Source organism: Gordonia otitidis NBRC 100426 (assembly GCF_000248075.1).
GTDB classification, from domain to species: domain Bacteria; phylum Actinomycetota; class Actinomycetes; order Mycobacteriales; family Mycobacteriaceae; genus Gordonia; species Gordonia otitidis.
On the sequence record NZ_BAFB01000046.1, the window covers coordinates 1 to 40,722 of the forward strand.

At 66.3% G+C, this 40,722-nt stretch carries 39 protein-coding genes; 29 read left to right on the plus strand and 10 right to left on the minus strand.

Features of this window, described 5'->3' with window-relative positions; genetic code table 11:
* The coding region (locus GOOTI_RS04490; protein ID WP_007237387.1) for an HAD family hydrolase at positions 1 to 1,021 on the minus strand (1,021 nt) is incomplete at its 3' end.
* A gap of 115 nt (positions 1,022 to 1,136) precedes the next feature.
* On the opposite strand from GOOTI_RS04490, the gene GOOTI_RS04495 reads away from it, so the two are divergent.
* The 9 genes from GOOTI_RS04495 (at position 1,137) to mce1N (ending at position 9,760) form a co-directional block, all read left to right on the plus strand.
* Positions 1,137 to 1,394 (plus strand): glutaredoxin family protein, encoded by a 258-nt coding sequence (locus tag GOOTI_RS04495; RefSeq protein ID WP_007237388.1) that lies wholly within the window; start codon positions 1,137 to 1,139, stop codon positions 1,392 to 1,394.
* Between the two features lie 85 nt (positions 1,395 to 1,479).
* Positions 1,480 to 2,220: a redox-sensing transcriptional repressor Rex gene (locus GOOTI_RS04500; RefSeq protein ID WP_007237389.1), complete on the plus strand. Its 741-nt coding sequence runs from the start codon at positions 1,480 to 1,482 to the stop codon at positions 2,218 to 2,220.
* Positions 2,221 to 2,280: 60 nt separating this feature from the next.
* Positions 2,281 to 3,675 carry a glutamyl-tRNA reductase gene (locus GOOTI_RS04505; protein WP_007237390.1) on the plus strand — a complete coding sequence of 465 codons (1,395 nt, stop codon included), beginning with the start codon at positions 2,281 to 2,283 and terminating at the stop codon, positions 3,673 to 3,675.
* Complete coding sequence (hemC, locus tag GOOTI_RS04510; protein ID WP_007237391.1) at positions 3,672 to 4,598, plus strand: hydroxymethylbilane synthase; 927 nt, start codon at positions 3,672 to 3,674, stop codon at positions 4,596 to 4,598. The genes GOOTI_RS04505 and hemC overlap by 4 nt, the downstream gene beginning before the upstream one ends.
* Before the next feature lie 53 nt (positions 4,599 to 4,651).
* Positions 4,652 to 6,340, plus strand: coding sequence for a bifunctional uroporphyrinogen-III C-methyltransferase/uroporphyrinogen-III synthase (locus tag GOOTI_RS04515; protein ID WP_007237392.1), 1,689 nt, complete (start codon positions 4,652 to 4,654; stop codon positions 6,338 to 6,340).
* A 9-nt stretch (positions 6,341 to 6,349) separates the two neighbouring features.
* A complete protein-coding gene (gene hemB, locus GOOTI_RS04520; protein ID WP_007237393.1) occupies positions 6,350 to 7,327 on the plus strand; it encodes a porphobilinogen synthase in 978 nt (325 codons plus the stop codon).
* A gap of 174 nt (positions 7,328 to 7,501) precedes the next feature.
* Positions 7,502 to 8,437 (plus strand): hypothetical protein, encoded by a 936-nt coding sequence (locus GOOTI_RS04525; protein WP_007237394.1) that lies wholly within the window; start codon positions 7,502 to 7,504, stop codon positions 8,435 to 8,437.
* Positions 8,438 to 8,456: 19 nt separating this feature from the next.
* Positions 8,457 to 8,996: a hypothetical protein gene (locus GOOTI_RS04530; protein ID WP_007237395.1), complete on the plus strand. Its 540-nt coding sequence runs from the start codon at positions 8,457 to 8,459 to the stop codon at positions 8,994 to 8,996.
* The gene (mce1N, locus tag GOOTI_RS04535; RefSeq protein WP_007237396.1) at positions 8,993 to 9,760 is read left to right on the plus strand and encodes a transport-regulating membrane protein Mce1N; all 768 of its coding nucleotides are present in this window, start codon (positions 8,993 to 8,995) and stop codon (positions 9,758 to 9,760) included. The genes GOOTI_RS04530 and mce1N overlap by 4 nt, the downstream gene beginning before the upstream one ends.
* Positions 9,761 to 9,832: 72 nt before the next feature.
* Here the strand turns inward: mce1N and GOOTI_RS04540 are convergent, their stop codons facing one another.
* Positions 9,833 to 11,878 (minus strand): acyl-CoA dehydrogenase family protein, encoded by a 2,046-nt coding sequence (locus tag GOOTI_RS04540; RefSeq protein ID WP_007237397.1) that lies wholly within the window; start codon positions 11,876 to 11,878, stop codon positions 9,833 to 9,835.
* 43 nt (positions 11,879 to 11,921) lie between these two features.
* A complete protein-coding gene (locus tag GOOTI_RS04545) occupies positions 11,922 to 13,445 on the minus strand; it encodes a hypothetical protein (protein ID WP_007237398.1) in 1,524 nt (507 codons plus the stop codon).
* A 345-nt stretch (positions 13,446 to 13,790) separates the two neighbouring features.
* On the opposite strand from GOOTI_RS04545, the gene GOOTI_RS04550 reads away from it, so the two are divergent.
* From GOOTI_RS04550 to GOOTI_RS04565, 4 genes are all read left to right on the plus strand, one after another.
* Entirely contained in the window at positions 13,791 to 15,479 is a 1,689-nt protein-coding gene (locus tag GOOTI_RS04550; protein WP_007237399.1) for an AMP-binding protein, read from the plus strand.
* Between the two features lie 81 nt (positions 15,480 to 15,560).
* Positions 15,561 to 16,250 carry a TetR/AcrR family transcriptional regulator gene (locus GOOTI_RS04555; protein WP_007237400.1) on the plus strand — a complete coding sequence of 230 codons (690 nt, stop codon included), beginning with the start codon at positions 15,561 to 15,563 and terminating at the stop codon, positions 16,248 to 16,250.
* An 82-nt stretch (positions 16,251 to 16,332) separates the two neighbouring features.
* Entirely contained in the window at positions 16,333 to 16,842 is a 510-nt protein-coding gene (locus tag GOOTI_RS04560) for a DUF6328 family protein (protein WP_007237401.1), read from the plus strand.
* A 91-nt stretch (positions 16,843 to 16,933) separates the two neighbouring features.
* Positions 16,934 to 18,097 carry an acyl-CoA dehydrogenase gene (locus tag GOOTI_RS04565; protein WP_007237402.1) on the plus strand — a complete coding sequence of 388 codons (1,164 nt, stop codon included), beginning with the start codon at positions 16,934 to 16,936 and terminating at the stop codon, positions 18,095 to 18,097.
* A 29-nt stretch (positions 18,098 to 18,126) separates the two neighbouring features.
* Here the strand turns inward: GOOTI_RS04565 and GOOTI_RS04570 are convergent, their stop codons facing one another.
* Positions 18,127 to 19,173, minus strand: a complete 1,047-nt coding sequence (locus GOOTI_RS04570; protein ID WP_007237403.1) for an oxygenase MpaB family protein — start codon at positions 19,171 to 19,173, stop codon at positions 18,127 to 18,129.
* Between the two features lie 136 nt (positions 19,174 to 19,309).
* On the opposite strand from GOOTI_RS04570, the gene GOOTI_RS04575 reads away from it, so the two are divergent.
* Positions 19,310 to 19,933, plus strand: coding sequence for a TetR/AcrR family transcriptional regulator (locus GOOTI_RS04575; RefSeq protein ID WP_007237404.1), 624 nt, complete (start codon positions 19,310 to 19,312; stop codon positions 19,931 to 19,933).
* 117 nt (positions 19,934 to 20,050) lie between these two features.
* Here the strand turns inward: GOOTI_RS04575 and GOOTI_RS04580 are convergent, their stop codons facing one another.
* From GOOTI_RS04580 to gabT, 3 genes are read right to left on the minus strand one after another with little or no spacing between them, the layout of a single operon-like run.
* Positions 20,051 to 21,520, minus strand: coding sequence for an NAD-dependent succinate-semialdehyde dehydrogenase (locus GOOTI_RS04580; protein WP_007237405.1), 1,470 nt, complete (start codon positions 21,518 to 21,520; stop codon positions 20,051 to 20,053).
* Entirely contained in the window at positions 21,507 to 23,444 is a 1,938-nt protein-coding gene (locus GOOTI_RS04585) for a primary-amine oxidase (protein WP_007237406.1), read from the minus strand. Before GOOTI_RS04585 ends, GOOTI_RS04580 begins: the two co-directional genes overlap by 14 nt.
* Positions 23,445 to 23,489: 45 nt before the next feature.
* Entirely contained in the window at positions 23,490 to 24,869 is a 1,380-nt protein-coding gene (gabT, locus tag GOOTI_RS04590) for a 4-aminobutyrate--2-oxoglutarate transaminase (protein ID WP_007237407.1), read from the minus strand.
* Positions 24,870 to 24,973: 104 nt separating this feature from the next.
* Between gabT and GOOTI_RS04595 the strand changes: the two genes are divergently transcribed.
* The 10 genes from GOOTI_RS04595 to ccsB all read left to right on the plus strand — a co-directional run bounded on the left by GOOTI_RS04595 (position 24,974) and on the right by ccsB (position 35,434).
* Positions 24,974 to 26,476 carry a PucR family transcriptional regulator gene (locus GOOTI_RS04595; protein WP_174299114.1) on the plus strand — a complete coding sequence of 501 codons (1,503 nt, stop codon included), beginning with the start codon at positions 24,974 to 24,976 and terminating at the stop codon, positions 26,474 to 26,476.
* Positions 26,473 to 27,513 carry an SGNH/GDSL hydrolase family protein gene (locus GOOTI_RS04600; protein WP_007237409.1) on the plus strand — a complete coding sequence of 347 codons (1,041 nt, stop codon included), beginning with the start codon at positions 26,473 to 26,475 and terminating at the stop codon, positions 27,511 to 27,513. Before GOOTI_RS04595 ends, GOOTI_RS04600 begins: the two co-directional genes overlap by 4 nt.
* A gap of 96 nt (positions 27,514 to 27,609) precedes the next feature.
* Positions 27,610 to 28,545: a type IV toxin-antitoxin system AbiEi family antitoxin domain-containing protein gene (locus GOOTI_RS04605; protein WP_007237410.1), complete on the plus strand. Its 936-nt coding sequence runs from the start codon at positions 27,610 to 27,612 to the stop codon at positions 28,543 to 28,545.
* 597 nt (positions 28,546 to 29,142) lie between these two features.
* Positions 29,143 to 30,477, plus strand: coding sequence for a glutamate-1-semialdehyde 2,1-aminomutase (gene hemL, locus GOOTI_RS04610; protein WP_039993390.1), 1,335 nt, complete (start codon positions 29,143 to 29,145; stop codon positions 30,475 to 30,477).
* Positions 30,477 to 31,103 (plus strand): histidine phosphatase family protein, encoded by a 627-nt coding sequence (locus tag GOOTI_RS04615; protein WP_007237412.1) that lies wholly within the window; start codon positions 30,477 to 30,479, stop codon positions 31,101 to 31,103. Before hemL ends, GOOTI_RS04615 begins: the two co-directional genes overlap by 1 nt.
* A gap of 14 nt (positions 31,104 to 31,117) precedes the next feature.
* The gene (locus tag GOOTI_RS04620; RefSeq protein WP_007237413.1) at positions 31,118 to 31,723 is read left to right on the plus strand and encodes a TlpA disulfide reductase family protein; all 606 of its coding nucleotides are present in this window, start codon (positions 31,118 to 31,120) and stop codon (positions 31,721 to 31,723) included.
* Positions 31,724 to 31,728: 5 nt separating this feature from the next.
* The gene (locus GOOTI_RS04625; RefSeq protein ID WP_007237414.1) at positions 31,729 to 32,508 is read left to right on the plus strand and encodes a cytochrome c biogenesis CcdA family protein; all 780 of its coding nucleotides are present in this window, start codon (positions 31,729 to 31,731) and stop codon (positions 32,506 to 32,508) included.
* Between the two features lie 11 nt (positions 32,509 to 32,519).
* On the plus strand, positions 32,520 to 32,714 hold the full coding sequence (locus GOOTI_RS25600; RefSeq protein ID WP_138985164.1) for a hypothetical protein: 195 nt from the start codon (positions 32,520 to 32,522) through the stop codon (positions 32,712 to 32,714).
* On the plus strand, positions 32,711 to 34,369 hold the full coding sequence (gene resB, locus GOOTI_RS04630; RefSeq protein ID WP_007237415.1) for a cytochrome c biogenesis protein ResB: 1,659 nt from the start codon (positions 32,711 to 32,713) through the stop codon (positions 34,367 to 34,369). Before GOOTI_RS25600 ends, resB begins: the two co-directional genes overlap by 4 nt.
* A gap of 51 nt (positions 34,370 to 34,420) precedes the next feature.
* Positions 34,421 to 35,434, plus strand: coding sequence for a c-type cytochrome biogenesis protein CcsB (gene ccsB / locus GOOTI_RS04635; RefSeq protein ID WP_007237416.1), 1,014 nt, complete (start codon positions 34,421 to 34,423; stop codon positions 35,432 to 35,434).
* Here the strand turns inward: ccsB and GOOTI_RS04640 are convergent.
* The 3 genes from GOOTI_RS04640 to GOOTI_RS04650 all read right to left on the minus strand — a co-directional run bounded on the left by GOOTI_RS04640 (position 35,391) and on the right by GOOTI_RS04650 (position 36,518).
* Positions 35,391 to 35,888 (minus strand): helix-turn-helix domain-containing protein, encoded by a 498-nt coding sequence (locus GOOTI_RS04640; RefSeq protein ID WP_007237417.1) that lies wholly within the window; start codon positions 35,886 to 35,888, stop codon positions 35,391 to 35,393. The genes ccsB and GOOTI_RS04640 overlap by 44 nt on opposite strands.
* Positions 35,889 to 36,019: 131 nt before the next feature.
* A complete protein-coding gene (locus tag GOOTI_RS04645) occupies positions 36,020 to 36,226 on the minus strand; it encodes a hypothetical protein (protein WP_007237418.1) in 207 nt (68 codons plus the stop codon).
* Between the two features lie 70 nt (positions 36,227 to 36,296).
* On the minus strand, positions 36,297 to 36,518 hold the full coding sequence (locus GOOTI_RS04650; protein ID WP_007237419.1) for a BldC family transcriptional regulator: 222 nt from the start codon (positions 36,516 to 36,518) through the stop codon (positions 36,297 to 36,299).
* Positions 36,519 to 36,676: 158 nt separating this feature from the next.
* On the opposite strand from GOOTI_RS04650, the gene GOOTI_RS04655 reads away from it, so the two are divergent.
* From GOOTI_RS04655 to GOOTI_RS04675, 5 genes are all read left to right on the plus strand, one after another.
* Positions 36,677 to 37,039, plus strand: a complete 363-nt coding sequence (locus GOOTI_RS04655) for a DUF4229 domain-containing protein (RefSeq protein WP_138985165.1) — start codon at positions 36,677 to 36,679, stop codon at positions 37,037 to 37,039.
* A complete protein-coding gene (gene cds1 / locus GOOTI_RS04660) occupies positions 37,036 to 38,187 on the plus strand; it encodes an L-cysteine desulfhydrase Cds1 (RefSeq protein ID WP_007237421.1) in 1,152 nt (383 codons plus the stop codon). Before GOOTI_RS04655 ends, cds1 begins: the two co-directional genes overlap by 4 nt.
* An 82-nt stretch (positions 38,188 to 38,269) precedes the next feature.
* A complete protein-coding gene (locus GOOTI_RS04665; RefSeq protein WP_007237422.1) occupies positions 38,270 to 38,644 on the plus strand; it encodes a holo-ACP synthase in 375 nt (124 codons plus the stop codon).
* Between the two features lie 27 nt (positions 38,645 to 38,671).
* Positions 38,672 to 39,385 (plus strand): ABC transporter ATP-binding protein, encoded by a 714-nt coding sequence (locus GOOTI_RS04670; RefSeq protein WP_007237423.1) that lies wholly within the window; start codon positions 38,672 to 38,674, stop codon positions 39,383 to 39,385.
* On the plus strand, positions 39,385 to 40,722 hold a 1,338-nt coding region (locus tag GOOTI_RS04675; RefSeq protein ID WP_007237424.1), incomplete at its 3' end, for an ABC transporter permease. The genes GOOTI_RS04670 and GOOTI_RS04675, both read left to right, overlap by 1 nt.

Sequence of the window (40,722 nt, forward strand, 5' to 3'; positions counted from 1 at the left end):
AGTCCGAGTACGCGGTGCACCGCTTGAGGTTGAGTCCCTCGCGAATCGCCAACGCGCGCACGGCGTGTGCCTTGCCGGGGCCGTGCAGGATGTCGCCGACGAGTCGGCCGGTGAACTTGCCGTCGACGCTCTCGGCGACCGTGCCGAGTGCCCCGGTGAGGCCGAGATGGTCGGCGATGGTCTGTGCCAACTCGACCGGCGTTGCGGTGACGAGCCACACCTGCTGGCCGGCGTCGAGGTGACGTTGCGCCAAAGCCCTTGTGCCGGGCCAGATCTTGTCGGCGATGTAGTCGTCGTAGATCTGTTCGCCGAGCGCTGCGAGCTCAGCGGTCTCGCGCCCGGCGATGAACGACAGCGCCTTCTCGCGACCCTCCGCGACGTCCTGGGCGTTCTCCTTGCCGGTGATGCGGAATTTGGCCTGGGTCCATGCGAAGTCGAGCACGTCGGAGTAGGAGAAGTACTTGTGCGCCGCGAGTCCCCGTGCGAAGTGCACGATCGACGCGCCCTGCACCAGAGTGTTGTCGACGTCGAAGAATGCCGCGGCGGTGAGGTCGACAGCGACGTCGGATTCGATGTCGGCGGGTGGCCGCGCGCGAAGAGAGTCGACGGCTGCCTGCGCCGATGCCTCGCCCGCGAGTGCCTGACGCAATTCCTGGGCGGTCTGTCGGAAGCGTCCCGTTGCGGCAGTGGCCCGTTCGGAGATCCATGTCGTGACCCGACCGGACTCCTCGTCGTCGGAGTCCTCGTCGTCGGCGACGTCCAGGTCGTCATCGTCGCCGCCGGAGCCGTCCACCTCGTCGGCGTGGAACTCCCAGTCCTCGCCGGAGGGCTCCCGCGCCGCTGCGGGCTCCTCGGCCGTCGGCGTCGACTGCCCGTGGGACGGCGCTGCGGGCTCCTCGACGGGAGCCCCGGCCCGTGTCTCGGGGGCGTTCGCCTCGCCGGGTTGCGTGTCGTCCGAACCGGACCCGGTGGAATCGGAACCCCTGCGGTCCGGCTCCTCGTTCTCAGAGGTCACGCCCACACTCCACCTCTCACGAATGCCAACCCTGCGGCCTGCTCACCCCACAGACTAGTCATGGTGTCAGACTGTGCTGGCACCAACGTCGGCTGACACCAACGTCGAAGGAGTCCGTTCGATGTCGATCACTCTGCTCACCCGCGACGGCTGCTCGGCCTGTGAGGCCGCTCGGGCCGACCTCTCCCGCATCTGCGGCGATCTGTCCGTCGAGTTCGACGTCGTCGACGTCGATGTCGCCGCGAACTCCGGTGAGACGGAACTGCGCGCCGAGTACGGCGACCGGCTGCCAGTCGTACTGCTCGACGACGAGGAGCACAGCTACTGGGAGGTCGACGAGCCGCGCCTGCGTGCCGATCTGGCGGCCCGGAACAGCTGAGTGCGCCTGCGGGTCGCGTGCTGCGCCTGATATGCGGCGTATTACGCTGAGGAACCGTCGGGACGGGCGAAAGTGGGTGTGCGCAATGGCTGTCGGGTCGGCGTCTGATCGCATCCCCGAGCCGTCGGTGACCCGTCTGGCCACCTACCTCCACGTCCTGCGTTCGATGGGACAGCGCGGCGTCCTGGTCGCCTCCAGCGGGCAGCTCGCGACCGCAGCAGGGGTCAATCCCGCCATTCTCCGCAAGGACCTCTCGCACGTCGGCGCCAACGGTGTCCGCGGTGTCGGATACGACGTCGCGCGGCTCACGGCGCGCATCGCACTCACACTGCACACCGACACCGTGCACACCGTCGCGCTCGTCGGTGCCGGGCGGCTCGGTCGACTCCTCGCCGCACACACCGCCACCGACCGCACCTTCCGCATCGTCGCGATGTTCGACGACGACCCGGCCGTCGTCGGCACGGTGGTCGACGGCATCGTCGTCTCTTCGTGCGCCTCTCTCGCGTCACTGTCGAGTGATCCGGCGATCGAGTCGGTCGACATCGGCGTGATCGCCACCGGCCCTGACAAGGCACAACGCGCGGCCGATGCGTTGATGGCCGCGGGCATCAGACAGCTGCTGAACGTGACAGCCGCAACTTTGTCGACGGACTCCGATGTCGTCGTCAGACACGTTGATCTAGCCTTGGAGCTACAGGTGCTGACGTTTCACGCGTCACGTACCGCGCTGTCCGTCGCCGAAAGCGGGCAGCAGGGCCACGTCGACCTCCCCGGGGCCGACCTCCCCGGCAACGATCTGCCCGAGATGAACGTGCCCAGATGAACGTGCGGAGTGTGGATCAAGGATGATCAATGCGAGGTCTGAGATGGAAACGGTGACGCGGTGAGTGTTCTGCTGTTCGGAATCAGCCATCGAAGCGCACCCGTCGACGTGCTCGAGCGTCTCGCCGTGTCCGATCACGATCGACCCAAGCTGGTCGACGACCTGCTGTCCTCGCGGGCGATCTCCGAGGCGATGCTGGTCTCGACCTGCAACCGCGTCGAGATCTACGCCGTCGTCGACGCATTCCATCCCGCGCTCGAAGCCGTCGGCGATGTGCTCGGCGATCATTCCGGACTCGGCATCAACGACCTGACCCGCCACGCATACGTCCGCTACTCCGAGGCCGCCGTCGAGCACCTGTTCACCGTCGCTGCCGGCCTCGACTCGATCGTCGTCGGCGAGCAGCAGATCCTCGGTCAGATCCGCAACGCCTATCTCGAGGCCGACGCGAACAAGACCGCAGGCAGGACGCTGCACGAACTCGCCCAACACGCACTGCGTGTCGGTAAACGCGTCCACAGTGAGACCGGTATCGACCGCGCGGGTGCGTCGGTCGTGTCCGTTGCGCTGCACCGTGCCCAGCATCTCCTGCGGACATCCGCACCCGAGGCCGATCCCGAACAGCAGCTGCGCAAGGCCGTCGTGATCGGCGCGGGTGCCATGGGTGGCCTTGCGACCGCCCAGTTGGCGCGAGAAGGCGTTCGAGAGCTCGTCGTGGTCAACCGCACCGTGGCCAATGCGGAGCACCTCGCAGGCAACATCGCAGCCAATCATCCGGGCGTCGCCGTGCGCGGCGTCGGATTCGCCGACCTCCCGGCAGTGATGGCGTCGGCCGACGTCGTCGTCGCGTGCACGGGATCGATCGGGACCGTGGTCGGCGTCGGCGACGTCCACTCGGCACTCGCGGCGCGCGTGTCACCGACACCGCTGACCATCTGCGACCTCGGGCTACCCCGCAACGTCGACCCGGCCGCGGCACGCCTTCCCGGCGTGCACGTCGTCGACATCGAGGGTCTACGCGGCGATTCGGAGGCCCAGGCCGCGCACGACGACACGATCGCCGCGCGCTCGATCGTCGGTGGCGAGCTGGCCGACTACCTCACCCTGCAGCGTCAGGCGGAGGTCACCCCAACCGTGGCAGCGCTGCGGCAGCGTGCCGCCGATGTCGTCGAGGCCGAGATCCTGCGGCTCGAAACCCGGCTGCCCGGCCTCGAGGGTGCCCAGCGTGACGAGGTCGCCAAGACGGTTCGACGCGTCGTCGACAAGCTCCTGCACGCCCCGACGGTGCGCGTGAAACAGCTCGCATCGACGCCCAACGGTGATCATTACGCCGAGGCACTTCGTGAGTTGTTCGAGCTCAAGCCGGGAGCGGCCGAGGCGGTATCGGCGCCGGAGAGCGGCCTCGGTGGTAAGCCCGGCGTAGGTGAGAACCCAGCCGACCAGGGAGAGCGTTGAGCCCCATCCGCATCGGTACGCGGGGATCGTTGCTCGCGCGTACCCAATCGCAGACCATCGCCGACGCATTGACCGCCAACGGGCATCCGGCGGAGCTGGTCGTCATCCGAACCGCAGGCGACGCCTCGGCCGCTCCGGTCGCCGAGATCGGTGTCGGGGTGTTCACCACGGCAATCCGCAACGCGCTGCACGCGGGCGAGATCGACGTCGCGGTCCACTCGTACAAGGACCTGCCGACCGCACCCGATCCCGGACTGCGGATCGCGGCGGTCCCGCCCCGGGAAGATCCACGAGATGCCCTGGTCAGCAGGGGTAACCTGGTGTTGGGCGCGCTCCCGCCGGGCGCGACGATCGGCACGTCCTCCCCGCGGAGGGCCGCGCAGCTTAGAGCATTGGGTCTCGGTTTGGAAATCCGCCCCCTACGAGGCAACCTAGATTCTCGGTTGGGCAAAGTCGCCGGCGGCGAACTCGACGCAGTCGTGGTCGCCCGTGCCGGACTCGTCCGCATCGGCAGGGCCGAAGAGGTCACCGAAGCGTTCGATCCCGTGGTGCTGCTACCGGCACCGGCGCAGGGTGCACTGGCAGTGGAGTGCCGCTCCGACGATGCCGAACTGGTGAGAATACTCGCCGAGTTGGACGACGAGGCCACCCGTGTGGCGGTCGACGCCGAGCGCGCGGTACTGGCAACACTCGAAGCCGGATGTACCGCACCGGTCGGGGCGATAGCCGAAGTGGTCGAGTCGATCGACGAGGACGGGCGCATCTTCGCCGAACTGTCGCTTCGCGCGGCGGTGGCGGCCGAGGACGGATCCGATGTGATCCGCGCTTCGGTGGTGGGTCCCGTCGAGAACGCCGGCCAACTCGGTGCGACTCTCGCCGCCGAACTGCTGGATCTGGGAGCTGGCGAACTCGTCAACTCCTGAGCAGCAGAGAAGAACTGCAGCCCTCCGGAGCGAGGGCAGGAGAGTGCGAACGCATGAGCCGTACCAAGAAGGCCAATCCGGGTCGAGCGGGCCGGATCCTGTTCGTGGGATCGGGACCGGGCGATCCAGACCTGCTGACCGTGCGCGCGCGAACCGTCATCGCGAGCGCAACCACCGCATTCATCGATCCCGACGTGCCGGCAGCCGTCGTGGCGATGATCGGGTCCGCGCACCGTGACGAACCGACGGAATCCGCGCGCAAGAACACCAAGAACGACGCGAAGAAGGCCGACAAGGCCACTGACGACGCCGCGTCGTCCGATGCGCAGGACGCCGACGTCGAGAACGCCGAGGGCGACGAGGAGCACGACCAGGTCGTACACCCCGCGCTCGGCGATCCGGCAGAGGTCGCGCGCACGCTGGTCGCCGCCGCCAAGGAGGGCGACGACGTGGTGCGCGTCGTCTCCGGCGACCCGCTGACAACCGATTCGGTGCTGTCCGAGGTCAACGCCGTCTCACGCACCGCGATCGCTTTCGAGGTTCTTCCCGGCCTCCCGGCAGCATCGGTGGTCCCGAGCTACGCGGGCATGCCGCTCGGCTCGAGCCACACCGAGGCCGACGTCCGCTCGGAGGGCGTCGACTGGGCAGCGCTCGCCGCAGCACCCGGACCGCTCGTGTTGCACGCGACCTCGGGTCACCTCGCCGAGACCGCGAGCGCGCTGACCGAGCACGGTCTCGCGCCGCAGACCCCGGTCGCCATCACCATCAACGGCACCACGTGCGCCCAGCGCACCATCGAGGCCACGCTGGCAACGCTCAACGAGCAGGGCAACGCGCTCACCGGACCGCTGATCCTGACCATCGGCAAGGTCGTCAGCCAGCGCGGGAAGCTCTCCTGGTGGGAATCGCGCGCACTGTACGGCTGGACCGTTCTGGTGCCGCGGACCAAGGACCAGGCCGGCGACATGAGCGAGCGCCTCGTCAGCCACGGCGCGATGCCCAAGGAGGTCCCGACCATCGCGGTCGAGCCGCCGCGCAGCCCCGCCCAGATGGAACGCGCCGTCAAGGGACTCGTCGACGGCCGCTACCAGTGGGTCGTGTTCACCTCGACCAACGCCGTGCGCGCCGTGTGGGAGAAGTTCGCCGAGTTCGGACTCGACGCCCGTGCATTCTCGGGCGTGAAGATCGCGTGCGTCGGCGAGGCGACGGCCGAGAAGGTGCGCACCTTCGGTATCAACCCCGAGTTGGTCCCCTCCGGTGAGCAGTCGAGCCTCGGACTTCTCGACGACTTCCCGCCGTACGACGACGTCTTCGACCCTGTGGACCGAATCCTGTTGCCGCGCGCCGACATCGCGACCGAGACGCTCTCGGAGGGTCTGCGCGACCGGGGCTGGGAGATCGACGACGTCACCGCCTACCGCACCGTGCGAGCGGCACCGCCGCCCGCCGAGACGCGCGAGATGATCAAGACCGGCGGATTCGACGCTGTCTGCTTCACCTCGAGTTCGACGGTCCGCAACCTCGTCGGTATCGCCGGAAAGCCGCACGCACGCACCATCGTTGCCTGTATCGGCCCCAAGACTGCCGAGACCGCAACCGAATTCGGTCTGCGCGTCGACGTGCAGCCGGAGTCGGCATCGGTGACCGAACTGGTCGACGCCCTCGCCGAGCACGCCGCTCGGTTGCGGGCAGAGGGGGCACTGCCGCCGCCGCGTAAGAAGTCGCGCCGCTCGCGGTCGTAGGCTGGTCCTATGGCACCTGTGATCCGTCCCCGTAGGTTGCGCACCACGCCGGCAATGCGTCGGCTCGTCGCGCAGAACGCACTCCGGCCGGCCGATCTCGTCTTGCCGATGTTCGTCGCCGACGGCATCGACGATCCGCGACCGATCGAGTCCATGCCCGGTGTCGTGCAGCACACCCTCGACTCGCTGCGTAAGGCGGCCGACGAGGCAGTGCGCGCAGGCGTCGGCGGACTCATGCTGTTCGGCGTGCCCACGGCAGACGACAAGGATGCCGTCGGCTCGGGCGCCGACGACCCCGACGGCATCCTCAACCGCGGATTACGCGTCCTAGCAGACGATCTCGGTGATTCGACGGTGCTGATGGCCGACACCTGCCTCGACGAGTTCACCGACCACGGGCACTGCGGCGTGCTCGCCGCCGACGGTCGCGTCGACAACGACGCCACCCTCGACCGCTACGTCTCGATGTCCCTCGCGCAAGCGCGCGCCGGGGCGCACCTACTCGGCCCGTCGGGCATGATGGACGGCCAGGTCGCGGCCATCCGCGCAGCGCTGGATGCCGAAGGACTCACCGACACAGGGATTCTCGCGTACTCCGCGAAGTACGCATCCGCGTTCTACGGACCGTTCCGCGAGGCGGTCGGATCGTCGCTCGAGGGCGACCGCCGCACCTATCAGCAGGACGGGTCGAACCGCACCGAAGCGCTCCGTGAGGTGCGTCTGGACCTCGATGAGGGCGCCGACATCGTGATGGTCAAACCCGCGATGAGTTATCTCGACATCGTCCGCGACGTCGCGGAGATCTCGGACGTACCCGTCGCCGCGTATCAGATCTCGGGCGAATACTCGATGATCACCGCCGCCGCCGAGCGCGGCTGGATCGATCGTGACGCAGCGATCCTCGAGTCACTGACCTCCATCAAGCGCGCCGGTGCCTCGATCATCCTCACGTATTGGGCAGCTGAGGTCGCTGCCGCGTTGGCATAGGCCTCTTGCGGTAGTTGATGGGCCGTCCACTGCCGCTCGCCGTACACAATCGCGCCCCCAGCGCGTCGTCATCGAGATTATTGTCGTGGCCTCGCGCTGACGCTCGAGTTGTGTACGCAGGTCCGCTTCGCGGGCGCTCATCGTTCACCAAACTGCGTTCATTACGCTGGAGATATGTCGCAATTCCTCGATCCGCGTCGTGACCAGGGACCCTCGCGGCCCGACGTGACCCGTGAACGCCCGAAGCTGCCCGACTCGGTCGCTATCGCGTGTGAGCTGTGGATCGTCGTCGTCATCGCCAGGACGATCACCGCCATCCTGCAGTATCCGGCGCTCCGCAAGGTCATGGAGGAGAACGTCGCCAACCTCCCGGCCGACACCCCGCGCTCGGAGACCGACATGTTCACGTCGACGGGTTTCATCGTCACGGTAATCGTCATCACAGCCGTGGTGATGTCGGCGATCTCGTTGACGTTCGTCTGGTTCGCCCGCAAGGGCTACAACTGGGCCAGGGTTCTGCTCGGCGCGATGGGCGCCTTCGTCCTCATCGACATGGTCTCGTCTCTGATCGCCGGGGTCGAGCCCTGGTGGGTGGGAATCCCCCTGATCATCTCCGGTATCGCCGCGCTGGGCGCGACCGTCTTGCTGTTGCGGCGCGAGTCCGATGCCTACTGTCGGGCGATGGCCGAGTATCGCCGTCAGCCCCGGTTCCAGCCCCAGCCGATGTACCCGGTGCAGTCGTACCCGCCCCCGTACGGTCAAGGTCAACCGCCCGCAGGTCAGGGGCCGTATGGGCAGTCCTCGTACGGTCAACAGCCCACGTCGCAGCAGTATCCGCAGCCGCCGGTGTATCCCCAGTACCCGTCGTCACCGACCTCCTGGGAGGAGGAAGCGCGCCGCCGGGGTTGGCAACCTCCGACGACAGGTCCGTCGACATCTCCCCAGGTCGACCCGAATCCCACCGGCATGCCGTCGGGATCACGCGATGGCGACTACTCTTCCCGGGTAGAGGGCGACTCCGACGGGCCACCCCTCGACACCCCCACGAACGAGTCGACGCCGCACACACAGCCGCCGACGGAGAGAAAGCAAAGCAGTGACCCTTCCTGATGCAAGTAAACGCCCGAAAATGGTGACCTGGGCGTATCGATGCTGGATCGCGTCGGGTGTCCTGTTGGGGTTGCTGGGCGTCGGCTACATCGTGGCCGGCATCTTCGCGGCCGGCCCGACGCTGCTGCCCATCGGTATCGGCATCATCGTGATCGCCGTCGGTGTGGCGTACGTGCTGCTCGGGAGCAAGGCGTATGTCGGTGACGCGCGATGGCGTTCCTCGCTGGCGGCCCTCACGCTCGTCGTGGTGATCATGCTCGTCTTGTTGAGTTTCGGCGATCCCGCCCTCGCGTTCACGCTGCTCGCCGCAGTCATCGGACTGTTCGGCTCGCTGCTGGCATACCGCCCCGAAGCAGACGCCTGGTTCAACGCGGGCAGTCCGCCGGAGTGCCCGGAGAAGTCGGCATCCGCGGGCAAGGGAAAAGCAGGCGCCAAGGGCCGCTCGTCGGCCGGCAAGAACAGGCCGGGCGGCAACACCAGACCTGCTGAGAAGAGGTCGGGCGACAAGAGCGCCGCCACCGCTCGTAGCAAGCAGGACCGGAAACGGGACATTGCGTGACACCTGCCGCTGACGACCCCGCCGACGGCATCGAAGAAACCGCCGACGGCACCGCGGATCCCGCCGACGGCACCGCGGATCCCGCCGACGGCACCGAAGAAACCGCCGACGGCACCGAAGAAACCGCCGACGGCATCGAAGATCCCGCCGAGGGCACCGACGATTCCGCCGAGGGCACCGACGATTCCGCCGAGGGCACCGACGATTCCGCCGAGGGCACCGACGATTCCGTCGACGGCACCGCGGACCCCGCCGATCGTGTCCCGGCGCCCGAGGATCGCGGTGAGACGCTGTTCGTCGAGCAGGGCGGTAGCTGGTGGGTCGTGGCTATCGGCCCGGTGCTCGCGGGCGCGGTGCTCGTGATGGACATCGTCGGACCCGGTCGGGTGCACTGGTTGTGGATCTCGATCCTCGGGGCGATCATCACCCTGTTCTCGATCGTGCAGGTGTATGCGGCCCGGCGGCACGTCGGCGTCGAACTCACCGAGGCCACCCTGCAGCAGGGAACCCTGCTCATGCCGCTCGCCGACATCGACACGGTGTACCCCGCCAACAACGGCAGCGAACACGAGAAGTGGGAGAGCGCGCCCGCTCTCGGCGAGTTGGCGGGAGTTCCGCGTCGCCGAAAGGGTGTGGGTGTGAAACTCGTCGACGGCAAGCTCGCTCAGGCGTGGGCACGCGACGTCGAACGCTTCCGACAGGAACTCACCGAGGCGCATCTCGCGGTGAAACTCGGTGTCGGGCCCGGTGGGTCCGAGCAGTAGTCGGACTTCGACCCGCGCCGAGCGGAGACACCCCGGGCGATTGCCCGAGCTGAATCCGCTCGACGACGTGGGTCAGTGATTCTCGATCATCGGCGCGCCCATGAGCTCCTCGGGGATACCGAATGCATCGACGAGCGTCGCCGCGTAGGGGCGCAGGTCGCGGCAAAGTTCGTTCACGCCGCGTCGAATCGCCTTGGCGCGTTCCACGGAGATGTGGCGGTGCATCATGAACCAGCCGAGGTCGGCTTCGAGGGCCGAGTAGACGAACAGGTCGCACACCTTGCCGAGCAACTCGGCCGCAGCACGCGAATCGCAGTCGTTGATGGCCTGGACGAAGGCCTCCAGCACGACGCGTTCGGTGCGTGCCTGCCCGACCTTGAGCAGATGATCCTGCGCGTTGTTGAACACCTCGAATGCGTCGTTGTCGTCGTCGGTGGCCCGACGGAGACGCTGCGCACACGTGCGTACGAGGTGGTCCTCGCGATTTCGGAACAGCCGGATCTGCGTTCCGCGGTTGGTCAGTGCCGACTTCTCGGTGTCTTCGTCCGAGCTCTCGAGCAGCGTCTGAACCACTTGTCGCACAGCAGTTTTCTCGACGACGACGTCGCGCGCCATTGATGCGATGAACCGCACCCAACCGCCTGCGGAAAGGCCCTGGACGTCGTCGGCGTATGCCGACAACACCTCCTTGGCCACTAGCTGCGTGAGCACCGTGTTGTCGCCTTCGAAGGTGGTGAAGACGTCGATGTCGCCGCGGATGATCGAGATCTGGTTCTCGTCGAGATAGCCTGCGCCGCCGCACGCTTCGCGGGCCACGTTGATGGAGTGTGAGGCGTGCCATGTCGCATAGGCCTTGAGCCCTGCGGCGCTCGCTTCGAGTTCGCGCTGCCGTCCCGCGTCCGAATCGTCGGGCGAAGCGCTCTGGACCTCGTGCAGCTCCTCGGTCAACTCGTTCTGCGCCATCGCCACCGCGTACGACTTCGCGATCAGCGGCAGCAACTTGCGCTGGTGGCCGAGATAGTCGAGCACGACGATCTCGTCTTCGTCGCCGGGAGCGTCGAACTGCCTGCGCACCAATCCGTATCGGGTTGCGATTGCGAGCGCCTTGCGCGACGCCGCCCCCGCCGTTGCCGCAACCGAGATCCGACCACGGATCAGCGTGCCGAGCATGGTGAAGAACCGGCGGTTGGGATTGTCGATGGGCGACGAGTACGTACCATCGTCTTCGACGTCGGCGTATCGGTTGAGCAGGTTCTCCCTGGGGATGCGGACGCTGTCGAAGAGAATGCGTCCGTTGTCGACGCCTGCGAGGCCGCCCTTGTAGCCGCAGTCGCTCGTGGTGACGCCCGGCAGGTCGTTGCCGTCGGCGTCGCGGATCGGTACCACGAAACAGTGCACGCCATAGCTTTCCGGCTCCTGGCCGGGCCCTGCGGTGATCAGCTGGGCGAAAACCGCTGCATAGCGGGCATGTTCGGCGGCGCCGCCGATGTAGTCCTTACGCGCCGACGGCGTCGGCGAGTGGATGACGAACTCTTTGGTAGCGGCGTCGTAGGTCGCGGTGGTCTCGAGCGCCTGCACGTTGGAGCCGTGGCCGGTTTCGGTCATCGCGAAGCAACCGAGGAGATCCAGATTGATGGTGTCGGCGACATATTTCTCGTGATGCCTTGCGGTGCCCAGGTTCTCGACCGCTCCACCCCATAGGCCCCATTGCACACCTGCCTTGACCATCAACGACAGGTCGGCGTAGCCGAGCATCTCGATCGCGGTGATCGACGCCCCGATGTCGCCGGTACCCCCATGGTCCGCGCCGAACCCGGCAGATGCGAACCCCTGCGCGGAGAGTTCACGCATCTCGTCGAGAATGCGCGTCCTGGCCTGCTCGAGGGTCCTCGACGGATCAGGCAGGAGATCGGCGCGGTTGGAGCGCGTGCGGACATCGTCACGAGTCGCGCGCCACCGCCCGTCGAGGACGTAGCGGAGGTTGTCGACCAGCAACTCACGATCGGCGCCGAACAGCTCACTTGCGTCGTCGGGGGTCGTCGAACTTTGTGAGTCGGTCTGCGGATCGTCGATGGTGCTGTCGGTGCTGGGCGGCGAGGGATGCTCGGTTGTCGACATGGTGTCCACGTTACGGATCGGAGGGCGTGTCGTGGATTACTTCTCAGGAAGCCGCCCGGTGGGCACCCCCTGATGCGCGGTGCTTGCCGACCGAGGTCACGTCGGCTACGGCGGCGTGCGCCCCGGGGGACGGCGCGGCGGTCGGAGTTCCGGTGAGTGGTGCGAGAAAATCGCGAGCCGCTTTTTCGAACTGTGCGATCTGTGATCCGACGGGGTCGGCGGCGGGTGTGGGTGCCGAAGCGGCAGACGTCGACGGCGTGACAACCGCCGGTGTGTTCGCCACGGTGCGCTCGGTCGACGACCCGGTGCTTGGCGACGCCACGTGCGACGCGGCCGCCGTGTGCGTGGGTGCAGCCGGACCGGGATTCTTGCTGGCCACGGCGGCGGGTTCTGCCGTGCGAGTGCCCCGCGGGCTGAACGAGTCGCCGATGTCGTCGAGAAGCTGCTGCCCGGACTGCAGAGTGACGCCGAACGCCTTCTGCAGTCCTTCGATGTTGACGGCGATGTTCTTGTCGAGTTCCTTGCCGATCGCGTCCATGGTGCGGAAGAACTCGTCGGTGCTGTCGCGCAGCGCCTGCGGTGTCGTCGCCGCCCTGGCGTCGGCGATCAGCTCCTGCTGGACCTTCGGGTCCCATCCGTTGCGTACCTCGACCCAGTCCTCACGCTTGGTCTCGTCGTAATCGGGACGGTTGTACACCCAGTCGTGCCGGGTGTGTGGTTGCCCGAAGTCGAAGAACGTGTAGTAGTTGCCGAACAGGTACTGCTTGGGTAATGAGTCGGGTGCTCCGACTGTCCCTCCGAGCTGGCACGGCAGGCAGTAGGTGCCCTCGACGTTGGGATTGAGCCCGATCCACATCGCATTGCCGAGGCGTTGGAAGCTCTTGGCCCACTGATCGATCGTCGGCGCTGCCCGATATCCGGTCGGTTTCTGGGTGAGTGTCTCCCAGATCGCCCGCTGCGGACCCCACGGGTCGAGCTTGTAGGTCTTGCCCGACCAGTCGGGCTGTATGTGGACGACCTTGCCTTCCGGTGTCGTGTAGGTGTCGTGGTCGGGGTCGATCGTGTTGCGGATCTCCGGGAAGGTGTAGCCGAGTACCAGCTGCCACGTCGGCACGGTGCCGTACTGGTCGAAGTAGAAGACGTCCGAACACGGTCCTGGAATGCCGGTGCAGTTGGGCGTCATCGGTGCGTTGGCGGCCAACGAGAGCCACCATTGGTCGTAGTTCGCCTGTGCCACAAGGGGTATCGGGACCATCAACAGGGTGAGGCCTTCGAGTTTTTCCTTGTCCTGCTGGTCGAATCCGACCACGTTGGTCGGGATGTAGAGCCACCAGTTCCCGGAGTTCTCGAAGGCATCGCTGGTCTTGTTGATCGCCTCGTACTCGACGGACGGGATGTTGGCGATCGTCTGCGCGATGTTCTCGGGGACGTGCGCGACCGAATTCTGCGCGGCGAGGCGTACGTCAGCCGCGACTGTCGGATTCGGGGCGCTGGTCGCCGCCGCCACCTGATCGGCCGCCGACACCTGATTCACCGGCGACATATGCGACGCGAGTGAGGAGACCATCCCGACTCCCAGGAGCGCTGCACCGATCGCGGAACCGGATCGCGAACCTCCTGTGCGGACGCTGTCACGGGCTGATTGGGCGTCGGCGTACTTCAAGTGATCCCCCCACGGGCTCGGCTTGTGGTCACGATAGTTCGTCAGTGCGGTGTGTTGCAGAACTCGCGGCGTTCGGTGACCGCGTGTCGGTCGGTTCCCTCCGACCCCACAACTCCTCCCGACCCCACAACACCCGTCGCACCACCCCTTGTGGGGGTGGCGTGCCCACGAGTGTGGTCCATATCGTAGAGGGACGTCAATTGTCGCGGGTACCACTCGCGCGCGTGTGTGCTCACTTGGGAGATCACTGTGTCGTCACTGACAACCGATCCGACTGCCGCCGCGGCAGAGCTCGACGCCGAGTTCGACCGCATCGACTGCGGCTCGGCCAACCGGTCAGAGTTGACCCCCTTGCGGTTCCTGCAACGGTCGGTCGACGTATTCGGCGAGCGCACCGCCATCCGCTACGGCGCGAGGTCGGTCAGCTACGCGGAGCTCGGCGACGAGGTACAGCGCGTGGCGCGAGTACTACGGTCGACGATCAGGCCGGGTGAGCGTATCGCCTACCTGGCGCCCAACGTGCCGGAACTACTCGTCGCACATTTCGCGGTCCCGCTGGCGGGTGGGGTGCTGGTTGCGCTCAACTCCCGCCTCGCGGGCCCGGAACTGGTCTACATCCTCAATCACGCTGGGGTCACCACCCTGTTCTTCGACGCGGAGTACCGACACACCGTCGCGGCCATCGCCGACGAGGTGCCGGAGGTGACCTCCTACATCGAGATCGCCGACCCTGAGTTCGGGCCGGTTCCCGGTGACGTCGACGCGTCCGGCATCGGCGGGTTGCGTTCGTACGCAGAGTATGTCGCGAGCGCGGACGAACTCGATCAGGCCCCGCTGCCGTGGACTGTCGACGACGAAGACCGCGTCATCAGCATCAACTACACCTCGGGCACGACAGGAAAACCCAAGGGCGTGATGTATACGCACCGCGGTGCCTATCTCAACGCGCTCGGCGAAATGCACCACAACCACTTCACCGGCACGACTCGCTACCTGTGGACGCTGCCGATGTTCCACTGCAACGGGTGGTGCACCCCGTGGGCGGTCACCGCGGCGTCGGCGATGCACGTCTGCCTGCGGCTCGTACGCGGCGACGCGGTATGGGACGCGATCGACGACCTCGGCGTCACCAATCTGTGTGGAGCGCCGACGGTGCTCATCACCATCGCTGGCTCGCCGCGCGCACACCGACTCGACGCGCCGCTGCGCATCACGACGGCGGGTGCACCACCGTCGCCGACGGTTATCGGAGCCCTCGCGGCGCTCGACATCGCCGTGGTCCACGTGTACGGACTCACCGAAAGCTATGGGCCGTACACGATTTGCGAGTATCAGGAGGCGTGGAACGATCTCGACGCCGCCGACCGTGCGACCAAGCTGTCGCTCCAGGGTGTCGGAATGGTCCAAGCCGAGCCGGTGCGGGTCGTCGAACAGGGGACTGTTCCGCTCGTCGACGTGCCCGCCGATGGCGAGACGATCGGTGAGATAGTGATGCGCGGCAACAACATCATGGCCGGATACTTCAAGGATCCCGAATCAACGCGTAAGGCGTTCGAGGGCGGCTGGTTTCACACCGGCGACCTCGGCGTCATGCATCCCGACGGCTACATCCAGCTGCGCGATCGTGCCAAGGACATCATCATCTCGGGCGGCGAGAACATCTCGACGATCGAGGTCGAACAGGCACTGGTGAGTCACGATTCGGTTCTCGACGTCGCCGTGGTGGGCGTACCCGACGAGAAATGGGGTGAGCGGCCGCGTGCCTATGTCCTGCTGAAGGAAGGGCAGTCGCTCACCGCGGAGGAACTGATCGACTACGCGCGAACGTTGTTGGCGGGCTATAAGATCCCGCGCGACATCGTCTTCGCCGACGAACTGCCGCGCACGTCGACGGGCAAGGTCCTCAAGTTCGAGTTGCGCAAGCAGGCCGTGGACTGAGGGCTCACGCCGGGAGCGTGTGAGCCCGCTGGTGCCAGCCGGTGAACGCGAACCACGCTCAGTCGGGGCTAATCTGAAAAGATGGCACCGAGTGACACCGCGGGAGGGACGATCGACCTCCGCACGGAGGTCGTCGCGGCGTCGATCCGTCTGTTCAGCGAGAACGGGTACGAGTCGACGACGGTCGATCAGATCGCAGCTGCCGCCGGCGTGTCCAGGCGGACCCTCTTCCGACAGTTCAGGTCGAAGGAGGACATGATCTTCGCCGACCACGAGGTGCTGCTGGCCGCCGTCGCAGAACAACTCGCCGACAGCGGCGACTCCGATCCCTGGGCGGCGGTGTGCACGGCGGCCGAATTGGTGTTCGTTCACTTCCTCACAAGCCGTGACCTGGCAGTTCGTCGTATGGAGGTCGTGTCGAAGGTGTCCGCGCTGCGTGAGCGCGAACTCGTGACCACCTACCGCTATCAGCGCGTGTTCGAAGAGCATCTGCGTGCGCGGCTCCCCGACGAATCGCCGGTGCACATCGTCGCCTTCGCAGCGGCGATCACGTCGGCGCACAACTATCTGCTTCGTTCGATGATCCGGGGCGACGCCGATGCGACGCTCGAGCGGCTGCGGAGGGATCTCGCCAGAATCCGGTTGGCCCTCGGTGCCACCCGGAGGCCTGAGGTTGCGGTCATCACCTATCCGGCCGGGATGAGCGCGGATGAGATCTCGCGCGCGGTGGCCGATCAACTGGATGAGGACCGGGCCGCGCGCCGACACTGACGGTTCTGCGTTCGCGGGCGACGCGTAGGAACTCAGGTGCAGTTCGACTATGTTCGCGGCGCCGCGGTGCGACCATGGATCCATGGCCCACCCCGAAGGCGACGCCGAGTGGAACGAGGCTGCGCGAGCGGAGACCACGACCCAGCGGCTCGACCGGAACTGGTCGGCTCTGCTGCAGGAACTGCGCGTGGTGCAGACGGGCGTGCAGATCCTGACAGGTTTCCTGCTGACCCTGCCGTTCCAGAACAGGTTCGACCACCTCGGACACGGATTTCGGACCGTCTACCTGGTCACCGTGTCCGCGGCGATCGCCGCGGCGATTCTGCTGGCAGCGCCAGTCGCGTTGCACCGTGCGCTGTTCCGACGACATCAACTCGAGCTCATCGTGACCGTCGCCCACCGGATGGCTTACGTCGGTCTGCTGCTGCTCGGCGTGGCCCTCGTGGGTGCAGTCGCCGTCGTATTCGAGGTGACCACGTCATCGACGGTCGCGGCAGTGTGCGCTGGTGTGGCGGTCACCGTGTTGTTCGGCGCACTGTGGTTGGTGTTCCCGCTCGCACTCCGCAAGAAGGTCGGCGAGCCCGATCACTAAGCGAGTGGCACCGAGTGTCGACAGCGCACGATGCAAGCGAGTATCGTGGCACTCAGTGTCGTCGACCGAATCCACCGATTGAGGAGCCACCATGGGTTACGGAAATCCCGATTTCCACGTTTTCGAGTTGCCGGAGGAGCACATCGCACTGCGCGAGGCCATCCGCGCCCTCTCCGAGAAGGAGATCGAGCCCTACGCCAAGGACGTCGACGAAAACGCGCGATTCCCGCAAGAAGCCCTCGATGCCCTCGTCGCGTCGGGTTTCAATGCCATCCACGTGCCCGAGGAGTACGACGGCCAGGGCGCTGATTCGATCGCCGCGTGCATCGTCATCGAAGAGGTCGCACGCGTCGATGCGTCGGCCTCGTTGATCCCGGCGGTCAACAAGCTCGGCACGATGGGGCTCATCCTCAACGGCTCCGAGGAGCTCAAGAAGCAGGTTCTGCCGTCGATCGCCGCCGGGGAGGCAATGGCGTCGTATGCGCTGTCCGAGCGCGAGGCGGGTTCCGACGCAGCGTCGATGAAGACGCGCGCCCGCAAGGAGGGCGACAACTGGGTCATCAACGGCACCAAGTGTTGGATCACCAACGGCGGCAAGTCCACCTGGTACACGGTGATGGCCGTGACCGACCCGGAAAAGGGTGCCAACGGCATCTCCGCGTTCATGGTGCACAAGGACGATCCGGGCTTCACCGTCGGTCCGTTGGAGAAGAAGCTCGGCATCAAGGGTTCGCCGACCGCTGAACTGTACTTCGAGGACTGCACCATTCCGGCCGACCGGATCATCGGCGAGGAGGGCACCGGCTTCAAGACCGCGCTGCAGACCCTCGACCACACCCGCCCGACGATCGGTGCGCAGGCCGTCGGCATTGCCCAGGGCGCGCTCGACGCCGCGATCGCATATGTCAAGGAGCGCAAGCAGTTCGGCAAGCCGATCAGTTCGTTCCAGGGCGTCGAGTTCATGATCGCCGACATGGCGATGAACCTCGAGGCCGCACGTCTCATGGTCTACACCTCGGCCGCGCGTGCCGAGCGTGGCGAGAAGAACCTCGGCTTCATCAGCTCGGCGTCGAAGTGTTTCGCCTCCGACGTCGCGATGCAGGTGACCACCGACGCCGTGCAGCTGTTCGGCGGCGCGGGCTACACGCGTGACTTCCCGGTCGAGCGCATGATGCGCGACGCCAAGATCACCCAGATCTACGAGGGAACGAACCAGATCCAGCGCGTCGTGATGAGCCGCGCACTGCTGCGCTGACGCCCGATCGCACGTAGGCACAACATAATTCACGACGACGCCCCCGCTCGGATTGCGACCCGAGCGGGGGCGTCGTCGTCGCGAGGCAGGTGTGCTGACGTCAGCCGCGCGCGTGCCTCCTGCGGGGTGACCGTGGACTCCGTCAGCGGCGGCATGCCGCGGAAATGCTGTGCGTACACCGCGCGTGTCATCGGGAGCGAGCGAAGCGCCGTGAGTGTGATGTGTGGTCTGGCGGCAATCCGGATCGCCTGTTTCACCAGCGGCCGATAGACGACGTCGACGATGCTCGGCTGATCCATGTCACCGAGTTCACGCATCCACCGTGGCAGGGTGGCGATGACGGCCGGCGCCGTGAGATTGCTCAGTACAGCGAACTGCGCATTGCTCTGCGACAACGGTGTTCGCAGAAGGTAGTGCATTCCGCGTCGGGCCCGCTCCGACGTGCATAGCCGTGGACGGACGGCCGCGAAGTAGTCGTGAATCCCGTCGCGGTCGGCCGGAACGGCTGCGGGGTCAAAGGTCTGTAACTGCGCGGCCACAGCGCATTCGGCCCAGTATCGCCGCTCCTCGGTGGGCGTCAACGGCCCCGGTCCGTACATTTCGTAGCACTTGATTACCGAATGCCAGCCGGTCAGGTGAATCCACAGTTGTGAATCGGGATTGTTTGCGCTGTAACGTTTTCCGCTGATCGGTTCGATACCGGTTGCGTCTGCGTGAACTCGCGTCAGTAGATCCGACGCCTCGATCGCCGATCGCCCATCGGCGAGCGCCACTATCAGGAAGTACGACAGCGTGCTGTCCAGCCTGCCGCGCGGATCGGTGTAGATGCCCGCCCGATCGGCCACAGCCGCGGTGAGGAATGGGTCGAAATGCTCGAGTACCACCGACCGCTGGAAGGCGATCAGAGAGGTGGGCGACGACCAGACTCGCCACGTCGGGGAATCGGGTCCGAAGAACCCGTAGTTCTCACGACGACGAGCGGGGTCGAACGGCCAGCCGCTGTCGGTGAGTGTGCGCCGAGGCGGACGCCGAGCGCTCTCGGGTGAGGTGTCATGGATCGGTGCGGTGGCGGTCACGGTGCTCCTCGTGTGTGGACGGTCGACGGTCCGCCGTCGAGTGCAGACACCCCGAAATATACATAGGTGTAGGAATAGAATCTACAGTTGTGTAGGAAGATGTTAGACCGCGTTCGTCGCCAGATACGGTGGACGAATGAACGCTCCCGCTTCGTCGTCACGACGGCACCGGGCCGAGCACCTGGGGCCCGGGCGGCGTCGACCACAAATTCTCGACGCAGCGCTCGACATCGCGGCCGCACAGGGTATCGCCGGCGTGACGATCGCGTCGGTTGCTGAGCGGCTCGACGTCACGCGTCCGGTCGTCTACTCGTGCTTCGCCAGTCGTGCAGACCTGGTCGACGCCTTGCTCCGGCGCGAGGAGCGATATCTCGACGCACGGCTTTCCGAAGCGGTGCACGAGCGCACGGTCAATGCGGGCGAGGACGTCTTCGTTGAGGGCTTCAGTGCGATGCTGCACGTCGTCGTCGATCGTCCGCAGGCGTGGCGACTGGTGTTCGGTCATCCCGACCCGGTCGTGGCGGACCTCGCAGGTTCAGGCAGGGCCGCGATGGTCGCGAGATGTACACGCCTGCTCGGGCCCACGTTGTCGGCATGGGGGATCGACGACGCGCAGACCAAACTGCCTGCACTGGTGGAGTTGTGGGTATCTGCGGGGGAGGGGGCAGTGCGTACGCTGCTGGCCGACGACACCTGGACTCCGGAGTCGCTCGGCGGTGTCGTCGGCGCTGCCGTCTACCGAGCGTTGCGCGGAGCCTAACCGGCGTAGGCGGGTTGGAACTGAAAGTTCGCGTGCTGTGTCTTCGCTGTGTCGAGGAAGATCTTCATCCTCCGCGGCACAAAGATGCCGACGTCACGCACTGATGTGGAGGTGACCTCAGCTCAGCGCGACGTACTTGACGGTCAGGTACTCGTCGATGCCCTCGGAGCCACCCTCGCGTCCGATTCCCGATTGCTTCACACCGCCGAACGGCGCCGCGACGTCGGAGATCACGCCACGGTTGACCCCGACCATGCCGACGTCCAGCTTCGACGCGACACGGATACTGCGGTCGAGGTCGCGGGTGAAGAAGTAGCCGGCGAGCCCGTATTCGGTCGAGTTGGCGGCTGCGATCGCCTCGTCCTCGGACTCGAACGTACTGATCACCGCGACCGGTCCGAAGATCTCGTCGCGGGTGACCGGTGCGTACGCGTCGACCTGGTCGACGACCGTCGCCGGGTAGAAGTAGCCCTTGCCATCGGGTGCCTTGCCGCCGAGGCGGACCCGGCCTCCGTGAGCGACGGCGCTCTCCACTGCGGCAGCGACCTTGTCGCGTTGTGCCGCGGTGACGAGCGGTCCGAGCGTGACGCCCTCCTCGTTGCCGGGTCCGAGGCGCACCGCCGACATCTTCTCGATGAGCTTCTCGGTGAACTCGTCGGCGACGCCGGCCTGCACCAGGAAGCGGTTCGCCGCGGTGCAGGCTTCGCCACCGTTGCGCATCTTCGCCAGGAAGGCGCCCTCGACGGCCTTGTCGACATCCGCGTCGTCGAACACGAGGAACGGCGCATTTCCGCCGAGTTCCATGGACGTGCGCTGGACGCGTTCCGCGGCCTGGGCCATGAGGTTCCGACCCACGGGAGTCGACCCGGTGAAGCTGATCTTACGAATGCGGTCGTCGGTGATGATCGCCGACGCGACACCGCGCGCATCGGTGGTCGGCAGCACGGACAGCACGCCTGCAGGAAGTCCTGCCTCGGCGAAGATCTCGGCCAGGGCGAGCATCGTGAGCGGGGTCTCGTGCGCCGGTTTGACCAGCATCACGTTGCCCGCGGCGAGCGCCGGACCGATCTTTCGTGTGCCCATGGCGAGTGGGAAATTCCACGGCGTGATCGCCAGTGACGGCCCGACCGGCCCGTGGCTCACCAGGATTCGGCCCGTCCCGCCGGGGGACTGGGTGCAGCGGCCGTCGATCCGGACGGCCTCCTCGGCGAACCAGCGCAGGAACTCGTTGCCGTACTTCGTTTCCGAGAGGCTGTCGGGCAGTGCTCGACCGAGCTCGAGTGTCATGAGCATCGCGAGGCTGTCGGCTCGATCGGCAACCAGTTCGAAAGCACGACGCAGGATTTCACCGCGCTCACGGGCCGGGGCGGCGGCCCATGAGTCGGCGACGGCGACGGCACGGTCGAGCGCGTGCACGGCATCGTCGACGCTCGCGTCGGCAACCGACACCAGCGATTCCTCGGTGGCCGGATTGATGACGTCGAATGTCTTGCCGCCCTTGGCCTCGACCTCCCGGCCGTCGATCCAGAGACCGGTGGGTACTCCGTCGAGCACGGCCTGTGGATCAAGCACCTCAGTGCTGGTCATGCGAATTCCCTTCGTGATGGCAGTGGGTCGGAGGCGAGGCCTCGACGTCGAGAGAGGGGTTGCGGTCGAAGAAGCCGAACGGCTTGAGCCAGAACGACACCGTGTCGGCGGGCATCACCGGCCAGTCCTCCGGCCGCGTGATGTGATGAATGCCGAACGTGTACCACAGCACGACGTCGGTGTTCTCGATCGGTCGGTCGGCCTTGGTCCACACACCGAGACCGGTGTCGCGTTCGGACTGGTTGACGAATTCACCTGCGGGCCAGCGCTCGTCGGGATGATTAGGTGTCACCCAGAGGGTATGACCCATGACGGTGGCGCGCTGGAAGATCGGCGACGCCGGGTCGAACATCGCGGGGAACGCTCCCGTGGGAACCAGCTTGTACGCCGGGTTCAGGCCGAGGGCCGTTGTCTTGTTGGGATTGGCGATCTTCCACGACTTCTGCGTCGCGAAGTTCGGATCCTGCATGCCTTCCGACTCGGTGCGCAGCGGGGTGTTCTGTTGCACCAGGCCGAGTCCGAGCGGATTGTCGGGACCCATCGGCTCGACGAGGGTCTCGCTGGCATACACGGTGTTGTCGCTGCCGTCGATGTCGAGATCCATCCGTGCGACCAGGAAGTGCTGGTGGAACGGTGCGTATGTCCGGTTGTCGATCGTGGTGCCGTGCGGATTCGACGTCACGCCCTCCGGCATCGGTGTGGTCACCATGATGCCGGTGGCGCGCACCTCGCATTCGATGTTGCCGTCCTGGTAGAAACGCCAGTAGACCAGGTACTCGTAATTGGCAACGGTCACATGGAAACTCACCGTCAACCGACGCATACGACGGACCTCGGCGCCCGCGTCGTGATCAACGTGCTTCCACAGGACCGCGTTGTCTTCCTCGTGGATGCAGATCGCGTTGGTGATGGTGTACGGCTCGCCCGCGCTGTTGTGCAGCGTGGCGTCGAGGTATCGGATCTCGCCGAGGCAATCGCAGCCGAGCTCCAGCGACGTCGTCATGAAGCCGAGACCCCACTCTCCGATGTCGAAAGCCGTTCGGCGGTAATGGTCTTCGCTGGGATCGCGATAGGGGACCACCATCTCCGCGAAGGACAGACGGTGAGCGATCTTGCGGACGTTGCCGCCGTCGTCGTAGGTGACGGTGTGTAGCGTCATGCCTTCGCGATAGTTGAATCCCACACGCAGAGACCACTTCTGCCACGTCAACTGGTTTCCGTCGAGCGTGAACGACGGGCCGTCGGGCTGAGTGATCTCCAGCGGCTTGAGCTCGGGCCGGTTGAACGTGTCGCGGATACGCTGCGGGATGTGCCGTGGCACGTACTCACCCATCACCGTCGGCTGGTCGAAGCCGCCGGTGTCCTCGATCCGCAGCAGCTCCATCGTGTTCACGTCGATCACGCAGTGCAGACCCGACACGGGATTCGCGTACGGGTTGGAACCCTCGCTGTTGCGAATCCACGTGTCCGACCAACCGAGACGTCGACCCTTGTACTCCTCGGGGATCACCGCGCCGCCGTAGGTCCACGTGTCCATGAAAACCGAGTCCATATCGGTGATCCCACGCTTGGCCAGCGCCGCTTGGACGTCGGGATGGGCGCGCAGTACGCGGTCGCACTCCTCGAACTCGTCGACGGTGAAATTCGCCTGGACGTCGGGGATCAGGTCGAACGAGTCGACGCTGCCGCCGGAGATCGACACGAATGCCTTGTATGTCGTGTTCTCTCCGCTGTTGAAGCAGACGACCACGGCTCGACGCGGCGGTGGTGTGCCGTCGGTGTCGTAGGCGGCGAGTTCGCTCTTGGTCGGTTCGGCGAGTTCGATCGACGCGTAACGCCAACCGTCGCCGACGCCCTGCTCAGAGCCGAGTATCGCGGTGACGGTGCGGAATTCTTCGGCACTGAGTGGATCGAGCGGATGCATGGCAGAGCTCCTTAACGTTCGGGCGACAACCGGTGGGCACAGCGTTCAGGCGTTGTCCTTGATGGCCTGGCACAGCACCGCCAGGCCATCGCGCAGCAGATCGTCGCCGATGACCAGCGGTGGCAACAGGCGTAGCACGTTGCCGTACGTGCCGCAGGTCAACGCGACCACTCCCTGCGCGAGTGCGGCCTTCGCGGCAGCGGCCGTGAGGTCGGGGTTGGGTTCGCGGGTCGCCGTGCCGTCCTCGGCCGGTGTGACCAGTTCGACCGCGATCATCGCGCCGCGGCCACGGATGTCGCCGATCACCGGAAGCCCCGCCCCGGCGAGTTCGTCCGCGGTCGCTGTGAGGGTTTCGGTGATGATCGTCTCGATGTGCCGCGCACGGCCGCACAGATCCAGCGATTCCATCTGCTCGATGGCTGCCAGCGCCGCAGCGCAGGCCACCGGGTTTCCGCCGTAGGTTCCGCCGAGACCGCCGCCGTGGACGGTGTCCATGATGTCGGCGCGTCCGGTGACCGCCGACAGCGGCATACCGCCGGCGATGCCCTTGGCCATGGTGATGAGGTCGGGTTCGACGCCCTCCTGCTCACACGCGAACCACGTTCCGGTGCGGGCGAATCCGGCCTGCACCTCGTCGGCGATGAACAGCACGCGGTGCGCGGTGCACCATTCGGCCAGCGTCGACAGGAATCCCGGTGCGGGAACGATGAATCCGCCCTCACCCTGGATGGGCTCGATGACGATTGCCGCAGTGGTCTCCGCGCCGACCTGCTTCTCGATCATCGAGATCGCGCGCTTGGCCGCGGCGACGCCGTCGCTGCCGAGTTCGTCGCGGTACGGGTAGCTCATCGGCATCCGGTACACCTCGGGCGCGAACGGACCGAAGTTACGCTTGTAGGGCATGCTCTTCGCCGTCATGGCCATGGTGAGGTTGGTGCGGCCGTGATAGGCGTGGTCGAAGGTGACCACGGCGTTGCGTCGCGTCGACAGTCGCGCGATCTTGACCGCGTTCTCGACGGCCTCGGCGCCCGAATTGAACAGCACGGTGCGCTTGTCGAAGTCGCCGGGCGTGATCTCGTTGAGCTTCTCGGCGACGGCGACGTAGCCCTCGTACGGCGTCACCATGAAGCAGGTGTGCGTGAAGTGCGCAGCCTGCTCGGCTACCGCGGCGGCGACGGCGGAGTTGCTCGCGCCGACCGACGTGACGGCGATGCCTGAGCCGAGGTCGATGAGCGAGTTGCCGTCGACGTCGACGATCACGCCGCCGTCGGCGTCGGTCGCGAACACGGGGACAGTTGACCCGACGCCCGCGGCGACGGCGGCCAGACGACGCGCCCCGATTTCCATCGAGCGCGGGCCGGGGAGTTCGGTCACCAGCTTCCGCTCCTGGGGCAGCCGGTAGGTGATGTCGGTTGCTGTGGTCATGGACACCAGTGTTCGCCTGCGACGCCTACCTGCGGACCTGACAAGTTGTCCACCGGGTGGTCTCTTTGCTGCCAAGATGTCCAGTGCACGGTTACGGTGGTGTGGTGACCACCGTTCGATGGCTGATGGCCCAGCGTCGGCTCGAACTCTCGCTCCGTGCGGGCGTCGACGGCCTCGACCGTGAACTCGACTGTGCGGTGAGCTCTGAACTCGTCTCGACCGCCGACTGGCTGCAGGGCGGGGAGGTGCTGCTCACCACCGGGATGCGATTGAGCGTCGACGACCCTGACGGGCAACGAGAGTTCGTGCGCAGCCTCGACGCAGTGGGTGCCGCGGCGATCGGTTTCGGCGTCGGCCTCGGTTTCGACGAGGTGCCCGCCGACCTGTTGGCGGCGGCCGACGAGTTCGGTCTGCCGCTGTTCGAGGTGCCGCTGGCCATTCCGTTCTCGGCGATCACCCGCGCGGTTCTCGACCAGATCGCCGCGCAGCGCTCGGCCCGGCTGGTGTCGGCCACCCGCGCACAACCACGTATGACCAGGGCCGCAACCGCGTCGGGCTCCAAGGGGCTCGTGCGCGAACTCGCCGACGCCGTCGGGCAACGGGTGATCTTGCTCGACGCCGCGCACACCCCGGTGGCCGAGGCGCCGGGTCCGGCACGTCCCGACGAGCTCGAGCAGATCCGTGCCGTCGCGCTGCGTGACCCCGCCTCCGCGGGTGCCGTCCGCGTCACCGACGACTCGGTGCTGACCGTCGCGCGAGTCGGCTCGGGGACAACCACGTTCGGTCATCTGGGCGTGATCGGATCGAGCCCGCTCGACGATGTCGGGCGCATGTTGATCGGTCATGCCGTCTCGCTGCTCGCCATCGAATACGCCAAGCCGCAACAGGTTCGACGCGATGTCGGCGAATTGCAGGGCGAGGTCCTCGCCCTCGCCATGGAGCGGCACATCGGGGAGCGATCTCGCGAGATACTCTCGCGCGCAGCAGATCCCGCTGGTCGGGTGCGTGCGGTGGTGTTCCGCTTCGAAGGAGTCGACGACGCGCTCCGGGGCGCACGCCGCCTTGCCATCGAGTTCGAACACCGCTGGCGCCCGGTGTTCGTGCACCGGCGCGAGGACGAGGTCGTCGGACTCGTCCGCGGCGACGACCACATCCAGTTCGCGACCGGTCTCCTCACGATGCTCAGTTCCACCGGCGGGGTCCGCGGCGGTCTGGGTCCCTCGGTTCCCGTCGACGATCTAGCCGACTCGGTACGTCAGGCCAAGCTCTCGTGCCGCTCCGCGGCTGCCGGCCAGCTGGTCGACCTCTACGATCTACGCTCCCTGCTTGCCAGTGACAGCGTGCGAGAAGTGTTGCACGACAGCTACACCGAGCGCATCGCGCCACTCGTCGCGTACGACGCCGCAAACGGCGGCCAGCTTCAGCAGAGTTTGCTGGCGTTCTTGGAGGCCAACGGCAACTGGGGTGTTGCCGCAAGTGTGCTCGGAGTGCATCGGCACACACTGCGTGGACGCATCGAACGCGTCGAGGACATGCTCGCCGTCGACCTCACCGACGCCCGCACCCGTGCCGAACTCCTCCTGACCCTGCTGAGCGAAAGCGCATGATCACCACGCGCCACCGGTCGCCCTCGTCCCGGCCGCTACACATGGCGGCCGCGCGCACCCGACGGGTGCTCGCTTCCCGGGAGGGGCCCGCATCCCGGCTGCGCATGACGGCCGCACCGACCCGACACATCCGCGTCATCGCAGCGCTGCTCATCGCGGTCGCATTCACCGCGACCGCCTGCGCCGACGGCACCGGTGATCGCGCCGAGGGCACCAGCAATCCCGTCGACAGCACCAGCACTCGGGCCGAGGGCACCAGCGATCGCGCCGACAGCACCGTCTACGTGAACCTCGGCGACAGTTACAGCGCCGGAACGGGAGTCAGGCCGTTGGTCGAGGACTCGCCGTTCCAGTGTCAGCGGTCCTCGTTGAACTTTGCGCACGTGCTCGCGCAGCGTCGCGGCCTGGCGCTCGACGACGTCAGTTGTGCCGGTGCGACGACGTCGGATTTCTTTGCGGCACAGTACTTCGGCGTCGGGCCCCAACTCGATGCGCTTGGGGATGGCACGCGGTTCGTGACGCTCATGATCGGTGGCAACGACGGAGACATCTTCTCGGGGACGATCCGCGACTGCGGCGACGTCGCGGCGGAGAATCCCTCCGGTTCGCCCTGCCGCGCTCGGTACGGCGACACCTTCGTCGAACGTGTCCGCGAACGCACCTATCCCGATGTGGTCAGAGCGCTGCGGGCGGTCGGCGAACGCGCCCCGCACGCGCGTGTCCTGGTGGTCGGGTATCCCTGGATTCTGCCTCCGACGACCGGCTGTTATCCGACGATGCGCGTGGCAGCGGGGGACGTCGCCTACATTCGCGACCTGCAGTCGACGCTCAACGACACCGTCGCGCGGGCAACGGCCGCCACCGGCGGGACGTTTGTCGACATGTCGGCGGTCTCCGAGGGGCACGATGCGTGTCAGCCCGAGGGAACGCGGTGGATCGAACCACAGGTCGGGTCGTCGGCTCCGGTCACGGTGCACCCCAACGCCGCTGGGCAACGGGCGATCGCCGACGAGGTGGGTGCCGCGCTGGCCCGGTGACCCGGGTACTCCACAGTGTGGCGTCCGTGCACAGCATCGCTCGCAGCTGCGAGGTCGACGCCGACGAGCGGCGCCTGTTCGGCGACGCTGTGGTGTGTGACCGAACCCCAGCACGACGACCACTGGCGCGGCGTCTTGTCCTGGGCGGAGCTCAAACGCCGCGGCTTCAGCCAGGCCCAGGTGCGGCGGATGGTGGCCGTCGGCGACCTGCGAGCGCTGCGTCGAGGGTGGTACGCCACCGCGAACGCCGACCCGACAGTCGCCTCGGCTGTCAGCGCCGGCGGTGTCTGCACCTGTGCGAGCGCGCTCGAACTGCACGGTGTCTGGGTCGCTCCGTTCGGTGACCTGGTGCACGTCCGCGGGCGCAACGTCGCCCCGAACGGATCGACGGGGACACATCATGTGTGCAGGCGGTATGGACGGGCGCAACCAGAGCTCTATCCCCTCGACGACGTGGCGACCGCGCTCGCGTATGCGGTCCGATGTCTCGAGGGCGAGGCGATCGTCGCCGCCTGCGACTCCGTCCTGCACAAGGGGTTGCTCGAGTCGTCCGACCTGCAGGCGATGTTCTCGTCGATGCCGATCCGGATTCGACGGCTCCTCGACAGGTGCGACGGCTGCGCCGACTCCGGGGCCGAATCGATCTTCGGGTTCCGGCTGGCTAGCTTGGGTATCGCGTTTGAGAGTCAGGTCGAGATCCCCGGTATCGGCAGAGTGGATTTCCTGATCGGAAAGCGGCTGATCGTGGAGGTCGACAGCATCGCTTATCACGACAAGTCGCCTGCGCAGCGCGAGAAGGATCGAGTACGAGACGAAGCCGCCCACCGCATGGGTTACATACCGTGGCGGATCTCGTACAAGAGGCTGATGTACAGCTGGGACGAGGTGGTCGAGACACTCCTGGCGATGATCCGCAGGCGCGATCACCTCAAAGCGTTGGCGGAGCCGCCCGAACTGACGCGCCTCGCCGCAGAGTCCGGCGCGGATCACGCACTCGGCTACTGGGATGACCCGGACTTCGCCGGCTGCTGACTCAACGTCGCCGGCTGTTGCGCCACACGCCGCGGAGACGCGTCCCACCCCGACCCCGCGCTCCGGACGGGCCTGCCGCGCGGGCTTCTGCGCAGCTTCGGGCGCCCCAACACTGACCCGCGCGCTGGCCGCCCGCCGGGCATTCGGGAGTGCGTACACAACTGTGACGTCAGCGGGACGTCGCGACAATAGTTGTCGTGGCGTACCGCTGAGGGCCCGATTGTGTAGGCACCGGGCCGATAGCCGTGTGGGTGGTGGCGTGATCTGGAGCTCCGGACGCGTTGAGCAGTTCTTCTTGCACGCTCGCGTGCCGCGCCCTGGCCTCGGCGCCCGTAACGCGTCAGGTCGCGGAGCTCTACGCGCGCTCTCCCGCGCCGCACCCCGATCTCGCCGCCGGACATTCGGGAGTGCGTACACAACTGTGACGTCAGCGGGACGTCGCGACAATAGTTGTCGTGGCGCACCGCTGAGGGCCCGATTGTGTACGTACCAGACCCGACTGCCTGATACGCCGCCATCGAGACCTCGTCCAACCTCTGTGACGCCCTGACCAGGGCGAATTTTCCTTGATCGTTGCGATTTGGAACACTGGTGGCCGTGAGGAGTTCCGCTGAAGTCGCAGCCCGTTCCACCGAATTGTTCCGCCGGGCCCAGGACGCGACCCCTGGCGGGGTCAATTCGCCGGTACGTGCGTTCTCCGCGGTCGGCGGCACTCCGCGATTTATCGCCTCGGCGCAGGGCTGCCATCTGACCGATGTCGACGGCAACGACTACGTCGATCTCGTCTCCTCCTGGGGCCCGATGATCCTCGGGCACGCGCACCCCGCTGTCGTCGAGGCGGTCCAGAAGGCGGCGACGCACGGCCTGTCGTTCGGTGCGCCGACCGAGGGCGAGATCGAACTCGCAGAGGAGATCATCGACCGCGTCGACCCGGTCGAGCGGGTGCGCCTGGTCAACTCCGGCACCGAGGCGACGATGTCGGCGATCCGGCTGGCGCGCGGCGCCACCGGCCGATCCAAGATCATCAAGTTCTCCGGCTGCTACCACGGTCACGTCGACGCGTTGCTCGCCGACGCAGGATCGGGCATCGCGACGCTCGGCCTCCCGACGACGCCCGGCGTCACCGGTGCTGCAGCTCACGACACCATCGTGTTGCCCTACAACGACCTCGACGCCGTCGCCAAGGCTTTCGACGCCTTCGGTGACGAGATCGCAGCCGTGATCACCGAGGCCGCAGCGGGGAACATGGGTGCCGTCGCACCCGTCGACGGGTTCAACGCAGGCCTGCGCGACCTCACCCGACGCCACGGCGCGCTGTTCATCATCGACGAGGTGATGACCGGCTTCCGTGTGAGTCCGTCCGGTTGGTACGGCCTCGAAGGTGTCGCGGCCGACCTCTACACCTTCGGCAAGGTCATGAGTGGTGGGCTCCCCGCGGCAGCGTTCGGCGGACGCACCGACATCATGGAGAACCTCGCGCCCACTGGACCCGTCTACCAGGCGGGCACATTGAGCGGTAATCCCGTGGCCGTCGCGGCAGGACTCGCGACGCTCCGTCACGCCGACGCCGACGTCTACTCAGCCCTCGACGCCAACTCCGACCGTCTCGCCTCGCTGTTCGACGAGGCGCTCACCGACGCCGGGGTCGGGCACCGGGTGCAGAAGGCGGGCAACCTGCTCAGTGTGTTCTTCACCTCCGATCCGACGGCGCCGATCACCGACTATGCCGCGGTCAAGAACACCGAGACCTGGCGTTTCGCGCCGTTCTTCCACGCGCTGCTCGATGCGGGTGTGTATGCGCCGCCGAGCGCATTCGAGGCCTGGTTTGTCTCAGCGGCGCTGGACGAGGATGCTTTTGGTCGAATCGCTGACGCGCTGCCGACGGCAGCCCGCGCCGCAGCGCACGCCACGCAATCGGGGGAGTCCGACTGATGCACACGATCGTCCACATGATGCGCCACGGAGAGGTGCACAACCCGGACGGCATCCTCTACGGTCGCCTGCCCGGATTTCACTTGTCGACGACGGGTCGGGCGCAGGCGGAAAAGGTCGCCGGCACGCTCGCCGATCACGACATCACCGCCGTCTTCGCCTCGCCGTTGCAGCGCGCGCAGGAGACAGCCACCCCGATCGCCGCGGCGCACGGTCTGCCGATCTTCACCAATGACCAGCTCATCGAAGCCGACAACGTCTTCGAAGGACTCAAGGTCTCCGTCGGTGACGGTGCATTGAGCAAGCCCCGACACTGGTTCAAGCTGCGCGACCCCTTCACCCCGTCGTGGGGCGAGCCCTACATCCAGCTCGCGCACCGCATGCTCGCGGCGGCCAACAAGGCCCGCGACGCCGCGCGCGGACACGAGGCCGTCTGCGTCAGCCATCAACTGCCCGTCTACACGCTCCGACGCTTCCTCGAAGGCCAGCGCCTCTGGCACGACCCGCGTCGTCGTCAGTGTTCACTGGCGTCGCTGACCAGCCTCATCTACGACGACGACGCGCTCGTCGACATCATCTACTCCGAACCCGCAGGGCATTCCGATCCGCTCGCGACCGGGGCATGAACCGGGTTCGACACATGCGTAGTAAGACCTTCACCGCTGCTCTGATCGCCGTGCTGACCACGCTCGGCGTGTTGGTGAGCGGCTGCAGCGGGGGCAACGACGCCGTCGCGCAGGGTGACACCTTCCAGTTCGTGTCGCCGGGTGGGAAGACGACGATCACCTACCCGGAGTCGGAGCGCAAACCGATCGCCGACCTCGTCGGCCCCGATCTCGTGACCGATCAGCAGATCGACGTCGACAAGGATTTCGCGGGCAAGGTCACCGTCATCAACGTGTGGGGCTCGTGGTGCGGGCCGTGCCGCGCGGAGGCCGACGACCTCGAGACCGTGTACGAGCAGAACAAGGACAAGGGCGTCGCCTTCGTCGGCATCAACCTGCGCGACGATCGTGCGTCGGCGAAGGATTTCGTCGCCGATCGTAAGGTCGGGTATCCGTCGATCTACGACTTCGACGGCGCGACACTCGCCTCGATGACCACCCCGACGTCGGTGGTTCCGACCACCGTCGTTCTCGACCGCAAGCACCGTCCGGCAGCGGTGTACCTGCGCACGGTCAGTTCCGATGAGCTCGGCGCGATGGTCGAGAAGGTCGCTGCGGAAGACTCCGGAAAGCAGCCGTGAGCGGGATGGGACAGACCTTCGCCGACACCGTGACCAGTGGCCCGTTGCTGCTGGCGCTTGCCGCATGTGTCGTCGCCGGTCTCGTCTCGTTCGCGTCACCGTGCGTGGTGCCGTTGGTGCCGGGCTATCTGTCCTATCTCGCCGGGCTCGTCGGTGCCGAAGCGCCTGCCGTCACCGTCGGCGAATCACCCAAGCGAGGACGCTCGCGCGTGGCGATCGCCGCAGCGCTGTTCGTGCTCGGTTTCACCATCGTGTTCGTCGCGGCGACCGCGACGATCCTGGGCATCACGAACACGGTGATCGTCAATCATGATGTGCTGCAACGTGTCGGCGGTGTGGTCACCATCGTGATGGGTCTGGTGTTCATCGGCCTGATCCCGATGATGCAGCGTGAGTTCCGTTTCGCGCCGCGTAACGTCTCCAACATCGTCGGTGCACCGCTGCTCGGCGCGGTCTTCGCGCTCGGCTGGACCCCGTGCCTCGGCCCGACACTCGCTGCGGTGATCGCGACCGCGAGCGGAACGCAGGGGGCCACAGCGGTCAAGGGTGTCGCGCTGATCATCGCGTACTGCGCAGGGTTGGGGATTCCCTTCGTCATCCTCGCGTTCTCGTCGGCGTGGGCGCTACGCAGCCTCACCTGGCTGCGCACGCACGCCCGGCTCATCCAGATCTTCGGCGGCATCATGCTCATCGCAGTCGGCGTAGCCCTGGTCACCGGCTGGTGGGATCAGTTCATCGTGTGGGTCCGCGACGCATTCATCTCCGACACCGAGCTTCCGGTATGAACGCAGACCGCATGACCCCGAGCGGAGGCGAGGCATTGACCCCGAGCGGAGGCGAGGCATTGACCCCGAGCGGAGGCGAGGCATTGACCCCGAGCGGAGGCGAGGCATTGACCCCGAGCGGAGGCGAGGCATTGACCCCGAGCGGAGGCGAGGCATTGACCCCGAGCGGAGGCGAGGCATTGACCCCGAGCGGAGGCGAGGAATGACACAGACCGTCGACCGGCCATCCACACCGGCGCCGCAGACCCCGCAGCGCCCGCACTGGGTCAAGCGTCGGGTGCTGTGGCCGCTGCGCAACGTGTGGCGCAGCCTGACGTCGATGCGCACCGCCCTGGTGCTGTTGTTCCTGCTCGCACTGGCTGCCATCCCGGGCGCCCTGCTGCCGCAGCGCGAACTCAACGAGCAGAAGACTGCGCAGTACATCACCGACCACGGCTGGCTCGGCGAGTGGATGGACAAGATCCAGCTCTTCGACGTCTTCTCCAGCGCATGGTTCACCGCGATCTATGTGCTGCTGTTCATCTCGCTGGTCGGCTGCCTCACCCCGCGTATCTTCGAACACGCCAAGAGCCTGCGCACCAAACCCGTTGCTGCGCCGCGCAATCTGTCTCGCATGCCGCGTCACATCACCGAGACGGTCGACGGCGATCCCGCGGAACTCGCCGAACGCATCTCGGGCAATCTGCGTGGCTGGCGTCGCGAGGTCACGGTGCGCGAGCCGTCGAAGGCCTATCCCGAAGGCTGTGTCGAGGTGTCCGCGGAGAAGGGCTACCTCCGCGAATTCGGCAACCTGGTCTTCCATTTCGCGCTGTTGGCACTGCTGGTTTCGATCGCGGTGGGCAAGGTGTACGGCTACGAGGGCACGCGCAGTCTGGTCGCCGACGGCGAGCAGGGACTGTGCAACACGTCGACGGCGGTCTACGACTCGTTCCGCGCGGGTGCGTTGGTCGACGGGACCGACCTGTCACCGTTCTGCATTCGCGTCGACGACTTCTCCGCGACATTCCTCCCCGACGGTCAGCCGTCGATGTACGACGCGAAGATCCGCTACACCACCGACCCGCGCACACCGTCGTCGCAGTGGCAGGAGCGATCGGTGCGCGTCAACGATCCGCTGCGCGTCTCGGGTGACCGTGTGTACGTGTTGGGCAACGGTTTCGCGCCGACCTTCACCGTGACCTTCCCGAACGGGGAGAAGCGCACCCAGACAGCGCTGTTCATCCCCGAGGTCATGCAGACCATGCTGTCGTCGGGTGCCGCGCGGTTCGACACCCCCGCCGGGCTGTATCCCGACGAGGACACGCGGCGCAAGAACCAGATCGCTCTCGAGGGTCTCTTCGCGCCGACGGCCAGCTATGACGGCACGCTGCTCAGCTCGTCGTCGCCCGAACCGAGCGACCCGCAGGTCGCGATCCGGATCTACAAGGGCGACACCGGCCTCGACACCGGTCGCGCGCAGAACGCGTACTCCCTCGACACCAACATGATCCACCAGGGCAGGTTGAATCGTGAGGCGCAGGCCAATCTGAAGGTCGGCGAGAGCGCAAGCCTGCCGGATGGGACGAAGGTCAGCTTCGACGGCTACAAGCGCTGGATCTCGGTGCAGGTCTCCCACGACCCCGCACAGATCTGGGTGCTGGTCTCGGCCATCGTCATGCTCGGTGGTCTGGTGGTGTCGCTGGTGATCCGACGCCGCCGCATCTGGGCCCGTCTGGTGCCCGACTCGGAGAACGGCGAGCGACGACGTACTGTAGTAGAAATTGCCGGGCTGGCCCGCACCGACCAGGCCGGTTGGGGCGAGGGCTTCGACGATCAGGCGCGTGGCCTGCTCGACGAGGACAGTCGCGCGAGACGCCTGTAATAGATGCGTCGTGGTAGACGCATCGATAGCAGCAAATTGAGGTAGGCACAGATGGGCAACGGAACAGACCTGATCGACGAGACGATGGCGCGCTACTCCGACCTTCTGTTCGGTACCGCGATCACCATCTACGTCCTGGCGATGCTCATGTTCCTCGCGGCCCTCGCCGGTGCACGCTCACGGAAACTCTCCGCAGCCAAGGAACTGGTCACCGCGGGCGGTGGATCGACCACGTCGACACAGCGGGCTCCCGGCAGGATCGAGGGTCCGGCTCCGCGCACGGTGTCGGAGAAGATCGGCAACATGGCGTATCCGGTGGTGTTCGTCGGGTTGGTCGCGCACATCGCATCGATCGTCACACGAGGAATCGCCACCGACCGCGCCCCGTGGGGCAACATGTACGAGTTCATCTCGCTGACCTGCGCAGCCTGCGTGGTCGCGGGACTCGTCATCCTGCGCAAGCAGATAAACCGTCCGCTGATCGCCTTTGTGCTGCTGCCGGTCACGCTGCTCATGTTCATCGCGGGCCGCTGGCTCTACACGCAGGCCGCGCCCGTGGTTCCTGCGCTCAAGTCGTACTGGCTGGCCATCCACGTGTCCATCATCTCGATCAGCTCCGGTGTGCTGCTCGTGTCCGGTGTGGCCAGCATCCTGTACCTGGTGAAGATGCGCTGGGGAGCGTCGACCGAGACGGTCGCCGAGACCGGCGGCGGTGCCATCGGGGGACTGAAACGACTCGTCGCCCACATCCCGAGCGCAGAGGCACTCGATCGTCTCGCCTACAAGTGCGTGGTGTTCGGATTCCCGCTCTTCGGGCTGGGTATCGTCTTCGGCGCGATCTGGGCCGAGTCGGCTTGGGGCCGCTTCTGGGGCTGGGACCCAAAGGAGACCGTGTCCTTCATCGCCTGGATCATCTACGCGGCATATCTACACGCCCGCGCGACCGCGGGGTGGCGGAACAGCACAGCGGCCTGGATCAACGTCGCAGGATTCGTCGCCCTGCTGTTCAACCTGTTCATCATCAACCTGGTGGTGTCGGGCCTGCACTCCTACGCGGGACTCTGAGCCCCGCTGAAGTTCTCGCGGTCCGCTCGGACACAGCCTGCGCGCGCACCATCTTGAGCAGGTCGATCACGACGTCGATGGTGTCGGGGCACAGGCTACCCACATCGATTCCGGACAGATGTGTCTCGGTGGTGGCGAGCATCGCCACGTAATCGCGTTGCCGCTGTACGCGATCGAGGTCCTCGTCGGGATTCGAGAGGAAGTAGGTCACGCTGACCTCGAAGGCGCTGGCGATGGCCTCGACCGTCTTGAACGACGGCGTGCGCGCCTTACCTGTCCGCAACTGCGAGATGTAGGCGTCACTCAGCGAGTGACCGCGTTGATTGGCTTTCTCGGCAATCCTCTTACCGGTGTACCGGTGGCCGTTCTCGTCTCTGGAGTGCTCGAAGAGTTCAGCCAGCTTGGCGGCGAAACTGTCGTCGCCACCGGTTGCCGTGCCCGGGCGAATGGTCATGGATCACAACCAGCCCGACGTGTCGATGTGGGTGGTGATGTCGGTATCCCCCTGGCGCAGTGTCGGATACGGAACCGTCATCGTACCCGGACTCTGCGAGGGCGTGTCGTGCATCCCCGCTGGGCGATGCGTCACAGTTCGTCGTTGGGTCCTCGGGTGCGCCGGTCGAGGTCGCGAAGGAAATCCGCGTCATCGTCGGGGCCGACCGGTCGATGCGCACGCGAGCGTGAGGTGCGCGCACCCATCGAGTCGCGGCGTTCTGACAGCTGAGGCCCGAAAGCGCGCCACAACAGAAAACCGATCGCGACCAAGCCGACGATGGCCAGTAGAAACGTCATGGCAACCTCCCATCAACCAGGGTACGCGACCCGATGTGGGAGGCCTGTGACCTGCTGGCGGCGCGTGCGACTATCCGACGCGACGATTGAGGAGGGCGACGACGTCTTCCTCGCGAAAGCGTCGATGGCCGCCCGGGGTGCGGATCGACCCGAGAATGCCCGAGCTCGCCCACCGTGCGACGGTCTTGGGGTTCACATTGAACATCGCGGCGACCTGGCCGGGGGTCAGCGTGTGCTGGCTGGCGAGGCCAGGGGTGATGACGGTGGCTGCACCAGGGTTGAGAGCGGTCATTGTTCTCCCCTTCGGGTTCTCGAAGACGCGCAGCTTGCGCGCTCACACATGAATACACGCAAAACGCCCAGGTACTCGAACCGTCATATCGAGGTAAAGAGAGTCAAAAGGTGGCCGTGACCTGCGAACACCTATTCCGGCCCAAGTATCCTGAGCGTGTGAGTGACAAGCGGGACCCCACGCAAACGGGTACACACAAACCAGACAACACAGACATCGCAGGTCAGCGCGGTGTGGGCATGGGAGACCTGGTGGTCTCCATCCTGCTGTACACAGTTGCCCGTCTTCTGCTGGTGGTGGTCGTGGCCGCGATCATCATGGGTATCGGCGCGTTGGCAGGTGTCACGGTGCCGCTGTTGGTCGCGGCGGTGTTCGGTGTGCTGATCGCGCTTCCGCTCGGGATGGTGTTGTTCAAGAAGCTGCGCGTACGCGTCAACACGCAGATCGCAGCGGTCGACTCCGAGCGTCGTCGTAAGCACGAGGACCTGCAGACGCGCCTGCGCGGAGCAGACGGCAAATGACGCACACCGTCGAGTCCGCGCGCAGCGTCGATCATCGCGGCGACCGACGCTGGGCCGACAACGCGGTGCGACTGATCGAAGCGGATGCACGCCGCAGTGCCGACACGCATCTCCTGCGTTGCGAACTGCCCGCGTGGTCGCGCTGGGTCGACGACGGAAGCAACGGGGCGCCCGGGACCGAGGTCGGCGTCGACCTGTACCTGAAGGACGAGAGCACCCATCCCACGGGCTCGCTGAAGCATCGGTTGGCCCGATCGTTGTTCCTCTATGCGCTCTGCAACGGATGGATCACCGAGGGGACCACGGTCATCGAGGCGTCCTCGGGATCGACGGCCGTCAGCGAGGCGTACTTCGCTCATCTGATCGGTGTGCCGTTCATCGCAGTGATGACCTCGGGCACATCGCCTGCCAAAACGGCTCTCATCGAACGTGAGGGCGGACGATGCCACTTTGTCGAGCGTGCGTCGGATGTCTACGACGAGGCACTGCGACTCGAGCGCGAGCTCGGCGGACATTTCATCGACCAGTTCACGATGGCCGAACGCGCAACCGACTGGCGCGGCAACAACAACATCGCCGAGTCGATCTTCGCGCAGATGGCCACCGAGGATCACCCGGTGCCCACATGGATCGTGGTCGGTGCAGGCACCGGCGGAACGTCGGCGACGCTCGGCCGTTATCTCCGCTACCGCCGACACCCCACCTGGTTGGCCGTCGTCGATCCCGAGAACTCAGTGTTCCTGCCGGCCTACGAGAGTGGTGACGGGTCCCTGCGGTCGGAGACCGGATCGCGGATCGAAGGCATCGGGCGACCCCGCGTCGAACCCTCGTTCGTGTCGCAGGTGATCGACCGCATGATCGGTGTACCCGACGCCGCGTCGATCGCCGCCGCCCGTCACCTCTCGGATCGGTTGGGACGCCGTGTCGGGGGTTCGACCGGCACGAATATGTGGGGTGTCGCGCAGGTGATCTCCGAGATGGTGGCACAGCGTCAGGCCGGCAGCGTCGTCACACTGCTGTGTGACTCCGGGGACCGTTACGCGACAACCTATTTCGACGACGACTGGGTCGCCGCGCAGGGCTTCGACCTCACCGCACCGACCGCAGTGCTCGACGAGTTCTACCGCACGGGGGAGTGGACGGGCTGATCGGGCACACTGATTGTCGGCAGAATCGATGAGCGCTGGGAGGGCTGATGGCTGAGACGATCGAGATGTTGGCGGTGGCCATATGACGGTCATCGTCGGCTGCGACCTCGTCGACGTTGCCGACATCGAGGAATCGATCGACCGATTCGGCGATCGTTATCTGACCCGGGTGTTCACCGACGCGGAGATCGCTCACTGCGACGGGCCGAATCGCGCGCAGCGTCTCGGCGCGCGATTCGCGGCGAAGGAGTCGGTGATCAAGACATTGGGCATCGTCGACGACGCGACACCGTTGCGCGAGATCGAAGTCGTCATGAACGGTGCCGTACCCGGCATAGCCCTGGCGGGTGGGATGGCTGCGCTCGCCGAGAGCAGAGCATGGCGGAATCCGTCGCTGTCACTGTCGCATACGTCGACGCACGCCATGGCGACCGTCGTCGTCCAAGTCGGGATGTGACAGCGGGGGTGTGACGGGGAACACCGTGTGTCGCCTACCATCGGCGAGGTGGCCGACTGTGTGGTGAGGGCGGAAGCGCTGGTTCGCGAATATCGACTCGGCGATGAGCGGGTCCGTGCGCTCGACGGACTGAACCTCTCGCTCGACGGCGGACAGTTCGTGTCCATCGTCGGTCCGTCCGGCGCCGGCAAGAGCACGCTGCTGCACATCATCGGCGCCCTGGATACCCCGACGTCGGGCTCCATCGAGGTCGACGGCGTCGACCTCGCGTCACTCGACGACAATGCCGCGTCCGCTTTTCGACGGCACCGCGTCGGGTTCGTGTTCCAGTTCTTCAACCTCGTGCCGACGATGTCGGCGTGGGAGAACGTAGCTCTCCCACGACTTCTCGACAGTCAATCGCTGCGATGGGCCAAACCGCGGGCCGTCGAACTCCTCGACAGCGTCGGACTCGGCAACAGGGTCGACCATCGACCGTCGGAGCTGTCGGGCGGCCAGATGCAACGCGTGGCCATCGCGCGATCGCTGATGATGGAGCCGTCCATCCTGCTCGCCGACGAACCGACCGGGAACCTCGACTCGCACACCGGAGAATCGGTCCTCCAGCTGCTGTCCGAGGTTGCCCACGACGCGCCGAACCGGCTGGTGATCATGGTGACGCACGATCCACATGCTGCCGATGTCGCCGACACCACGATCACGGTGCGAGACGGCAGGATCGCAGCTCAGGACGAGGCGTAGTGTCGTCGAGACCGGTGCGGTCGCCGCTCGCTGCACTCACCCGCGTGCGCGTGCTCAACCTGCGCGAGCTGCGCGACCACAAGCTGCGCGTGCTCACATCGTTGATCGTGGTGGCGGTGTCGTCGGCGCTGCTGATCGCAGTGCTCGGCACGTACGGCTCGCTCACGGAGTCGATCCGCGATTTCGACTCCGCCATCAACGGAGTGGCCCAGCTCGAGGTTGCCTCGATCGCCGACTCGGGCATCGACGAGTCGCTGGTGGGCGAGATCCGCGCGGGGGCGTCGGACGCGAAGGCTGTCGTTCCCGTTATCCGCGGAACCGCCGTGGTCGGCGATCGGCGGATTGCGCTGGTGGGGTCCGACTTTCGTGCGACCGCTCTCGGTTCGGCCGTCCAGCAGGCCGCGGAGACGGGGCTGAAGGCTGACGATCTCGACGACGGCGTCGTCGTCGGCGCCGACACCGGACTTCGCCTCGGAGAGCGCATCTCGGTCAACGGTATCGATGTGCGCGTGGTCCGTGTCGTCGACAGCGGGGGCGGTGGTGGACTCAACAACGGCGACTTCATGTTCGCCTATCTCGGCCTGGCTCAACGGTTGACGGGTCTCGAGGGCAGGGTCTCGTCCATTCTGATCGTCGCGCGACCGGGGACCGATCACGGCCGACTCGACGCAGAGGTCAAGCGTGTCGTGGCTGGTCGCGCCGTGGTCGTCGACCCGGGTTTCCGCGCCAAACAGGCAGAGGTGGCGGGGTCGGTCACGCGTGATTCGACGCTCCTCGTGTCGCTCATCTCTCTCGTCATCGCCGCGTTCCTCGTGTTCAACACCATGAACATGGCGGTGGCGTCGCGACGCCAGTCGTTGGCGATGGTCCGTGCGTTGGGCGCCAAGCGTTCTCATTTGGTGGGTGATCTGCTCGTCGAGGCGGCGGTCTTCGGCTTCGTCGGCGGTGCGATCGGCGTACCGATCGGAATTCTCGCGGGGCGGTGGGCGATTTCGCGCGTTCCCGCGGCGACACGGGACTCGGTCTCGATCGCCGTCGACTACCACCTGCCGTCGTATGCGCCGATCGTTGCGGTGGTTGCCTGCGTGTTGGCGTGTGTGGCGGCGACATCGCTTGCAGCGAGGTCGGTGTTCGCGGTGTCGCCGGTGGAGGCGATGGTCTCGGGCGAGGTCGCTGACGCCCAGCCTCAGCGCGGGCCGCTGACATGGTTGGCGGCCGTCGGTGGCGTGGCGCTGCTCGTCGGATCATGGTTCATCGCGGTCGACGTTCCGGGACGTCCGGCGATCATCGCCGGAGCTGTGTATGCGGTTGGGGCTCTTCTGATCTGTTATGCCCTT

What these genes read in the sequence shown, in the direction of transcription:
- GOOTI_RS04665 (WP_007237422.1), top strand. Translation starts at nt 38,270, where the DNA reads ATGACGGTCATCGTCGGCTGCGACCTCGTCGACGTTGCCGACATCGAG.
- cds1 (WP_007237421.1), top strand. Translation starts at nt 37,036, where the DNA reads ATGACGCACACCGTCGAGTCCGCGCGCAGCGTCGATCATCGCGGCGAC.
- ccsB (WP_007237416.1), top strand. Translation starts at nt 34,421, where the DNA reads ATGGGCAACGGAACAGACCTGATCGACGAGACGATGGCGCGCTACTCC.
- GOOTI_RS04620 (WP_007237413.1), top strand. Translation starts at nt 31,118, where the DNA reads ATGCGTAGTAAGACCTTCACCGCTGCTCTGATCGCCGTGCTGACCACG.
- GOOTI_RS04580 (WP_007237405.1), bottom strand. Translation starts at nt 21,520, where the DNA reads ATGACCAGCACTGAGGTGCTTGATCCACAGGCCGTGCTCGACGGAGTA.
- hemB (WP_007237393.1), top strand. Translation starts at nt 6,350, where the DNA reads ATGGCACCTGTGATCCGTCCCCGTAGGTTGCGCACCACGCCGGCAATG.
- resB (WP_007237415.1), top strand. Translation starts at nt 32,711, where the DNA reads ATGACACAGACCGTCGACCGGCCATCCACACCGGCGCCGCAGACCCCG.
- GOOTI_RS04565 (WP_007237402.1), top strand. Translation starts at nt 16,934, where the DNA reads ATGGGTTACGGAAATCCCGATTTCCACGTTTTCGAGTTGCCGGAGGAG.
- GOOTI_RS04495 (WP_007237388.1), top strand. Translation starts at nt 1,137, where the DNA reads ATGTCGATCACTCTGCTCACCCGCGACGGCTGCTCGGCCTGTGAGGCC.
- GOOTI_RS04555 (WP_007237400.1), top strand. Translation starts at nt 15,561, where the DNA reads ATGGCACCGAGTGACACCGCGGGAGGGACGATCGACCTCCGCACGGAG.
- GOOTI_RS04575 (WP_007237404.1), top strand. Translation starts at nt 19,310, where the DNA reads ATGAACGCTCCCGCTTCGTCGTCACGACGGCACCGGGCCGAGCACCTG.
- GOOTI_RS04615 (WP_007237412.1), top strand. Translation starts at nt 30,477, where the DNA reads ATGCACACGATCGTCCACATGATGCGCCACGGAGAGGTGCACAACCCG.
- GOOTI_RS04645 (WP_007237418.1), bottom strand. Translation starts at nt 36,226, where the DNA reads ATGACGTTTCTACTGGCCATCGTCGGCTTGGTCGCGATCGGTTTTCTG.
- GOOTI_RS04560 (WP_007237401.1), top strand. Translation starts at nt 16,333, where the DNA reads ATGGCCCACCCCGAAGGCGACGCCGAGTGGAACGAGGCTGCGCGAGCG.
- GOOTI_RS04515 (WP_007237392.1), top strand. Translation starts at nt 4,652, where the DNA reads ATGAGCCGTACCAAGAAGGCCAATCCGGGTCGAGCGGGCCGGATCCTG.
- GOOTI_RS04530 (WP_007237395.1), top strand. Translation starts at nt 8,457, where the DNA reads ATGGTGACCTGGGCGTATCGATGCTGGATCGCGTCGGGTGTCCTGTTG.
- GOOTI_RS04500 (WP_007237389.1), top strand. Translation starts at nt 1,480, where the DNA reads ATGGCTGTCGGGTCGGCGTCTGATCGCATCCCCGAGCCGTCGGTGACC.
- GOOTI_RS04625 (WP_007237414.1), top strand. Translation starts at nt 31,729, where the DNA reads ATGGGACAGACCTTCGCCGACACCGTGACCAGTGGCCCGTTGCTGCTG.
- GOOTI_RS04585 (WP_007237406.1), bottom strand. Translation starts at nt 23,444, where the DNA reads ATGCATCCGCTCGATCCACTCAGTGCCGAAGAATTCCGCACCGTCACC.
- GOOTI_RS04650 (WP_007237419.1), bottom strand. Translation starts at nt 36,518, where the DNA reads ATGACCGCTCTCAACCCTGGTGCAGCCACCGTCATCACCCCTGGCCTC.
- GOOTI_RS25600 (WP_138985164.1), top strand. Translation starts at nt 32,520, where the DNA reads ATGACCCCGAGCGGAGGCGAGGCATTGACCCCGAGCGGAGGCGAGGCA.
- GOOTI_RS04545 (WP_007237398.1), bottom strand. Translation starts at nt 13,445, where the DNA reads ATGGTCTCCTCACTCGCGTCGCATATGTCGCCGGTGAATCAGGTGTCG.
- GOOTI_RS04540 (WP_007237397.1), bottom strand. Translation starts at nt 11,878, where the DNA reads ATGTCGACAACCGAGCATCCCTCGCCGCCCAGCACCGACAGCACCATC.
- GOOTI_RS04640 (WP_007237417.1), bottom strand. Translation starts at nt 35,888, where the DNA reads ATGACCATTCGCCCGGGCACGGCAACCGGTGGCGACGACAGTTTCGCC.
- GOOTI_RS04600 (WP_007237409.1), top strand. Translation starts at nt 26,473, where the DNA reads ATGATCACCACGCGCCACCGGTCGCCCTCGTCCCGGCCGCTACACATG.
- GOOTI_RS04525 (WP_007237394.1), top strand. Translation starts at nt 7,502, where the DNA reads ATGTCGCAATTCCTCGATCCGCGTCGTGACCAGGGACCCTCGCGGCCC.
- gabT (WP_007237407.1), bottom strand. Translation starts at nt 24,869, where the DNA reads ATGACCACAGCAACCGACATCACCTACCGGCTGCCCCAGGAGCGGAAG.